At 67.9% G+C, this 40,920-nt stretch carries 43 protein-coding genes and 4 pseudogenes; 24 read left to right on the forward strand and 23 right to left on the reverse strand.

Annotated elements, in window-relative coordinates:
• Together manB (ACRDU5_RS07310) and ACRDU5_RS07315 are read right to left on the reverse strand one after the other, a co-directional pair.
• A pseudogene (gene manB, locus ACRDU5_RS07310) lies at positions 1-428 on the reverse strand (phosphomannomutase/phosphoglucomutase); the annotation flags it as partial.
• A gap of 51 nt (positions 429-479) precedes the next feature.
• A complete protein-coding gene (locus ACRDU5_RS07315; protein WP_526613817.1) occupies positions 480-899 on the reverse strand; it encodes a DUF3499 family protein in 420 nt (139 codons plus the stop codon).
• Between the two features lie 134 nt (positions 900-1,033).
• Here ACRDU5_RS07315 and ACRDU5_RS07320 point away from each other — a divergent pair, with 134 nt between their 5' ends.
• Entirely contained in the window at positions 1,034-1,456 is a 423-nt protein-coding gene (locus ACRDU5_RS07320) for a metallopeptidase family protein (protein WP_526613852.1), read from the forward strand.
• 9 nt (positions 1,457-1,465) lie between these two features.
• Here ACRDU5_RS07320 and ACRDU5_RS07325 read toward each other — a convergent pair whose 3' ends face one another.
• Positions 1,466-1,729: a WhiB family transcriptional regulator gene (locus ACRDU5_RS07325; RefSeq protein ID WP_526613818.1), complete on the reverse strand. Its 264-nt coding sequence runs from the start codon at positions 1,727-1,729 to the stop codon at positions 1,466-1,468.
• 426 nt (positions 1,730-2,155) lie between these two features.
• On the opposite strand from ACRDU5_RS07325, the gene cofD reads away from it, so the two are divergent.
• Genes cofD through ACRDU5_RS07340 form a run of 3 tightly spaced genes read left to right on the forward strand, consistent with a single transcriptional unit; the run spans position 2,156 to position 5,060 of the window.
• The gene (gene cofD / locus ACRDU5_RS07330) at positions 2,156-3,151 is read left to right on the forward strand and encodes a 2-phospho-L-lactate transferase (RefSeq protein ID WP_526613853.1); all 996 of its coding nucleotides are present in this window, start codon (positions 2,156-2,158) and stop codon (positions 3,149-3,151) included.
• On the forward strand, positions 3,148-4,488 hold the full coding sequence (locus ACRDU5_RS07335) for a coenzyme F420-0:L-glutamate ligase (protein ID WP_526613819.1): 1,341 nt from the start codon (positions 3,148-3,150) through the stop codon (positions 4,486-4,488). The genes cofD and ACRDU5_RS07335 overlap by 4 nt, the downstream gene beginning before the upstream one ends.
• Entirely contained in the window at positions 4,485-5,060 is a 576-nt protein-coding gene (locus ACRDU5_RS07340; protein WP_526613820.1) for an NUDIX hydrolase, read from the forward strand. The genes ACRDU5_RS07335 and ACRDU5_RS07340 overlap by 4 nt, the downstream gene beginning before the upstream one ends.
• Here the strand turns inward: ACRDU5_RS07340 and manB (ACRDU5_RS07345) are convergent.
• The 3 genes and pseudogenes from manB (ACRDU5_RS07345) to rfbD all read right to left on the reverse strand — a co-directional run bounded on the left by manB (ACRDU5_RS07345) (position 5,042) and on the right by rfbD (position 7,903).
• Complete coding sequence (manB, locus tag ACRDU5_RS07345; protein WP_526613854.1) at positions 5,042-6,118, reverse strand: mannose-1-phosphate guanylyltransferase ManB; 1,077 nt, start codon at positions 6,116-6,118, stop codon at positions 5,042-5,044. The genes ACRDU5_RS07340 and manB (ACRDU5_RS07345) overlap by 19 nt on opposite strands.
• 13 nt (positions 6,119-6,131) lie before the next feature.
• The gene (locus ACRDU5_RS07350) at positions 6,132-7,004 is read right to left on the reverse strand and encodes a glycosyltransferase family 2 protein (protein ID WP_526613821.1); all 873 of its coding nucleotides are present in this window, start codon (positions 7,002-7,004) and stop codon (positions 6,132-6,134) included.
• Between the two features lie 22 nt (positions 7,005-7,026).
• Positions 7,027-7,903: pseudogene (rfbD, locus tag ACRDU5_RS07355) on the reverse strand (dTDP-4-dehydrorhamnose reductase).
• A 67-nt stretch (positions 7,904-7,970) separates the two neighbouring features.
• On the opposite strand from rfbD, the gene ACRDU5_RS07360 reads away from it, so the two are divergent.
• Entirely contained in the window at positions 7,971-9,431 is a 1,461-nt protein-coding gene (locus ACRDU5_RS07360) for an LCP family protein (RefSeq protein WP_526613822.1), read from the forward strand.
• Entirely contained in the window at positions 9,428-10,135 is a 708-nt protein-coding gene (locus ACRDU5_RS07365; protein WP_526613855.1) for a TIGR03089 family protein, read from the forward strand. Before ACRDU5_RS07360 ends, ACRDU5_RS07365 begins: the two co-directional genes overlap by 4 nt.
• Before the next feature lie 13 nt (positions 10,136-10,148).
• On the opposite strand, the gene ACRDU5_RS07370 is transcribed toward ACRDU5_RS07365, so the two are convergent.
• From ACRDU5_RS07370 to ACRDU5_RS07380, 3 genes are read right to left on the reverse strand one after another with little or no spacing between them, the layout of a single operon-like run.
• Positions 10,149-11,312 (reverse strand): acyl-CoA dehydrogenase, encoded by a 1,164-nt coding sequence (locus ACRDU5_RS07370; RefSeq protein ID WP_526613823.1) that lies wholly within the window; start codon positions 11,310-11,312, stop codon positions 10,149-10,151.
• A 6-nt stretch (positions 11,313-11,318) separates the two neighbouring features.
• A complete protein-coding gene (purE, locus tag ACRDU5_RS07375) occupies positions 11,319-11,846 on the reverse strand; it encodes a 5-(carboxyamino)imidazole ribonucleotide mutase (RefSeq protein ID WP_526613824.1) in 528 nt (175 codons plus the stop codon).
• The gene (locus ACRDU5_RS07380) at positions 11,839-13,068 is read right to left on the reverse strand and encodes a 5-(carboxyamino)imidazole ribonucleotide synthase (RefSeq protein ID WP_526613856.1); all 1,230 of its coding nucleotides are present in this window, start codon (positions 13,066-13,068) and stop codon (positions 11,839-11,841) included. The genes purE and ACRDU5_RS07380 overlap by 8 nt, the downstream gene beginning before the upstream one ends.
• Before the next feature lie 84 nt (positions 13,069-13,152).
• Here ACRDU5_RS07380 and ACRDU5_RS07385 point away from each other — a divergent pair, with 84 nt between their 5' ends.
• Positions 13,153-13,815 carry a GtrA family protein gene (locus ACRDU5_RS07385; protein WP_526613825.1) on the forward strand — a complete coding sequence of 221 codons (663 nt, stop codon included), beginning with the start codon at positions 13,153-13,155 and terminating at the stop codon, positions 13,813-13,815.
• Here ACRDU5_RS07385 and ACRDU5_RS07390 read toward each other — a convergent pair.
• Positions 13,752-14,285, reverse strand: a complete 534-nt coding sequence (locus ACRDU5_RS07390) for a PH domain-containing protein (protein WP_526613826.1) — start codon at positions 14,283-14,285, stop codon at positions 13,752-13,754. The genes ACRDU5_RS07385 and ACRDU5_RS07390 overlap by 64 nt on opposite strands.
• 10 nt (positions 14,286-14,295) lie before the next feature.
• A complete protein-coding gene (locus ACRDU5_RS07395) occupies positions 14,296-15,111 on the reverse strand; it encodes a biotin--[acetyl-CoA-carboxylase] ligase (RefSeq protein ID WP_526613827.1) in 816 nt (271 codons plus the stop codon).
• 33 nt (positions 15,112-15,144) lie between these two features.
• On the opposite strand from ACRDU5_RS07395, the gene ACRDU5_RS07400 reads away from it, so the two are divergent.
• From ACRDU5_RS07400 to ACRDU5_RS07425, 6 genes are all read left to right on the forward strand, one after another.
• A complete protein-coding gene (locus ACRDU5_RS07400; RefSeq protein ID WP_526613828.1) occupies positions 15,145-16,824 on the forward strand; it encodes an acyl-CoA carboxylase subunit beta in 1,680 nt (559 codons plus the stop codon).
• The gene (locus ACRDU5_RS07405; protein WP_526613829.1) at positions 16,821-17,039 is read left to right on the forward strand and encodes an acyl-CoA carboxylase epsilon subunit; all 219 of its coding nucleotides are present in this window, start codon (positions 16,821-16,823) and stop codon (positions 17,037-17,039) included. The genes ACRDU5_RS07400 and ACRDU5_RS07405 overlap by 4 nt, the downstream gene beginning before the upstream one ends.
• Positions 17,036-17,674: a Maf family protein gene (locus ACRDU5_RS07410; RefSeq protein WP_526613830.1), complete on the forward strand. Its 639-nt coding sequence runs from the start codon at positions 17,036-17,038 to the stop codon at positions 17,672-17,674. The genes ACRDU5_RS07405 and ACRDU5_RS07410 overlap by 4 nt, the downstream gene beginning before the upstream one ends.
• A gap of 9 nt (positions 17,675-17,683) precedes the next feature.
• A complete protein-coding gene (locus tag ACRDU5_RS07415) occupies positions 17,684-18,577 on the forward strand; it encodes a sulfurtransferase (protein WP_526613831.1) in 894 nt (297 codons plus the stop codon).
• Positions 18,577-18,990, forward strand: coding sequence for a SufE family protein (locus ACRDU5_RS07420; RefSeq protein ID WP_526613832.1), 414 nt, complete (start codon positions 18,577-18,579; stop codon positions 18,988-18,990). Before ACRDU5_RS07415 ends, ACRDU5_RS07420 begins: the two co-directional genes overlap by 1 nt.
• Before the next feature lie 120 nt (positions 18,991-19,110).
• Entirely contained in the window at positions 19,111-20,907 is a 1,797-nt protein-coding gene (locus ACRDU5_RS07425) for an acetyl/propionyl/methylcrotonyl-CoA carboxylase subunit alpha (protein ID WP_526613833.1), read from the forward strand.
• A 30-nt stretch (positions 20,908-20,937) separates the two neighbouring features.
• On the opposite strand, the gene ACRDU5_RS07430 is transcribed toward ACRDU5_RS07425, so the two are convergent.
• Together ACRDU5_RS07430 and ACRDU5_RS07435 are read right to left on the reverse strand one after the other, a co-directional pair.
• Complete coding sequence (locus tag ACRDU5_RS07430) at positions 20,938-21,636, reverse strand: SDR family oxidoreductase (protein ID WP_526613857.1); 699 nt, start codon at positions 21,634-21,636, stop codon at positions 20,938-20,940.
• A gap of 30 nt (positions 21,637-21,666) precedes the next feature.
• Positions 21,667-22,203 (reverse strand): annotated as a pseudogene (locus tag ACRDU5_RS07435) (nucleotidyltransferase family protein); the annotation flags it as partial.
• Positions 22,204-22,549: 346 nt separating this feature from the next.
• Here ACRDU5_RS07435 and ACRDU5_RS07440 point away from each other — a divergent pair.
• Positions 22,550-22,978 carry an STAS domain-containing protein gene (locus ACRDU5_RS07440; RefSeq protein ID WP_526613834.1) on the forward strand — a complete coding sequence of 143 codons (429 nt, stop codon included), beginning with the start codon at positions 22,550-22,552 and terminating at the stop codon, positions 22,976-22,978.
• Here ACRDU5_RS07440 and ACRDU5_RS07445 read toward each other — a convergent pair.
• Both ACRDU5_RS07445 and ACRDU5_RS07450 read right to left on the reverse strand, forming a co-directional pair.
• Complete coding sequence (locus tag ACRDU5_RS07445) at positions 22,949-23,671, reverse strand: RNA polymerase sigma factor SigF (protein ID WP_526613858.1); 723 nt, start codon at positions 23,669-23,671, stop codon at positions 22,949-22,951. The genes ACRDU5_RS07440 and ACRDU5_RS07445 overlap by 30 nt on opposite strands.
• Positions 23,672-23,733: 62 nt before the next feature.
• Positions 23,734-24,168: an ATP-binding protein gene (locus tag ACRDU5_RS07450; RefSeq protein ID WP_526613835.1), complete on the reverse strand. Its 435-nt coding sequence runs from the start codon at positions 24,166-24,168 to the stop codon at positions 23,734-23,736.
• A 119-nt stretch (positions 24,169-24,287) separates the two neighbouring features.
• Between ACRDU5_RS07450 and ACRDU5_RS07455 the strand changes: the two genes are divergently transcribed.
• From ACRDU5_RS07455 to mbp1, 4 genes are all read left to right on the forward strand, one after another.
• Positions 24,288-24,437 carry a hypothetical protein gene (locus ACRDU5_RS07455; protein ID WP_526613836.1) on the forward strand — a complete coding sequence of 50 codons (150 nt, stop codon included), beginning with the start codon at positions 24,288-24,290 and terminating at the stop codon, positions 24,435-24,437.
• Positions 24,438-24,549: 112 nt separating this feature from the next.
• Complete coding sequence (locus ACRDU5_RS07460; protein WP_526613837.1) at positions 24,550-25,566, forward strand: DNA topoisomerase IB; 1,017 nt, start codon at positions 24,550-24,552, stop codon at positions 25,564-25,566.
• Positions 25,567-25,619: 53 nt separating this feature from the next.
• Positions 25,620-25,844 (forward strand): hypothetical protein, encoded by a 225-nt coding sequence (locus ACRDU5_RS07465; RefSeq protein WP_526613838.1) that lies wholly within the window; start codon positions 25,620-25,622, stop codon positions 25,842-25,844.
• A gap of 174 nt (positions 25,845-26,018) precedes the next feature.
• Positions 26,019-26,255 carry a microaggregate-binding protein 1 gene (mbp1, locus tag ACRDU5_RS07470; protein ID WP_526613839.1) on the forward strand — a complete coding sequence of 79 codons (237 nt, stop codon included), beginning with the start codon at positions 26,019-26,021 and terminating at the stop codon, positions 26,253-26,255.
• 63 nt (positions 26,256-26,318) lie between these two features.
• Here the strand turns inward: mbp1 and usfY are convergent, their stop codons facing one another.
• From usfY to ACRDU5_RS07485, 3 genes and pseudogenes are all read right to left on the reverse strand, one after another.
• Entirely contained in the window at positions 26,319-26,627 is a 309-nt protein-coding gene (usfY, locus tag ACRDU5_RS07475; RefSeq protein ID WP_526613840.1) for a protein UsfY, read from the reverse strand.
• 87 nt (positions 26,628-26,714) lie between these two features.
• Positions 26,715-27,064 (reverse strand): annotated as a pseudogene (locus ACRDU5_RS07480) (hypothetical protein).
• Complete coding sequence (locus tag ACRDU5_RS07485; RefSeq protein ID WP_526613841.1) at positions 26,962-27,309, reverse strand: hypothetical protein; 348 nt, start codon at positions 27,307-27,309, stop codon at positions 26,962-26,964. The pseudogene ACRDU5_RS07480 and the gene ACRDU5_RS07485 overlap by 103 nt, the downstream one beginning before the upstream one ends.
• A gap of 181 nt (positions 27,310-27,490) precedes the next feature.
• Here ACRDU5_RS07485 and ACRDU5_RS07490 point away from each other — a divergent pair, with 181 nt between their 5' ends.
• Entirely contained in the window at positions 27,491-28,060 is a 570-nt protein-coding gene (locus tag ACRDU5_RS07490) for a restriction endonuclease (RefSeq protein ID WP_526613842.1), read from the forward strand.
• On the opposite strand, the gene lat is transcribed toward ACRDU5_RS07490, so the two are convergent.
• A complete protein-coding gene (gene lat / locus ACRDU5_RS07495; RefSeq protein WP_526613843.1) occupies positions 28,057-29,391 on the reverse strand; it encodes an L-lysine 6-transaminase in 1,335 nt (444 codons plus the stop codon). The genes ACRDU5_RS07490 and lat overlap by 4 nt on opposite strands.
• Before the next feature lie 52 nt (positions 29,392-29,443).
• Positions 29,444-29,923, reverse strand: a complete 480-nt coding sequence (locus ACRDU5_RS07500) for an Lrp/AsnC family transcriptional regulator (protein ID WP_526613844.1) — start codon at positions 29,921-29,923, stop codon at positions 29,444-29,446.
• Positions 29,924-29,956: 33 nt separating this feature from the next.
• On the opposite strand from ACRDU5_RS07500, the gene amaB reads away from it, so the two are divergent.
• A complete protein-coding gene (amaB, locus tag ACRDU5_RS07505; RefSeq protein WP_526613845.1) occupies positions 29,957-31,498 on the forward strand; it encodes an L-piperidine-6-carboxylate dehydrogenase in 1,542 nt (513 codons plus the stop codon).
• Positions 31,499-31,502: 4 nt separating this feature from the next.
• Here the strand turns inward: amaB and ACRDU5_RS07510 are convergent, their stop codons facing one another.
• Positions 31,503-32,954: a lipase maturation factor family protein gene (locus tag ACRDU5_RS07510; RefSeq protein WP_526613859.1), complete on the reverse strand. Its 1,452-nt coding sequence runs from the start codon at positions 32,952-32,954 to the stop codon at positions 31,503-31,505.
• A gap of 121 nt (positions 32,955-33,075) precedes the next feature.
• Between ACRDU5_RS07510 and ACRDU5_RS07515 the strand changes: the two genes are divergently transcribed.
• The 4 genes from ACRDU5_RS07515 to nei2 are packed head-to-tail and all read left to right on the forward strand — an operon-like array spanning position 33,076 to position 40,099.
• Positions 33,076-33,717 (forward strand): TetR/AcrR family transcriptional regulator, encoded by a 642-nt coding sequence (locus ACRDU5_RS07515; RefSeq protein WP_526613846.1) that lies wholly within the window; start codon positions 33,076-33,078, stop codon positions 33,715-33,717.
• A 32-nt stretch (positions 33,718-33,749) separates the two neighbouring features.
• Positions 33,750-38,378: an ATP-dependent helicase gene (locus ACRDU5_RS07520; protein ID WP_526613847.1), complete on the forward strand. Its 4,629-nt coding sequence runs from the start codon at positions 33,750-33,752 to the stop codon at positions 38,376-38,378.
• An 18-nt stretch (positions 38,379-38,396) separates the two neighbouring features.
• Positions 38,397-39,332 carry an SDR family NAD(P)-dependent oxidoreductase gene (locus ACRDU5_RS07525; protein WP_526613848.1) on the forward strand — a complete coding sequence of 312 codons (936 nt, stop codon included), beginning with the start codon at positions 38,397-38,399 and terminating at the stop codon, positions 39,330-39,332.
• 2 nt (positions 39,333-39,334) lie between these two features.
• Entirely contained in the window at positions 39,335-40,099 is a 765-nt protein-coding gene (gene nei2, locus ACRDU5_RS07530) for an endonuclease VIII Nei2 (RefSeq protein ID WP_526613849.1), read from the forward strand.
• 44 nt (positions 40,100-40,143) lie between these two features.
• Here the strand turns inward: nei2 and ACRDU5_RS07535 are convergent, their stop codons facing one another.
• Together ACRDU5_RS07535 and ACRDU5_RS07540 are read right to left on the reverse strand one after the other, a co-directional pair.
• Positions 40,144-40,530, reverse strand: coding sequence for a type II toxin-antitoxin system VapC family toxin (locus ACRDU5_RS07535; protein ID WP_526613850.1), 387 nt, complete (start codon positions 40,528-40,530; stop codon positions 40,144-40,146).
• A 38-nt stretch (positions 40,531-40,568) separates the two neighbouring features.
• Complete coding sequence (locus tag ACRDU5_RS07540; protein WP_526613851.1) at positions 40,569-40,805, reverse strand: type II toxin-antitoxin system Phd/YefM family antitoxin; 237 nt, start codon at positions 40,803-40,805, stop codon at positions 40,569-40,571.
• Positions 40,806-40,920 lie beyond the last annotated feature (115 nt).

Consider the following 40,920-nt stretch of genomic DNA (forward strand, 5'->3'; position numbering starts at 1 on the left):
CCGGCGATCACCTCGTCACTGATCGCCGTCAGCCCGGAGTCCTTGCCGACGGCTTTGGCGCCGGCCCGGCACAGCTTGATCCCGTTGTAGGCCGCGGGGTTGTGGCTGGCGGTGAACACCGCGCCCGGGCAGTCCAGCAAGCCGGACGCGAAGTACAGCTGATCGGTTGAGGCCAGGCCGATTCGGACCACGTCAAGGCCCTGGCACAGCACGCCGACGGCGAACGCGTCGGCCAGCGACGGCGAACTGGACCGCATATCGTGCCCGATCACCACTCCCCCGGCCCCGTTCTTGCCCTCGTCGCGCACCAGCCGGGCAAAGGCTCCGCCGACGTCGACGACGAACCGCTCGTCGATCTCCTCACCGACCAGGCCGCGCACGTCATACGCCTTGATGACGCGGTGGACTGCCGCAGCGGGCCGGGACATGGATCTCCTTGCAGGGGAACTCTTGGCGCCAGCCTAACCGCCGGCCGGCGGCTACTCGGCAGGGTCGGGCAACACCCGCAGGTGGCCACGCCGGCGCCCGCCTGCCTCGGGCCGACGGGTGGGCGGCGCCATCAGCGCGCCCCCGTGCGCGCCGGTCACCGGGTCGGTGAAGCCGGCAGCGATCCCGTTGACCGGCGCCGCGCCGTCACCTCCCTCACGTACGGCCTCCGCCAGCGCGATCAGGTCGTCCTCGTCGGGGTGCGACGGCAGTGGTCCGGCATGGCGCACGAGTTCCCAGCCGCGGGGGGCGGTGATCCGGCCGGCGTGGCTCACGCACAGGTCCCACGAATGCGGCTCGGACACCGTCGCCAGCGGACCCACCACCGCCGTCGAATCGGAGTAGACGAACGTCAGCGTCGCCACCGCATAGTGGGGGCACCCGGGCCGGCAGCACCGACGGGGAACATTCACGAACGAGAGGCTATCGCGGGAGAAACCCGGCACGGTGCGGACACGCGCGGCGGCCGGTGTGCCGATCTCCAACCGTTACGATCAGCCACGTGGCCGAGCGGAACCCTGGTCGAGCGCACCGTGGGCGCCACGACATGCGCGGGGCGCTGCTGCCTCCCACCGTGCCGGGCTGGCGCAGCCGCGCCGAGCGGTTCGACATGGCGGTGCTGGAGGCCTACGAACCCATCGAACGCCGTTGGCGGGACCGGGTGTCGACGCTGGATGTCGCCGTCGACGAGATTCCGCGGATGTCGCCGAAGGACCCCGACAGCGTGCAGTGGCCGCCGGAGGTGGTGGCCGACGGGCCGATCGCGCTGGCCCGGCTGATCCCGGCCGGCGTCGACGTGCGAGGGAATGCCACCCGGGCACGAATCGTGTTGTTCCGCAAGCCAATCGAGCGACGGGCCAAGGACACCGTCGAACTCGCAGAGCTGCTCCATGAAGTCCTGGTGGCCCAGGTGGCCACGTATCTGGGCGTCGAGCCCTCGGTCATCGACCCGACGATCGACGACGAATGAACCGCGCAATCAGATGATGCCGCGCTTGAGGCGGCGACGCTCCCGCTCGGAGAGACCGCCCCAAATGCCGAAGCGCTCGTCGTGGGCCAGCGCGTAGTCCAGGCACGCGTCGCGAACCTCGCAGCCCATGCAGATGCGCTTGGCCTCCCGGGTCGAACCGCCCTTCTCGGGGAAGAACGCCTCCGGGTCTGTTTGCGCGCACAGTGCGCGCTCTTGCCATTGGTCATCGGTTGTTGCCGGAGCAACTTCGTATGGTTCGGTTCGGTCGGGCACCAAACTCAATTGGGGACGCCCTGATGCCCCAATTGGCGCCGGCCCAGTATTGGTGTGCGGGGTACTGCCTACTGAGCCGAGTACCCGAATATCGAATCGCGCATGACCATCGAAATCGACGTGCTCAAAAGACATGTTCCGCCTCCTCACCTGGTCTCGTAGATCCGCTATGGGGCCCCACGATGAAGATGTGCGGCCATCTCAATTCGAACAAGTGATCGAATCTCGGTCTGCGACACCGGAACCGGCCGGCCAACCGGGAAATGACACCTATGTGATTACACACTTGTTAGCTGCCGGGGTCAAGCGCTGGAACAGAAATTCATACCATCTCGTGACCTGATTTCGGTGTGTCCGCGCCCCGGCGTGTCTGTCACACCACCGCGCCGAGACCGGTTGGCGGCTAAGGGCCTAATGTCGGTCGATGTGAAGGTCACCGTTCTGGTCGGCGGGGTCGGTGGCGCCCGCTTCCTGTTGGGCGTACAGCACCTGCTCGGGCTTGGCCGCTTCGGCCCCGGCTCCGCAGATCACGATTTGGCCGCGATCGTCAACATCGGCGACGACGCCTGGATGTACGGGGTACGGATCTGCCCGGACCTCGACACCTGCATGTACACCCTCGGCGGCGGCATCGACCCCGAACGCGGCTGGGGGCATCGCGACGAAACCTGGCATGCCAAGGAGGAACTCGCGGCCTACGGCGTGCAGCCCGATTGGTTCGGGCTGGGTGACCGCGACCTGGCCACGCACCTGGTCCGCAGCCAGATGCTGCGGGCGGGGTTTCCGCTCTCCGAGGTGACCGCGGCGCTGTGCCATCGCTGGTCGCCGGGGGCGCGTCTGCTGCCGGTCAGCGACGACCGCAGCGAAACCCATGTCGTCATCACCGATCCCGAACCGGGTGAGCGGGCCGGAGAGAAGCGAGCCATCCACTTTCAGGAATGGTGGGTGCGGTATCGCGCGCGGGTAGAAACGCACAGCTTCGCGTTCGTCGGCGCTGAGGCGGCCACCGCGGGACCCGGCGTCACCGAAGCCATTGCCTCGGCCGACGTGGTGCTGCTGGCACCGTCCAACCCGGTGGTCAGCATCGGCGCGATCCTGGCCATCCCCGGGATCCGCGCCGCGTTGCGCTCGACCCCGGCGCGCATCATCGGCTACTCCCCGATCGTCGCCGGTAAGCCGTTGCGGGGAATGGCCGACGAGTGCCTGTCGGTGATCGGGGTGGCCAGCACGTCGGAGGCGGTCGGCGGTTACTACGGCCCGCGCTCGGACGTCGGCATCCTGGACGGCTGGCTGGTGCACGAGGCCGACCACGCCGAGATCGCCGGCGTCGAAGTCCGATCCGTACCTCTGCTGATGACCGACCCGGCAACCACCGCGGAGATGGTTCGCGCCGGGCTGGAGCTGGCAGGGGTCAAGCCGTGACCGACCATGGCTCCGCCGCGGCGGTCGAGCTGCTGCCGCTGCCCGGGCTGCCGGAGTTCCGGCCCGGCGACGACCTCGCCGCCGCGATCGCGGAGGCGGCGCCCTGGCTGCGCGACGACGACATCGTGGTGGTCACCAGCAAGGTGCTGTCCAAGTGCGAAGGCCGTATCGTGCCGGCGCCGGAAGATCCGGAGGAACGGGATCGCTTGCGACGCAAGCTGATCAACGCCGAGGCTGTCCGGGTGCTGGCCCGCAAGGGCCGCACCCTGATCACCGAGAACGCACTCGGGCTGGTGCAGGCTGCCGCGGGCGTGGACGGCTCCAACGTGGGCGCCACCGAGCTGGCGCTGTTGCCCGTCGACCCCGACGGCAGCGCCGCGGCGCTGCGCACCGGCCTGCGCGAGCGGCTCGGTGTGACGGTCGGCGTGATCGTCAGCGACACCATGGGACGGGCCTGGCGCAACGGCCAGACCGATGCCGCCATCGGCGCGGCCGGGCTGACGGTGCTGCACGGCTACGCCGGAGCGCTGGACGCACACGGCAACGAGCTCGTCGTCACCGAGGTCGCGGTGGCCGACGAGATCGCCGCCGCCGCCGACCTGGTGAAGGGCAAGCTGACTGGCATCCCGGTCGCGGTGGTGCGCGGACTGACGTTGCGGGACAACGGATCCAATGCCCGCACACTGCTGCGGCCGGGTACCGACGACCTGTTCTGGTTGGGCACCGAGGAGGCGCTGGCGATGGGCCGGGGCCAAGCCCAGTTGCTGCGCCGGTCGGTTCGGCAGTTCAGCGCAAAGCCGGTACCCCGGGAGATCATCGAAGCCGCCGTCGGCGAGGCACTCACCGCGCCCGCGCCGCACCACACCCGGCCGGTGCGATTCGTCTGGCTGGCCGAGACAGGCACCAGGACCCGGCTGTTGGACCGCATGAAAGACCGGTGGCGATCCGACCTCACCGGCGACGGGAAGCCGCCGGAGGCGGTCGAACGCCGGGTTAGTCGCGGCCAGATCCTCTACGACGCACCCGAACTGGTGATCCCGTTCTTGGTTCCCGATGGCGCACACAACTACCCGGACGCGGCCAGGACCGCCGCCGAGCACACCATGTTCACCGTCGCGGTCGGCGCGGCGGTGCAGGCGCTACTGGTCGCGCTGGCCGTGCGCGGAGTGGGGAGCTGCTGGATCGGCTCAACGATCTTCGCCGCCGACCTGGTCCGCGCCGAATTGGACCTGCCGGAGGATTGGGAACCGCTGGGCGCCATCGCGATCGGCTATCCGGTGCAACCGTCCGGTCCCCGCGAACCGGCGCCGACCGAGGGCCTGCTGGTGCGCAAATGAATTCTCTGCGCGACTCCACCGTCGAAGTGCTCACGTCCTGGCAAGCACCCGATCACGCACAGGACACCCTGCGGCATGCGGTGCTGGCGTTCGTGGTGGCCCGCGAAGACGCCTGCCGACGGCAATGCGTGGCCGGCCATGTCACCGCCTCCGCGCTGGTGCTCGACCACACCGGGACGCACGCCCTGCTCACCCTGCATCCGCGGTTCGGGCGCTGGCTGCAACTCGGCGGCCACTGCGAGGACACCGACACCGACATCGTCGCCGCCGCCCTGCGCGAGGCGTCCGAAGAATCCGGTATCGCCGGGCTGACCTTCGACCCGAACATGGCGGCCCTGCACGTGCATCCGGTGGTCTGCTCGCTGGGCGTGCCGACCCGTCACCTCGACCTGCAGTTCATCGGTCATGCCCCGCCCGACGCCGAAATCAATTGCAGCGACGAGTCATTGGACTTGCGCTGGTGGCCACTCGACGGGCTGCCGGACGACACCGACTTCGGCCTGGCCCAACTCGCCACGACGGCGAGCCGTCGAATATCCGATGCGGCGAGGCGTCACACGTCGGTGGAGTAGCGGATGCCGCCGTCGGGGATGGCCACCCCGGGCCACACCCGGGCCCCACGCAGCAGCTCGCAGCGCGCGCCGATGTCGGCGCCGTCGCCGATCACGCCGTCGCGGATCAGTGCGCGCGGGCCGATGCGGGCGCCGAAACCGATGATCGACCGCTCGATCACCGATCCCGCCTCGACGCGCACGCCGTCGAAGATCACCGCGCCGTCCAGCCGGGTACCGGGCCCGATCTCGGCGCCGCGACCGACCACCGTTCCGCCGATCAGCAGCGCACCGGGCGCCACCGCGGCCCCGTCGTGCACCAGCTTCTCGCCCCGGTGCCCGCGCAGCGCGGGCGACGGTGCGATGCCGCGAACCAGGTCGGCCGAGCCGCGCACGAAGTCCTCCGGGGTGCCCATGTCGCGCCAATAGCTGGCGTCGACGTAGCCGTACATCCGCAGGCCGTCGGACAGCAGCTGGGGAAACACTTCGCGCTCCACCGACAACGCCCTGCCCTTCGGGATGCGGTCGATCACCTCGCGCTTGAACACATAACACCCGGCGTTGACCTGGTCGGTCGGTGGATCCTGGGTCTTCTCCAGAAAGGCCGTCACCACACCGTCGGCGTCGGTGGGCACGCAACCGAACGCGCGGGGATCGCCGACGCGCACCAGGTGCAGGGTCACGTCGGCGCCGTTGGTCTGGTGGCTCTCGAACAGCGCCCGCAGGTCGGCGCCGGAGAGCACGTCGCCGTTGAAGACCAGTGCGGTGTCGTGGCGCAACCTCGACGCCACGTTGGCGATCCCGCCGCCGGTCCCCAGCGGTTCGTCCTCCACCACGTATTCGATCTGCAGACCCAGCTTGGACCCGTCGCCGAACTCGGATTCGAAGACCCCCGCCTTATAAGAGGTACCGAGCACCACGTGTTCGATGCCGGCCTCGGCGATCCGGGACAGCAGATGGGTCAGAAACGGCAGCCCGGCGGTGGGCAGCATCGGCTTGGGCGCCGACAGCGTCAGCGGACGCAACCGGGTGCCTTGGCCGCCGACCAGGACGACGGCGTCTAGACCTGCTGGCTTCACTGGATTTGCCACGCTAGCGCCCTTTCGCCCGCTTACGTCGACTATTGCCGACAACCAGTCCGGAGCGCGCCGCGAGTGCGGCCCCTATCGTCCACCGCAATGGCGCCTGCCACCGCTTGGGGTATCGGTCGGCGAGGAAAGTGTAGGTGCTCCTATGATGTGCGGCCAAGTTGCGGGCGGGGTCGCGACCGGTGGCGTGGCCCTTGTCGTGCAAAATCTCCGCCGACGGCACATATACGTTCTGCCAACCGGCCTTACCTAGCCGATCCCCCAGGTCGACGTCCTCCATGTACATGAAGTATCGCTCGTCGAAGCCGGAGACCTCGTCGAAGGCATCGCGGCGCAGCAACAGGCACGATCCGGACAGCCAACCGACCGCACGTTCGCTGGGCTCGAGGCGATCCTGCCGGTAGGCCGCCGTCCACGGGTTGGATCGCCACAGCGGACCGATCACCGCGTGCATTCCGCCGCGGATCAGGCTGGGCAGGTGCCGCGCCGACGGGTACACCGAGCCGTCGGGCTCACGGATCAGCGGGCCCAGCGACGCGGCCCTCGACCAGCGGCCGGCGGCCTCGAGCAGCACGTCGATGCTGCGGGGGCCCCATTGGACGTCGGGGTTGGCGACGACGAAATACTCCGACTCCGGGCCCATTTCGGCCACCGCACGGTTCACCGCACTTCCGTAGCCGAGGTTCGCGCCGGTGCGCAGCAGCCGGGTGTTGGGGTAGCGCTCGAGGGCCGCCTCGGGGCTGCCGTCGGTCGAGCCGTTGTCGGCCATGATCACGGTCACCGGCCGGTCGGTGGCGTGCGACAGGGTGGCCAGAAACCGGTCGAGGTGTGGCCCCGGTGAGTAGGTCACCGTCACCACCACTAATTCGTCGCTCACGCGACGGAAACCAATCCGTCACTCACGGCGTTGAGGGTAGCGGGCGTTCAATCTCCCAGTGCCGCGACCAGCGCCTCGCGCCATGGTCGCAGCGGCGCCAATCCCGCGGCCACCGACTGCCGACTCGACAGCGCCGAATACGCCGGTCGGGGCGCCGGCCGCGACTGCTCGGCGCTGGTGACCGGCCGCACCCGCTCGGTGTCCGCCCCGATTCCCTCGAACACGGCGCGCGCCTGCTCGAACCGGCTGGCCGCACCCTCGTTGGCGGCGTGCAGCAGCGGCGGCGCGGCCTTACCGTCCGCGACTTGCAACAACGCATCGACCAGGTCCGCGACGTAGGTCGGCGATCCGATTTGGTCGGTGACCACGGTCACGGGTCCGTCACCTGCGGCCAGCCGACGCATCGTCCCGACGAAGTCGCCGCCGACGCCGGTGTACACCCACGACGTGCGCACCACATGTGCGTCCGGCAGAGCCGCGTGTACCTCCCGCTCGCCGGCAAGTTTGGTCCGGCCATAGACGCTGAGCGGGCCGACGGCGTCGTCGATTTCATAGGGCCGGGGCGATCCGTCGAACTCCCCGCTGAAGACGTAGTCGGTGGACACGTGAATCATCCGCGCCCCGACCTTCGCACAGGCGCGCGCGACGTTGCCGGGCCCGGCCGCGTTGACAGCATGGGCGCGCGCCTGATCGTGCTCGGCGGCGTCCACCGCGGTGTAGGCGGCGCAGTTGATCACCACGTCGCCGGGCTCGATGATTCGCTCGGCGGCGCCGGCATCGGTGATGTCCCATTGCGCCGAGGCCAGCGCCAGCACATCGCGTCCCCGCCGCCGGGCCTGCTGGGCCAGAAACCGCCCGACCTGCCCGCCGGCCCCGGTGATCACGATCCGGTAGACCACGCAACAGAGTCTGGCACGCCGAACTCGGCTACCGGGTCTGCGCCCCTAACGCAAGTAACCTGGGCTGATGCCCTCTCGCCTGTTGCGTGTCGCCGCGGTGGCGGTGGCGGCGACGATCGTCATCGGAACCGGGGTGGCGTGGGGCAAGATCCGATCGTTCGAGTCCGGCATCAACCAGATCTTCTCCGAAGCGCTCGGCGGCGGCGGCGAAGACGGCGCGATCGACATCCTGCTGGTCGGCTTGGACAGCCGGACCGATGCGCACGGCAACCCATTGTCCGAAGAGGAGCTGGCCACCCTGCGGGCCGGTGACGACGAGGCGACCAACACCGACACCATCATTTTGGTGCGCATTCCCAACAACGGGAAGTCGGCCACCGCGATCTCCATCCCGCGCGACTCGTACGTCGACGCGCCCAGCATCGGGAAGATGAAGATCAATGGGGTGTACGGCCAAGTCCACCTCGAGAAGTTGAAGAAGTTGGTCGAGGAAAAGGGTGTGGACCCGTCAGCGGCCGAACCAGAAGCGACCGAAGCCGGCCGCGAGGCGCTGATCAAGACCGTCGCCAATCTGACCGGCGTCACCGTCGACCACTACGCCGAAATCGGGCTGCTGGGCTTCTCGCTGATCACCGATGCGCTCGGCGGAGTCAACGTCTGCTTGAAAGAAGATGTGTACGAACCACTTTCGGGCGCTGATTTTTCGGCCGGCTGGCAGAAGCTGGACGGCCCGCAGGCGTTGAGCTTCGTCCGGCAGCGCCACGACCTACCCCGCGGCGACCTGGACCGGGTGGTGCGTCAGCAGGCGGTGATGGCCTCGCTGGCCCACCAGGTCATCTCCGGCAAGACCCTGTCCAGCCCGGCAACGCTGGACCGCCTGGAGCAGGCCGTGCAGCGTTCGGTTGTGTTGTCCGACGGCTGGGATGTGGTGGAGTTCGCCGAGCAGCTGCAGAAGCTGGCGGCCGGCAACGTCGCGTTCGCGACCATCCCGGTGCTCCAAGAGAACGGCTGGAGCGACGACGGGATGCAGAGTGTCGTGCGGGTGGATCCCAGCCAAGTGCAGGAGTGGGTGGAAAGCCTGTTGCAGGAGCAGGACGAAGGCAAGACCGAGGAACTGGCATACACGCCGAGCAAGACAGCCGCAGAGGTGGTGAACGCCACCGATATCAACGGCCTGGCCACCGCGGTGTCTGCAGTACTGACCGGCAGGGGTTTCGCTCCAGGACCGGTCGGCAACCATGAAGCTGGTATCTTGCCGACCAGTCAGGTGCTGGCCGCCACGCCCGATGACCTTGGCGCGCAGGCGGTTTCCAAGGAGCTGGCCGGGCTACCGATCGGCGCCGACCCGTCCGTGCCGCCCGGAGCGGTCCGGGTGGTGCTGGGTGGCGACTACACCGGCCCCGGCTCCGGGCTGGACGGCACCGACCCGACGTTGATGACTGCGGACCCCCCGGTCACCTCCGATGGCGCGCCCCCGCCGTCGCCGATCATCACCGCCGGCTCGGACAATCCGGAGTGCGTCAACTGACGACGGTCAGCGAGGCGGTGCTGGACCCGTTGCTGAGCCGGGATCCGGTCGGGCCGAGGATCACCTACTACGACGACGCGTCCGGTGAGCGGATCGAGCTGTCGGCGGTCACGCTGGCCAACTGGGCGGCCAAGACCGGCAACCTGTTACGTGATGAGCTCGGCGCCGGGCCCGACAGCCGGGTCGCCGTGCTGCTGCCGGCCCACTGGCAGACGGCGGCGGTGTTGTTCGGCGTTTGGTACATCGGGGCCGAGGTCGTGCTTGGACCGGCCGAGGCCGACGTCGCCTTGTGCACCGCCGACCGGTTGGCCGACGCCGACGCCGCGGTCGGGCCGGGTGAGGTCGCCGCGCTGTCGTTGGATCCGTTCGGCAAACCCGTGGCCGACCTGCCGGTCGGTGTGACGGACTACGCCACGTCGGTGCGGCTGCACGGCGACCAGATTACGCCCGAGCGCCAGCCCGGCCCGGCATTGGACGGTCAATCGGTCATTGATGTTCTCGCCGCCGCCCAAGGTTCCGCTGCCGCACAGGGTTTCACCGCGGACGATCGCGTGCTCTCCACCGCGGGCTGGCACACCGCCGACGAACTGATCGACAACTTCTTGGCGGTTCTGGCCGCGGGCGCTTCACTTGTGTTGGTGGCGAATCCGGACTCGGCCGCCCAGGAGCGGCGTCGCCAGACGGAGAAAACGACCCGCGGCTGACTCTGACAGATCGCTACTTGAGCAGCGAGCGCGCCATCACAACGCGCTGAATCTGGTTGGTGCCCTCGTAGATCTGGGTGATCTTGGCGTCTCGCATCATTCGCTCAACCGGGAAGTCCTTGGTGTAGCCGGCGCCGCCGAACAACTGCACTGCATCGGTGGTGACCTCCATCGCGACATCGGAGGCGTAGCACTTCGACGCCGAGGAGATGAAGCCCAAACCCGTTTCTCCGCGCTCGGCGCGTGCGGCGGCGCTGTACACCATCAGCCGGGCCGCCTCGACCTTCATTGCCATGTCGGCCAGCATGAACTGCACACCCTGGAAGTCGCTGACCGGGTTACCGAATTGCTTGCGGTCCTTGGTGTATGCGATTGCCGCGTCCACGGCCCCCTGTCCGATGCCGACGGCTTGGGCGCCGATGGTCGGGCGCGTGTGGTCCAGCGTCTCCAGCGCGGTCTTGAATCCGGTGCCGGGCTCGCCGATGATCCGATCACCGGGGATGCGGCAGTTCTCGAAGTACAGCTCGGTGGTCGGCGAGCCCTTGATGCCGAGCTTGCGCTCCTTGGGCCCGACGGTGAATCCCTCGTCGTCCTTGTGCACCACGAACGCAGAGATCCCGTTGGCTCCCTTGTCCGGGTCGGTGACGGCCATCACCGTGTACCAGGTGGACTTGCCGCCATTGGTGATCCACGCCTTGGAGCCGTTGAGAATCCACGAATCCCCGTCCGGGCGGGCCCGGGTACGCATCGAAGCGGCGTCGCTACCGGCCTCGCGCTCCGACAACGCGTATGAGGCCATCGCCCCGCCGGAGGCGAGCGTCGGCAGCACCTGCTTCTTGAGTTCGTCGGAGCCGCTCAGGATCAGGCCCATGGTGCCGAGCTTGTTGACCGCCGGGATCAGCGACGACGTGGCACATACCCGCGCGACCTCCTCGATCACGATGCAGGTGGCCACCGAGTCGGCGCCCTGCCCGCCGTACTCCCCGGGCACGTGCACCGCGGAGAAGCCGGATTCGTTGAGTGCCTTCAGCGCCTCCTCGGGGAACCGCGAATTCTCATCGACATCGGCGGCATAGGGCGCGATCTCCTTCTCGCAGAGGTCACGCAACACCGCGCGCAGTTCGTCGTGCTCTTCGGGCAGCTTGAAGACATCGAAATCCGGATTACCAGCCACCATGACTCCTTACGACTCGCCGGAAACCTTACCGGGGCCGAGCAACTGGTCCCGGAGAGCGGCATCCTTCTCCAGCACCGTTGCCCCGAGCTGCTCTTGAAACGCCTCCATCCGCTTGCGCAGTTGCGCGTCCGACGCGGCGAGGATGCGCACCGCCAGCAGCCCGGCGTTGCGTGCGCCCCCGATAGACACCGTCGCCACCGGAACGCCGGCGGGCATCTGCACGATGGACAGCAGCGAATCCAGGCCGTCGAGCTTGGCCAGCGGCACCGGGACGCCGATCACCGGTAACGCCGTCGCCGACGCCACCATCCCGGGCAGGTGGGCCGCACCCCCGGCCCCGGCGATGATCACCTCGATACCGCGGTCGGCGGCGGTGCGCGCGTAGTCGAGCATGCGATCGGGGGTGCGGTGCGCCGAGACGACACCGACCTCGAACGGAACGTCGAACTCGGCCAGCGCGTGCCCGGCCGCTTCCATCACCGGCCAATCGCTGTCGCTGCCCATGATCAGCCCGACCCTGGCCCCCTCAGCCATGTCCGTCCCATCCGTCGGTCCACTGCGCGTTAGACAACCAGTGTGCCGCCCGCGCCGCCCGTTCACGCAGCTTCGCCACGTACTCGTCGTCGTTTGGCGAGCCACCGCCGGCGCCAACGATGTTCACATGTCCGATCTTGCGGCCCGGGCGCTGCGCCTTGCCGTACAGATGAACCTTGGCATCCGGCATCCGGGCGAAGAGTCGGTGGAGTCGTTCGTCGATGTCCATCGCGGGCGATTCCGCGGCCCCGAGCACATTGGCCATCACCGTCACCGGCGCAATCGGGCCGGTGTCGCCGAGCGGATAGTCCAGCACCGCGCGCAGGTGTTGTTCGAACTGGCTGGTCCGGGCTCCGTCGATGGTCCAGTGCCCGGAGTTGTGCGGGCGCATCGCCAGCTCATTGACCATCAGGGTGCCGTCGACCGTCTCGAACAACTCGACCGCGAGCACCCCGACCACGCCTAGTTCGGCGGCCAGCCGCAGCGCCAGGCTCCCGGCCGCGCTGCCGACTTCGGCGTCCAGCCGCGGCGCCGGTGCGATCACCTCCACGCAGATGCCGTCTCGCTGCACGGTCTCCACCACCGGCCAGGCCGCACCCTGGCCGAACGGCGACCGTGCCACCAGCGCCGACAGCTCCCGTCGCATCGCCACCCGCTCCTCGACCAGCACCGTGTCGCCGTGGGCCAGGTGCCGCTCGGCGAACTCGCGGGCCTCACCGAGGTCGCGGGCCAGGATCACCCCGCGGCCGTCGTATCCACCGCGCACCGCCTTGACCACGATCGGTCCCTCGACCCGGTGCGCGAACGCGTCCACATCGGCGACATCGGTCACCGCCGCATACCGGGGAACCGGGGCGCCGATGGCCTCCAGCCGCTGCCGCATCACCAGCTTGTCCTGGGCGTGGATCAGCGCCTGCGGCGGCGGGGCGACGTTCACGCCTTCGGCGACCAGTTTGTCGAGCAGCTCGGTCGGGACATGTTCGTGGTCGAACGTGACGGCGTGCGCGCCCGCGGCCGCCCGGCGGAGCGCGTCGAGGTCGGTGTGGGCGCCGATCACCACGTCGGGTGTGACCTGCGCCGCAGGGTCGTCCGGCCGGGCGGCCAGCACGCGTAGCGTCTGGCCAAGCGCGATGGCGGCCTGGTGCGTCATCCTGGCCAGCTGCCCGCCGCCGATCATCGTCACCAGCGCGGGCGCGCTCCGGGTCGTCGGCACAGCGTTCATGGTGTCATGGCCGGGAGCGGTGTCTTTGTCGACGGTGACCTGCGGGTGCGCGTGCCTTGTCTTCTTTCCGTACACTGCGCTGTTGTGTCCTTCACCGATGCCACGATCGCGCGGCTGCCACGGCCGATCCGGCCATACGCCGAAGAGCATCACGAACTCATCAAGTTTGCGATCGTCGGCGCGACGACTTTCTTCATCGACTCACTGATCTTCTTCACGCTCAAGCTGACGGTGCTGGAGCCCAAGCCGGTTACCGCGAAGATCATCTCGGGCATCGTCGCGGTGATCGCGTCCTACATCCTCAATCGGGAGTGGAGCTTCCGTGATCGGGGCGGTCGCGAACGTCATCACGAGGCCCTGCTGTTCTTCGGGTTCAGCGGCGTGGGCGTGCTGCTTTCGATGGCACCGCTGTGGGTCTCGAGCTATGTATTCCAGCTTCGGGTGCCCGAGGTGTCGCTGACCGTCGAGAACATCGCCGACTTCATCTCCGCGTACATCATCGGCAACCTGCTGCAGATGGGGTTCCGGTTCTGGGCGTTCCGGCGCTGGGTGTTCCCCGACGAGTTCGGCCGCCACCCGGACACGTCGCTGGAGTCCACCTTCACCGCCGGCGGCATCGCGGAGGCGATGGAGGACGCGCACGAGGCGACCAACGTCACCCCGCTGCGGCGGCCCCGGCGTCGTCAGCGCCTGCCCGAAGAGCGGCTGTCGGATTCCTCGCCGCCGAGGGTGTCGAAGACTTCGTGATACAGCAGCGAGTGGACTCGCTCCACTTGCGGGATTGCGTCGAACTCCAGCGGGTCTTGTGACGCCGACTCGATGATCAGCGTGCCGGTGCGCAGCATCCGGTCGATCAGCCCGTGCCGGAACTCCACACTGTTGATCCGCGCCAGCGGGATGTCGATGCCCTGCCGGGTCAGCAGCCCGTGCCGGAACATCACCCGACGGTCGGTGATGACGAAGTGCGTCGTCAGCCAGTTGAGGAACGGCCACACGGTTAGCCAGCCGACCAGCAACAGCCAAACCACCAGGATGACCAGCTGCACGACCGTCTTGGCGGTACCCCAGTTCTGCTTGTCGACGAGCGCGGCCAGGAACGCCGCCGCGGCGGTGCTGAGCATCAGCACCAGCACCGGCCCGATGAGCCGCTTCCAGTGCGGGTGGCGGTGCAGCACCACCTGCTCGTCCGCGGCGAGCACGTTGTCCGGGTAACCCACGATTGGAACCCTATGGGTTGACCGACCGCAAATGCGTGATATCGCCCGCGGACACCGTCAATGCCTCGGCGCCGGTGTCAATGCGCAGTCGGCCCAGTTCATCGACGTCGGCGGCGACACCCTCCACGGCGCGGTCCCCGGGCAGGCTGGCCCGCACCCGGTTACCGATCGTCACGCTGTGCGAGCGGTAATCCGCGGCCAGCGTCGCATCGGCGCCCGCCGCGGTCCGCCAGCTGCCGATTCTCCTCGCCAACTGCCGAAGCACCGCTTCGGCCAGCACGGTTCGGTCAGTGGTGTCGGGCGCGAGCATCGACAGCGAGGTGGCGACCGGATCCGGCGCCTCCTCGGCGGTCATGGTCACATTCAGCCCGAGGCCGACCACCACCACCGGTTCGGGCGCGGCGACCTCGGCAAGGATGCCCGCCAGCTTCCCGGTGCCCGCAAAGACGTCGTTGGGCCATTTCAGGCCGGCGGTCACACCGGTGATCTCGCCGAGCGCGTCCACCACCGCAACCCCGGCGAGCAGCGGCAGCCAGCCCCACGCCTCGTTGGGCATCGCGCCGACGCCCACCCCTACCGACAGCGCGATCTGCGAGCGTGGCGGCGTCGACCAGCTTCGGCCGTGCCGGCCACGGCCCGCGGTCTGGGACTCGGCGAGCAGCACCGCGCCGTCGATGTCCTCCCCCGCGGCGGCACGCGCCAGCAGGTCGGCGTTGGTGGAGCCGGTCACCTCGACGACATCGAGGCACCGCCAGGGCCCGCCCGGCCCGACCAGCGCGCGGCGCAGCCGGTCGACGTCGAGGGGCTGGGGTTGGGCGCTTTTCACACCGATGAGCCTATGTCGATAGCATCAAGCCCCATGACGAGCAGCACCAAGGACTCCGCGGACGCGCGGAGCAAAACAGATTCGGCCGAACACGCAGCCGAGCCCGCCGCCGAACACGAGATGGACATCCACACCACCGCCGGCAAGCTCGCGGACCTGCGCAGGCGGAACGAGGAGACGCACCACCCGGTCGGTGAGAAGGCCGTCGAGAAGGTGCACGCGAAGGGCAAGCTGACGGCCCGCGAGCGCATCCTGGCACTGCTCGACGACGACTCGTTCGTCGAGCTGGACGCGCTGGCCAAGCACCGCAGCACCAACTTCGGGCTACAGGACAACCGGCCGCTGGGCGACGGCGTGGTCACCGGCTACGGCACCATCGAAGGCCGCGACGTGTGCATCTTCAGCCAGGACGCGACGGTGTTCGGCGGCAGCCTCGGCGAGGTCTACGGCGAGAAGATCGTCAAGGTGCAAGAGCTGGCCATCAAGACCGGCCGCCCGCTCATCGGGATCAACGACGGCGCGGGTGCGCGCATCCAGGAGGGTGTCGTCTCGCTGGGCCTGTACAGCAATATCTTTCACAACAACATCCGGGCCTCCGGCGTCATCCCGCAGATCTCGCTGATCATGGGCGCCGCCGCGGGCGGCCACGTCTACTCCCCCGCGCTGACCGATTTCGTCGTCATGGTCGACCAGACCAGCCAGATGTTCATCACCGGGCCGGACGTCATCAAGACGGTCACCGGCGAGGAGGTGACGATGGAGGAGCTCGGCGGCGCGCACACCCACATGGCCAAGTCGGGCCTGGCGCACTATGTCGCATCGGGCGAGCAAGATGCCTTCGACTACGTGCGCGACCTGATGAGCTATCTGCCGAGCAACAACTACGCCGATCCGCCGCGGTATCCGTCGGAGCTGCCGGAAGGGGCCATTGAGGACAACCTCACCGACGAGGACCTGGAGCTGGACACGCTGATCCCGGACTCGCCGAACCAGCCCTACGACATGCACGAGGTCATCACCCGGATCCTCGATGACGACGAGTTCCTCGAGGTGCAGGCCGGCTACGCGTTGAACATCATCGTCGGCTTCGGCCGCGTCGACGGCCGTCCGGTCGGCATCGTCGCCAACCAGCCCACCCAGTTCGCCGGCTGCCTGGACATCAACGCCTCCGAGAAGGCCGCCCGGTTCGTGCGGACCTGCGACTGCTTCAACATCCCGATCGTCATGCTGGTCGACGTGCCCGGCTTCCTGCCGGGTACCGACCAGGAGTACAACGGCATCATCCGGCGCGGCGCCAAGCTGCTTTATGCCTACGGTGAAGCCACCGTTGCCAAGATCACCGTGATCACCCGTAAGGCCTACGGCGGTGCGTACTGCGTGATGGGCTCCAAGGAGATGGGCGCCGACGTCAACGTGGCGTGGCCGACCGCGCAGATCGCCGTCATGGGCGCATCCGGCGCCGTCGGCTTCGTGTACCGCCAGCAGCTCAAGGCGGCCGCCCAGGAGGGCAAGGACGTGGACGCGCTGCGCCTGGAGCTGCAGCAGGACTACGAGGACACCCTGGTGAACCCGTACATCGCCGCCGAGCGCGGGTACGTCGACGCGGTCATCCCGCCGTCGCACACCCGCGGTTATGTGGCCACCGCACTGCGGCTGCTGGAACGCAAGATCACCCAGACGCCGCCCAAGAAGCACGGGAACATTCCACTGTGAGCGGCGAAGAGCGCCACTTCAAGGTGCTCAAGGGCGAGCCGACCGAGGAGGAGCTGGCCGCCCTGATGGGTGTGCTGGCGGCGGCCGCCGGCGGCCAAGGCGAGCCGGAGCCGCAGCCGCGCAACATGTGGGGCCACCCCGTCGACAAGTTGCGCTACGAGAGCTTCAGTTGGCAGCGGGTAACGCTGCTGGAACGGACGTACATGCGGCGATGACACGCGTGGTGCTGGCGTCCGCCTCGCCGGGCCGTCGCACGGTGTTGCGCCAAGCCGGAATCGATCCCGTGGTCGTCGTTTCGGGTGTCGACGAGGACGCCGTCATCGCCGCCCAGGGCCGCGATGCGCAACCGGGCGACGTCGCCAACGCGCTCGCGCGCGCCAAGGCCGAACAGGTTGCCGACAGCCTTGATGCCCAGCTGGCCACCGATTGCGTTGTCATCGGCTGTGATTCGATGCTGTACATCGACGGCCGGCTGCGTGGTAAGCCGGATTCCGTCGCCGCCGCGCGGCGCCAATGGGAGGCGATGAGCGGCCGGTCGGGCCTGCTGTACACCGGGCACTGCATCGTTCGCCTGGAGGACGCGGCTGTCGCCCACACTGATGTCGAATCTGCCTGCACCACAATTCATTTCGGAACACCCTCGGAGGCCGACCTGACCGCATACCTGGCTAGCGGGGAGTCATTGAACGTCGCGGGCGGTTTCACCATCGACGGCCTGGGCGGGTGGTTCATCGACGGGATCGAGGGCGACCCGTCGAATGTGGTGGGGCTCGGGCTGCCGACGACACGCGGGTTGCTTGCCCGCGCGGGCCTGTCCATCGCCGAACTTTGGGCCGACAATCCGCTGTAGGCTGGTGTTGTGCCGCTGCCTGCAGACCCTGATCCCGCCCTGACCGCCTACGCGCATCCCGAACGGCTGGTCACCGCCGACTGGCTGTCGAGCAACCTCGGCCGGCCCGGTCTGGCCGTCGTCGAGTCCGACGAGGATGTGCTGCTCTACGACACCGGGCACATCCCGGGCGCGGTGAAGATCGACTGGCACACCGATCTCAACGACCCGCACGTCCGCGACTACATCAACGGTGAGCAGTTCGCCGAGCTGATGGACCGCAAGGGCATCGCCCGCGACGACACCGTGGTGATCTACGGGGACAAGAGCAACTGGTGGGCGGCCTACGCGCTGTGGGTGTTCACTCTCTTCGGTCACCCCGACGTCCGGCTGCTCGACGGCGGGCGTGACCTGTGGATCTCGACGGGCCGCGACACCACGCTCGACGTGCCCGCCAAGCAGACCAGCGGATATCCGGTCGTCGAGCGCGACGACGCGCCGATCAGAGCGTTCAAGGAAGAGGTGCTGGGAATACTCGGCTCCGAGCCGCTGATCGACGTCCGCTCGCCGCAGGAGTACACCGGCGAGCGCACCCACATGCCGGACTACCCGGAAGAGGGCGCGTTGCGCGGCGGCCACATCCCCACCGCCCGCTCGATCCCGTGGGCGAAGGCCGCCCAGGACAGCGGTCGGTTCCGCAGCCGCGAGGAACTCGCCGAGCTGTACGGGTTCCTGAGCCCCGACGACAAGACGGTCGTCTACTGCCGCATCGGCGAGCGGTCCAGCCACACCTGGTTCGTGCTGACCCACCTGCTGGGACTGCCCGGGGTGCGCAATTATGACGGCTCGTGGACCGAATGGGGTAACGCCGTGCGGGTGCCGGTCGCCGTTGGTGACGAACCGGGTGGGGCACCGGGTTCCTGATGACCGGCATGCCCGCCCCGCTGGCGGAAGTGGTGTCCGACTTCCAGGGGGTGGAAGGCCAGGACAAGCTGCGGCTGCTGCTGGAATTCGCCGACGAGCTGCCGCCGCTGCCCAGCGGCCTCGAGCAGGCGGCGATGGAACCGGTGCCGGAATGCCAGACGCCGTTGTTCCTGCACGTCGACGCCGACGACCGGGACCGAGTGCGGCTGTTCTTCAGCGCGCCCGCCGAGTCGCCGACGACGCGGGGATTCGCGTCCATCCTGGCCGCCGGCCTGGATGAACAGCCGGCCGATGACATCCTCGCGGTGCCCAACGACTTCTACTCTGACCTCGGCCTGGCCGCCCTGATCAGCCCGCTGCGGCTGCGCGGCATGGCGGCCATCCTGGCCCGGGTCAAGCGCCACCTGCGCTAGCGGTTCGCTAGTGACGATCGCCACCCGGGGTCAATGAGCGTCGGCACAGCTTGGGCGCTTAAACTGCGCGGGATACATTCTTAAAGACGTTTCTTAGACATATGCCGTTAGGGAGGCGCAGTGCCCAGTCACGCGAGCTCACGCATCTCCAAGGTGCTGGTCGCCAATCGCGCGGAGATCGCGGTCCGGGTGATCCGTGCGGCCAAGGACGCCGGGATCCCGAGCGTGGCGGTGTACGCCGAACCGGACGCCGACGCACCACACGTGCGGCTGGCCGATGAGGCATTCGCACTCGGTGGCCAGACCTCCGCGGAGTCCTATCTCGACTTCGGCAAGCTGCTCGACGCGGCGGAGAAGTCCGGTGCCAATGCCATCCATCCTGGCTACGGATTCCTTTCCGAGAACGCCGATTTCGCTCAGGCAGTCATCGACGCGGGCCTGATCTGGATCGGCCCCAGCCCGCAGTCGATCCGTGACCTCGGCGACAAGGTCACCGCCCGCCACATCGCCGCCCGCGCCCAGGCTCCACTGGTACCCGGCACCTCGGATCCGGTGAAGGACGCCGACGAGGTCGTCGCCTTCGCCAAGGAATACGGCGTGCCGATCGCGATCAAGGCGGCGTTCGGCGGCGGCGGGCGCGGCATGAAGGTGGCCCGCACCATCGAGGAGATCCCCGAGATGTTCGACTCGGCCACCCGCGAGGCGGTCGCCGCGTTCGGCCGTGGCGAGTGCTTCGTCGAGCGCTATCTGGACAAGCCACGCCACGTCGAGGCCCAGGTCATCGCCGACCAGCACGGCAATGTGGTGGTCGCGGGCACCCGCGACTGCTCGCTGCAGCGCCGGTTCCAGAAACTCGTCGAGGAGGCGCCCGCGCCGTTCCTCACCGACGCCCAGCGCAAGGAGATCCACGAGTCGGCCAAGCGCATCTGCAAGGAGGCCCACTACTACGGTGCGGGCACCGTCGAGTACCTGGTCGCCCAGGACGGGCTGATCTCGTTCCTCGAGGTCAACACCCGCCTGCAGGTCGAGCACCCGGTCACCGAGGAGACCTCCGGCATCGACCTGGTGCGCCAGCAGTTCCGCATCGCCAACGGCGACGCTCTTGACATCACCGAGGACCCGACCCCGCGGGGCCACTCGATCGAGTTCCGCATCAACGGTGAGGACGCCGGCCGCGGATTCCTGCCCGCACCCGGCCCGGTGACCAAATTCGATCCGCCGGCAGGACCCGGCGTGCGGCTGGACTCGGGCGTGCAGACCGGCTCGGTGATCGGCGGCCAGTTTGACTCGATGCTGGCCAAGCTGATCGTTACCGGCGCGACCCGCGAAGAGGCGCTCGAGCGGTCCCGGCGCGCGCTCGACGAATTCACCGTCGAGGGCCTGGCCACCGTCATCCCATTCCACCGCGCGGTGGTGTCCGACCCGGCGTTCATCGGCGACGACAACGGATTCTCGGTGCACACCCGCTGGATCGAAACCGAGTGGGACAACACCATCGAGCCGTTCACCGGCGGCGACCCGATCGAAGAAGAGGACACCATCCCGCGGCAGACGGTGGTGGTCGAGGTCGGCGGTCGCCGCCTCGAGGTGTCGCTGCCGGGCGATCTTGCCCTCGGCAACGGTGCGGCCGTGGCGGCCGCCGGCGTCGTTCGCAAGAAGCCCAAGGCGCGCAAGCGCGGCGGGCACGGCGGGTCCGCCGCCTCCGGTGACGCGGTGACGGCGCCGATGCAGGGCACCGTGGTCAAGGTCGCCGTCGAAGAGGGTCAGCAGGTGGCCGCCGGCGACCTGGTGGTGGTCCTCGAGGCGATGAAGATGGAGAACCCGGTCACCGCCCACAAGGAGGGCACCATCACCGGGCTGGCGGTGGAGACGGGTGCGGCCATCACCCAGGGCACGGTGCTCGCCGAGATCAAGTAGCCGGCCGCGCACGCGAGGAGCGAAAAAACTTCAGTCGGGCGTCACCAGGCTGCGCTTTGCCAGCGCCGTGCCGAAGTAGCCTACCTCCGGGTCGACGACGACGGTCGTTGCGTCGTCGCCCTTGCGCGCCAGGGCGTCGCGGGCCATCTGTTCGAATGAGATCTTGTCCGGCCCACCGATATTCACGAAGTTGTTGAGCGGCTCGGCGACGGCGGCGCGTGCGACCTCGGAGGCCACCTGGTCGGCGGCGATCGGCTGGATCAACGCATCGGGAACATGCACCTCGTCTCCGACGATCATGGACTCGGTGATCGCATCGGCGAACTCGGCGAATTGCGTGGCGCGCACGATCGTGTACGGCAGACCCGACTCGGTGATCAGCTTCTCCTGAGCGATTTTGGCCCGCATGTACCCGCTGTCCGGCAATCCGTCCACACCCACGATGGACAGCGCGACGTAGTGACCGACGCCGGCGCTCTTGGCGAAGGTCACCAGATTGGTGGTCGACTTGGTGAAGAACTCCATCACCGGGTCGTCCTCGAACGACGGCGAATTGACCACATCGATCAGCACGTCCGCGCCGGCGAGCGCGTCGCCCAGGCCTTCGCCGGTCAGTACGTCGGCGCCCGAATTGCGGGAGGCGCCCACCACGTCGTGGCCCTCCGAGGTGAGCAATTCGGTGACCTTGGTTCCGATGAGCCCACTGGCCCCGACAACTGTGATCCTCATGCTGTCATGCCTACCATTGGCGGGGTTGACATCGATATCGGCGCCCGTCGCGAGATCGGCGCAATCCACCCAGGCCACATCGGAGCGTCCCCGTAGGAACTCCCGCCCGCCCTCGTCTCCCGCCGACCCCTCGACGAGCTCCGGCCAGTGCCGACGGGCGACCACCACGGGATGTCCGGGCCGCTGACCGTAGCCGGCCCGCGCCAGGCCCGACGGCGAGGTGCGCGCCGCCGCCAGCACACGACGCACCACCGCGGCGGTGATGTCGGGAGTGTCCACGGTGATCAGCACGGCATCGTCGGCGGGGCCCGGTTCGATCGCCGAGATGCCCGCGCGCAGCGATGCGCTGAGGCCGTCCGCCCAGTCCCGGGCGACCACGGCGCGCGCCGGTGCCGGGACGTCGACGATCGCCGCGCCCAACACCACGACCACTTCGGTGCATCCGCCGCCATCTAGGGCGGCAACCGCGGCGCGAAGCCATCGGCCCTCGCCTGCCCGCACCTTCGGCATGCCGTACCGATTGCCCGCACCGGCGGCGAGCACCACCCCGGCAACCTGCGTCTGCATGGCAATAGTGTGAACCCGGCCGGCTGTCGTCGTCCTAGGTTGTCGAATCCGACTGTCCGCGAAGCGATTTCGATAGCCTTTTACGCCAACGTCAATTCTAAGTTGGGTTATCCAACCAACGCGCCCGCTGAGCTGGGTTTATTAAAAACCTCTTACAGCGATTGAAGAAGCCGAACCATTGGGCGTATGGTTCAAACCAGGTTGAGTTCACAGCCAAGCAGGAAACGTCATCGACGTGCAGGGTTACGAACTCCCTGCAGCGAGGGCTTTGAGACGCAGGGCCTAGAACAATTGACGTGAACCACAGTACGAAATCGCGTATTCCGACTGATGGAGTCACAAAACCATGTCTGTTCCCATTCCTACATCTAGTCCGATCGACCGCACCGAAAGCCATGCCGCGTATTTCGCGAGCCGTTGGCTGCATCCATCGGTCGCGGTGATCACCATCCACGGCGATCTGGACGCATCGAACGCGAACGAATTCGTGGACTATGCGCTGCGGCACGCCGAACACACCGATCGACTGGTTCTCGACCTCTCGAGAGTCGATTTCTTCGGTACCGCAGGCTTTTCCGCGTTGCACACGCTCAACGTGCGCTGTGCGGGCGCCGACGTCGACTGGGCGCTAGTGCCCAGCAGTGGCGTCAGTCGGCTGCTGCGGATCTGCGATCCGGATTCCGCCTTGCCGATCGCCAGCACGGTGCAGGCCGCCCTGTCCCTGGTCGAGGGTGAACCGCGCCGGCTACTGCAGTTGGTCTCGCAGGCGCGCTAGGGATTTCGCGAGTAGCCGAGACACGTGCATCTGTGAGATGCCCACGCGCTCGGCTATTTGCGTTTGAGTCAGCGATTCGAAGAACCTGAGCAGCAGCACGGTTCGCTCCCGCTCCGGCAGGGCAGCGAGCAAGGGCCGCAACGATTCCCGGTTCTCGATCTGATCGAGGCTGGTATCCACGTCGCCCAGTGTGTCGGCGATCGCCGGTGCGTCGTCGGTGCCGCCGCCGCCACTGTCGATGGACAGCGTGTTGTACGAGCTACCGGCGACCAGGCCCTCGATGACCTCGCCGCGGTCCATGTCCAGTTCGGCCGCGAGCTCCGAAGCGGTGGGCGCGCGCCCCAGCCGCTGAGACAGGTCCGCCGTCGCGGCGCCGAGGCGCAGATGCAGTTCCTTGAGGCGGCGTGGCACCTTGACCGACCAGCTGTTGTCGCGGAAGTGCCGCCGGACCTCGCCCATGATGGTCGGCACCGCGAACGATACGAAGTCCGACCCGGCCTCGACGTCGAACCGGATCACGGCGTTGACCAGGCCCACCCGGGCGACCTGCACCAGGTCGTCGCGAGGCTCCCCGCGGCCGTCGAACCGGCGTGCGATGTGGTCGGCCAGCGGCAGGCACCGCTCGACGATGCGATCGCGCTGGCGGCTGAACTGCGCGGAGTCTTCGGGCACGTCGCGCAACTCGCGGAACATATCGGCGACATCCGCGTACTCAGAGTTCGGCCGTGATGACGAACCCCGCGAAGACTGCGGACTCACCTGAGCGAACTCGCCCGTCTCGTCGTCATCGAGATCCCGAACACCTGCCCTTCTTCGGGACCCTGGCCATCCTGGAACGTCTTCACCTCGTCGGTCAGCGAACTCAGGACATGCCAGCTGAAGCTGCCGGGCGTGAGAATGTCATGGGTCCTGCAGGTGGTCGACGCCTCGACGACCACCTCCCGCTGCCCGGAATGAACCACCAGCACCAGCGTGGAGTCCGGCACCGCGGAGCGGATCAGCCGTGTGCATGCCTCGTCCACCGCGAGTCGCAGGTCAGCGACGGCATCGAAGTCGAGATCCTCAAAGGTGCCGATCGCTGCCACCACCGTCCGCAACACCGCGAGGTTTTCCAGCTCGGCCGGCACCCGGAGTTCAATCGAACGGGAGCTGCGTTGCTGCCCGTTTCGCGTGTTCTCGACTTCGGTCATGTGACCTCCCGGCATATCGGACCGAGACTACTCCAGTTGGTTCGCCAGCTAACCATCGCCGCTCCGGACATGGTCGACGAACACGTGTGGCGGAGTCGACGGCCGGGTAATACACCGTCATGAACGACATTCAGCCGACGGACGACACCGAAACGCGTACGCTGCGCCGGATCCTGGTGACGACGGGCATCGTGCTCGCCGCGTTGATCCTGGCCGCGGTCGCCATCTACGCCGTCGCGTTCATCATCCTGGCACCCATGATGCAGTGACGTCGATGACGCCACCGTCCCTGCAGCCCCCGTCGTCAGCATGGTGTAGGTCTGATACCCCGCAGTGGACACCTGCCAAACACCTTGTGCCGAAATCCCGCGGCAGGCCGACATGCGACTGCGCCGCAGCATAGTTGGCGGGCCCGGGCTGCACCGAGCGGGGCGCGGGCGCGGTTTCTCCTATCACGGCCCGGCCGGCGAAGTGATCACCGACGAGGTCACCCTGACGCGCATCCGGGACCTGGTCATCCCGCCCGCCTGGAAGAAAGTCTGGATCTGCCCCCATCCCAACGGGCACATCCAGGCCGTCGGAACCGACGCCGCCGGCCGTCGCCAGTACCTGTACCACGAGAAATGGCATGAGGAGCGCGGCGAGGAGAAGTTCGACCGGGTGCTCGAGATGTCGGCCGCGCTGCCCGATTTCCGGCGGCGCATTGCGGCGGACCTTCGCCGACGCGGGCTGCAACGCGATCGAGTTCTCGCCTTGGCCCTGCATCTTCTGGACCTCGGCTACTTCCGGGCCGGCGGTGAGCAGTACGCCGAGGAGAACAACTCGTTCGGGATCGCGACCTTGCTTTGCGAACACGTGACACTGCAGCGGCAAGCTGTCGAGTTCGACTATCCCGCCAAGAGCGGTGTGCGTCGCACCCTGTTGATCGACGATCCGGAGGTGGTGCGGTCGGTACGGGCACTGCTGCGCCGGCCCGATCGCACCGACCGGCTGCTGGTGTGCCGGAAATCGCCGGGCTGGGACGACATCCACGCCGAAGATCTCAACACCCGGTTCAAGGAGCTCATCGGCGAGGAGTACACCGTCAAGGACCTGCGCACGTGGCACGGTACCGTACTGGCGGCCGCGGCCTTCGTCGACGCCGACCCGCCGGTGAACAAGACAGTGATCAAGCGGGTGGAATCCGCGGTAATGAAGGAAGTGGCCGAGGAACTCGGCAACACTCCTGCGGTGGCACGGGGCTCATACGTCGATCCGCGGATTGTCCAGGCCTACCAAGACGGTGTCACCATCGCGGCCGGAGTGCGGCGCGCCGACCGCACCAAGAAACCGAGCGACCGCCAGGCCATCCTGGAGAACAGCACCGCGCGGATGATCCGCAAAGTGGCCCGGAGCTAGAAGCCGCGAGCGCCAGGCGTTTTCGCGATGAGTCCACCGGGTATCCGGCCGCCATGAGCAGCAGTGCGGACGTTCCCGACGAATTTCCTGCCGAGGTGCCCGTCGCCGACGCGATCGAGCAGCAGCTGCCTGCGGTCGACCGGCCTCTCGACGATGAGGAAGCACTCGAGGCGGACGAGGGCGAGCCACCGCTGGAGGTATCCTCGCCGGACTGGCAGGAACAACGCGAAGCGGTCCCGGTGACGGACCCGGAACTCGACGAATTCGACCGAGGCTGAGCGGCTTTCACTGATGACCGAGCCCGACGGCGAGACGCTCCCAGGCTGACTGACGCCTGGTGTTTAGCGTCGCGGGCATCCGGGAACCCCACTACTGCGTGGGGAAATACCCACGTGCCCCAACGCTCAAGAAGTGGGCAATTTCCATACTGCCCCGGTGGCAGAAAGGTAAGCATGACCGAGAAGAACAGTGGTCCTGAAGAAGCCGTCAAGGGCGTCGTCGAAGGCGTCAAGGGCAAGGCGAAGGAAGCCGTCGGCACCGTGACCGGGCGTGATGACATGGTCCGCGAGGGCAAGGCCCAGCAGGATAAGGGTGATGCCCAGCGTGACGCCGCCAAGAAGGAAGCCGAGGCCGAAGCGGCCCGCGGTGGTGCCACGGCCGCCGAGAAGCGCCAAGAGTCCAACCAGTAAGACCTAACGTCCACGCGGAAGAATCCCAGCCGGGAAAACCGGCTGGGATTTTTCGTGCTATCGCTAACTGCTCGGCCGCTGGCGGTGTGCCTCGGGATGTTCGGCGTACCAACGCTCTTCGATATTGCGCACCCGCCGGTGCTCAACGGCAAGCCACACCAGACCGATGACAAAACCGGCTCCGGCAAGCGTGACGAGCACCAATCCGGTGTCGTGATGCTTTGTCGCGAAGGCGGCCAGCGCTCCGACGAACGACACCAGCGCCAGACCGATCAGAATCAATGCCGGCATGTTCTTGGTGTCCGTCATCGACTCACCGGCGTGCGGCCGCGTCGTCCGAGCATGGTCGACGGGATCCTTAGGGCTCTTCATCGCTGCTCCTCTCGCCCACCTGCGCCCGCGTTACATGGGCTGATTCAACGGTAGAACTACCCGATGCCGTTGTCGGGGAAACGAACATCACTGGTAGGACGAATATTGCTGGGCTCTCAGCACGCTGGCCAGGTGCACCGCATTACGTGCTGCTGCGGCGGTGGCCTTCGCCACCGGGTCGGGCACCTCGTCGAGGTCCTTGTCGTCGGTGGTCTGCATCGCTTCGCCGTTCCGGCGGCAAGGATCCGCTGCCTGATCTTCGGCCATTCGTCGCCGTCGCCCATATCGGCTTCGACGCCGGGCCGGATCGTGTAGTCGAAGTTGTCCGGCATGCTCAGCCGCCCAGCCCCGGGCCGGCGATCGCGGGCAGGCTCATCGTCAGCACCAGCAGCATGGCGATCATCAGGAACCAGCCGGCGCCCTGCCACGGCCACCATGTCCCGTGCTGACGCCAAACCTGATAGGTCCGGACAAAGGCTCGTAATCCGCCAAGCAGCAGGATGATCGGGGCGGCGATGGCTAGCAGGGTGCGTTGCGGTGTCCCGCAGGCCGCGGTGTCGGCCGTCGCTCCGCTGCAGGTACTGACCCACACGGCCGCGATAACGAGAAACGCGACGGCAGCCACCGCCACGCCGACGCTGTAGCGGACGGCGTCGCGCACGGCCACGTCATCATGGCGCAAGTCATTGATGTTGCGATACACGGCTACCTACCGGTGTTCTCGACTGATCGGCGTCGGGAGGATTCCCCTGGTCGGGCGGGGATAAACCTGACGAACCAGCCGTTAGAGATTGCGACGACACGCCGTGCCCATTCGCAACGGTTGACGCCCCGACGACCCGCGGCCTGAGATCATCGCACATATGTTCGGCCTCCGGACGACGGCGTATCTGGCCGCGGGCATCGCGACGGGCGTGGCGGCCTACCTGCTCGGGGCAACCGTGCCCTGGACCTTGGCGATCGGGGTCTTGGCGCCGGCCCTGCTGGCCGCGGCGCCTCGCTTCCTGCTGGCCACGATCATCGGCGCGCGCACCCCCAGTCCCCGTGAAGAGCGCCAAGCCACGATGTCGGGAACGGAGTTCGAGGACCATGTCGCACGGATCGCGCGGTCCTGCGGACTGCCAGTGATCATGACATCCGTCACCGGCGACTGGGGCGTCGACCTGATCGTCGGCAACCGGCCCGAACGTCTTGCCATTCAATGCAAACGGCGCTCGCGCCCTGTCGGCGCGGGCGCGGTCCAGGAGGTGGTGGCGGGGGCGCCGATGCAGGGATGCACCAAGACCATGGTGGTCACCAACCACGAATTCACCCCGGCCGCACGCGAACTCGCGCAGTTGCACGGCTGCGAGCTCATCGGCCGCTCGGAGCTACCGATGCTGCGGTCGACGATCCGGCGCCTAACTGGGCCTTCAACGCCGAAGGCGTTCTAGCTGAGCGCGGCCCGCACGGCGGCCACGGCGGCGTCGATGTCACGACGCGACACCGTCAGCGCGGGACGGAATCGCACGCTGTCGGGACCGCTGGCCAGCATGACCACGTGGCGGTCCCACACCCGGCGGATCAGCTCGTCACGCTGGGTAGCCGACGGCAGGCTGAACGCGCACATCAGCCCGCGGCCGCGCACATCCAGCACCTGGCCGGGGAACTCGGCCGCCAGCTCCTCGAGCCGGCCGCGCAGATAGCCGCCCGCCTCGGCGGCCCGGTCAATCAGCCGATCCGATTCGATGACCTCGAGAATGCGCCGCGAGCGCACCATGTCGACCAGATTGCCGCCCCAGGTCGAGTTGATCCGCGAGCTGACCGCGAACACGTTCTCGTCGACCTCGTCGACCCGCCGACCGGCCATCACACCGCACACCTGGGTCTTCTTGCCGAACGCGATCACATCGGGCGCGACGCCCAATTGCTGGTAGGCCCAAGCGGTTCCGGTCAGCCCGCAGCCCGTCTGCACTTCGTCGAAGACGAGTAGGGCGTCGAACTCGTCGCACAAAGCGCGCATCGCGGCGAAGAACTGCGGCCGGAAGTGCCGGTCGCCGCCCTCGCCCTGGATCGGCTCGGCGATGAAGCAGGCGATGTCGTGCGGATGAGCCTCGAAGGCCGCGCGGGCCTGGCGCAGCGATTCGGCTTCCAGGGCATCCATATCGGCACCCGGACGGATGTAGGGCGCATCGATGCGGGGCCAGTCGAACTTCGGGAAACGAGCAACCTTGTTCGGGTCGGTGTTGGTCAGCGACAGGGTGTATCCGCTGCGGCCGTGAAAGGCGCCACGCAGGTGCAACACCTTGGTACCGAGGTTCGGATCGATGCCGTGCGCCTCGTTGTGCCGGCTCTTCCAGTCGAACGCCACCTTGAGTGCGTTCTCGACCGCCAGCGCGCCGCCGTCGACGAAGAACAGGTGCGGCAGCGCCGGGTCGCCCAGCACCCGGGCGAAGGTCTCGACGAACCGCGCCATCGGCACGCTGTATACGTCGGAGTTGCTCGGCTTGTTGATCGCGGCCTGGACGAGCTCGGCGCGGAAGGCTTCGTCGTCGGCGAGCGCGGGATGATTCATGCCCAGCGCCGAGGACGCGAAGAAGGTGAACATGTCGAGGTAACGCTCGCCGGTGCGGGCGTCGACGAGCACCGAACCCGAGGAATGGTCGATGTCGAGCACGAAGTCGAGGCCGTCGGCGAGGATGCTGCGGCCCAGCACCTGGTGCACGTCCTCGGGGCGGATGCCGGGGGCGACGTCGAGGTCGGCTGGTGTCAGGACAGCGGTCATGACACAATTCTAACGTATTATCTACGGCAATCTGGCGTGTAGCCAGGTGGAATTACGGTACCGACTGTCTTCCTTCGTAAAAAGTCTGTAGGATAACGATGCTTCGGGTCTGCACGTTGGCCGTTGTGCGGATGCGTTGCAGCAAGTCTTCCAGCGCCCGCGCCGAGCCGACGCGCACCAACAGCACATAGCTTTCCTCGCCGGCCACCGAATGGCAGGACTCGATGGCCGCTATGTGTTCCAGCCGTGCGGGCGCATCATCGGGTTGGGACGGATCGAGAGGGGTGATGGCCACGAACGCGGACAACATGTGTCCCACCGCTTCCGGGTCCAGGTTCGCCCGGTATCCGGTGACGATTCCGCGCGACTCCAGACGGCGGACCCGCGACTGCACGGCCGACACCGACAACCCGGTGGTGTCCGCCAGATGTGACAGCGTCGCCCGCCCGTCGAGGACGAGCTCACGGGCCAGCACGCGGTCGATCTCGTCGAGTTGTACCTGCGCTTGGGGGTGTTCGACGGGTTCACCCATGGCCGAACTGTATCCGAGTCAGAAAGCTGCATCATGACCACGACCGAGACCGCCCCGCTGCCCACCGCGGATGAGCTGCGCAGCCGGGCACGCGCGGCATTGCACGCCGTCGGCGTACGCGCCGAACTGGGCGAGCCCGGCAGCCACGGGTTGCCGGCCAGCACCCCGATCACCGGGGATCTGTTGTTCACCGTTCCCGAATCCACCCCCGAGCAGGCCGACGCGGCGATTTCCGAAGCGGCGCAGGCGTTTACCACTTGGCGCACGACACCCGCTCCGATACGGGGCGCGCTGGTGGCCCGGCTCGGCGAACTGCTCGTCGAGCACAAGGCGGATCTGGCCGCGCTGGTCACCATCGAAGCCGGGAAGATCACCTCGGAGGCGCTCGGCGAGGTGCAGGAAATGATCGACATCTGCCAGTTCGCGGTCGGGTTGTCCCGCCAGCTATACGGCCGCACCATCGCCTCCGAGCGCCCGGGCCACCGGCTGATGGAGACCTGGCATCCGCTCGGCGTCGTCGGTGTCATCACCGCGTTCAACTTCCCGGTCGCGGTGTGGGCGTGGAACTCCGCGGTCGCGTTGGTGTGCGGAGACACGCTGGTGTGGAAGCCGTCGGAGCTGACGCCGTTGACCGCGCTGGCCTGCCAGGCCCTGGCCGAACGCGCCGCCGACGACGTCGGTGCGCCGCCCGCGGTGAGCCGGTTGATCATGGGCGGGCGCGAGGTCGGCGAACGACTGGTCGACGACCCGCGGGTGGCGCTGTTGAGCGCGACCGGGTCGGTGCGGATGGGCCAGCAGGTCGGCCCGCGGGTCGCGCAGCGCTTCGGCCGGGTGCTGCTGGAGCTCGGCGGGAACAACGCCGCGATCGTCACGCCGTCGGCCGATCTGGAGCTGGCCGTGCGGGGCATCGTTTTCTCGGCGGCGGGTACCGCGGGCCAGCGCTGCACGACGCTGCGGCGGCTGATCGTGCACCGGTCGGTCGTCGACACCCTGGTGGCGCGGATCGTGTCGGCCTACCGGCAATTGCCGGTCGGCAATCCGTCGGCCGACGGCACTCTGGTCGGTCCGCTCATCCACGAAACCGCCTACCGCGACATGGTCGGCGCGCTGGAGGCGGCCCGCGCCGACGGCGGCGAAGTCTTCGGCGGCGAGCGCCACGACCTCGGCGAGAACTCCTACTACGTCGCTCCCGCGGTGGTCCGCATGCCGGCACAAACCGAACTGGTGCATCAGGAGACCTTCGCGCCGATCCTCTACGTGCTGGCCTACGACCAGCTGGACGAGGCGATCGAGCTGCACAATGCGGTGCCGCAGGGTCTTTCGTCGTCGATCTTCACCCTCGACATGCGGGAAGCGGAACGGTTCCTGGCCGCCGACGGCTCGGACTGCGGCATCGCCAACGTCAACATCGGCACTTCGGGTGCCGAGATCGGCGGGGCGTTCGGCGGCGAGAAGCAGACCGGTGGCGGCCGGGAGTCGGGATCGGACGCGTGGAAGGCCTACATGCGCAGGTCCACCAATACCGTCAACTACTCCTCAGAGCTGCCGTTGGCCCAGGGCGTGCACTTCGGCTGAGGGCTCAGCCCCTCGATGCCGGCGGATACCGCTCCTCGAGTGCGAGAGGGGACACATACTCGCCCACCAAGCTGCGATGCCACCACGCGCGTTCGCGCCGTAGTTCTTGCCAGGTGGTGAACCGGTAGTGGTACAGCCGGACTCGCACATAGCGGGGCGGTGTGTCGGGAAACGGGTTGCGCCGCAGCAGTTTAACCGTCGGCTTGTCATTCTCCAGAAGCCGCGACAGAAGCCGGAACAGCCACTGCTGAGCGTAGGCCGGGGAAAGCGCGGCGAACCACATCAGCCAGTCCAGGCGCAGGTGGTACGGAGCCCACTGCGGCGGTAACCGACGCACGTCGCCGGGCTTGCCCTTGAACTCATACTCCTTCCAGGTCGTCTGCTCGGTGACCGCCGGCTCGTCGGTGCCTTCGATGACGAGCTCGTCGCGGGTGCGGCTGATGGTTCCGAAAGCGCCGTAGGTATTGGCGAGGTGGAACGGATTGAAGGAGAAGTTCATGCGCTGGCGCTTTGAGATCAGGTTGCGCGCCGGCCAATAGCTGAGACACACCATCAGAACCGCGACGGCGATCACCAAGCCGGCAAACCATGGCTGCGGCGCCGGCAACTCAGGAGGAGCGGACAACGGTAGCAGCAACGCCGCCGACGAATTATCGACAGCGCTGAAAGCCAAGACGATCGTCAGCCAGTTCAGCCAGGCAAAATTACCGGAACCCACCAACCACAGTTGGGTCACGATCACGATTGCGGCAGCGGCGCTTCCCACCGGTTGCGGTGCGAACAACATGACCGGAACTGCCAGTTGGGAGAAATGGTTGACCGCCACCTCAACACGGTGCAGTGGCCTGGGCAAGTGATGGAAGAACCAGCTCAGCGGGCCGGGCATCGGCTGGGTCTCGTGGTGGTAGTACAGGCACGTCAGATCCCGCCAGCATCTGTCGCCGCGCAGCTTGATCAGTCCCGCGCCGAACTCCACGCGAAAGAGCAGCCAGCGCATCAGCCAGATCACCAGGACCGGAGGCGCAATCTCGTCGTTGCCAAGGAGCATGGCGAGAAATCCCGCCTCCAAAAGCATGGATTCCCAACCAAACCCGTACCACGACTGGCCGACATTGACGATAGACAGATACAGCAGCCAGATGACGAGCCAGATCAACATGGCTGCCGGCAATGGCACGTAGTCGGTGGCGCCGGCGACGACCGCCAACGACAGCATCGCTCCGAACCAGCTGAGGACGGCGAAGAACCGATCCGAATAATGGAGATGAAACACGCTCGGGGCCGCTCGGAATGACGTGTGGGCCAGGTACTGCGGCACCGGCAGCATTCCATGCTGGCCTATCAGCGGACGAAATTGGCGGGCGGCACTCATGAAGGCGATCGCGTAGATAGCCGCAATGCCGGTCTGCAGCACCTCACGGGCGAACCAGTATTCGGGTGCCGCGAACCAATCCATGCCCACCCCCCAAGCCAGCAACCCTTCGAGGGTCTGCTCGGCAGTCTCGTCGGTTTCGCTCGGCCGCGCCACTACGCCGGATTCCGGGTCTGTTGTACATGTGTTAACTAGGATGAAGGGTATGTCCGAACCCCGGCGACGGCTGTCGCCCGACGATCGTCGTAGCGAACTGTTGGCATTGGGCGCCGAGGTATTCGGCCAGCGCCCCTATGACGAGGTGCGCATCGACGAGATCGCCGAGCGGGCGGGTGTGTCGCGCGCGCTGATGTATCACTACTTCCCGGACAAGCGGGCGTTCTTCGCTGCGGTGGTGCGCGCCGAGGGCGAGCGCCTGTTCGAAGCCACCAACGCGCCGCCGGAGCCGGGGCAGAACCTGTTCCAGCAGCTGCGCGCGGGCGTGCTGGCCTACCTGCGCTACGACGAGGAACACCCGCACGGCGCCTGGGCCGCCCACATCGGTTCCGACCCGGTGTTGCGGGGCATCGAGGACATCGACAACGACCGCCAGGCCAACCGGATCATGAGCCGGATCAGCGCGGCCGTCGGCGCAGGATTGGACTCCAAGGTGGAACGGGATCTGCGCATCACCATCTACGGCTGGTTGGCGTTCACCTTCGAGATGTGCCGGCAGCGGGTGTTGGACCCGTCGATCGACGCCGGATACATAGCCGACACCTGCGCGCATACCCTGCTCGACGCCGTCGGCCGGACCCCCAACATCCCCGCCGAGCTGGCCGAGGCGGTCGCCCACAGCCGGGACTGATATTTGTCGGTGCGGGTTGGCACGATGGCTAGGTGAGCTCTACCCCCACCGATCCCCTCGCCCGGTTCAGCGCGCTGACCCGCGAATGGTTCAGCGGAACGTTCGCGGAGCCGACGCCCGCCCAGGCGCAGGCGTGGTCGGCGATCGCCAACGGCGACAACACGCTGGTCATCGCGCCGACCGGGTCCGGCAAGACGCTGGCCGCATTCCTGTGGGCCATCGACCGGCTCGCCGAAAGCGAACCGCGGCCGGCCACTGCGGGCACTCCCCTCGCAAGCGGTGGGCCCAGCGTGTTGTACGTATCCCCGCTGAAGGCGCTGGCCGTCGACGTCGAACGCAACCTGCGCACCCCGCTGACCGGCATCACCCGCATCGCCGAGCGGCGCGGCGTGCCCGCCCCCGACATCAGCGTCGGCGTCCGCTCCGGCGACACCCCAGCGGCGCGCCGGCGCGAGCTGATCGCCAAGCCACCCGACATCCTGATCACCACACCCGAGTCGCTCTTCCTGATGCTGACCTCGGCGGCCCGCGACACCCTCGCCGAGGTGCAGACGGTCATCGTCGACGAGGTGCACGCCGTCGCCGGCACCAAGCGCGGCGCGCACCTGGCGCTGTCACTCGAGCGGCTGGACCAACTCCAGGACAGCCCGGGGCAGCGGATCGGGCTGTCGGCGACCGTCCGCCCGCCCGAGGAAGTGGCCCGGTTCCTGTCCGGGCAGGCGCCGACGACGATCGTCGCGCCGCCGGCGGCCAAGACGTTCGACCTGTCGGTGCAGGTGCCGGTGCCCGACATGGCCAACCTGGAGAACAACACCATCTGGCCCGATGTCGAGGAGCGCATCGTCGACCTGATCGAGGCGCACCGATCCTCGATCGTGTTCGCCAACTCGCGGCGGCTCGCCGAACGACTTACCTCACGGCTCAACGAGATTCACGCCGAGCGCAACGGCATCGAACTGCCGTCCGGGTTCAACCCCCAGGTAGCCGGCGGTTCGCCGGCCTACATCATGGCCAGCGGCCAATCGTCCGGCGCGCAGCCGTTACTGGCCCGCGCCCACCACGGCTCGGTCAGCAAGGAGCAGCGCGCCGCGGTCGAGGACGACCTCAAGACCGGACGGCTGAAGGCCGTCGTCGCCACCTCGAGCCTGGAGCTGGGCATCGACATGGGCGCCGTCGATCTGGTGATTCAGGTCGAGGCCCCGCCGTCGGTGGCCAGCGGCCTGCAGCGCATCGGGCGCGCGGGCCATCAGGTCGGCGAGATATCGGAGGGCGTGCTGTTCCCGAAGCACCGCACCGATCTGATCGGCTGCGCGGTCACGGTGCGGCGGATGCTGTCCGGCGAGATCGAGACCATGCGGGTGCCGACCAACCCGCTCGACGTGCTGGCCCAACACACGGTGGCGGCGTGCGCCCTGGAACCGCTGGACGCCGATCGCTGGTTCGACGCGGTGCGGCGCAGCGCCTCGTTCGCGACACTGCCGCGCAGCGCATTCGAGGCCACGCTGGACCTGCTGTCCGGCAAGTACCCGTCCACCGAGTTCGCCGAGCTGCGGCCGCGGCTGGTGTACGACCGCGACGAAGGCATTCTCACCGCGCGGCCGGGTGCGCAGCGGCTGGCGGTCACCTCCGGTGGTGCGATCCCCGACCGCGGGCTGTTCACCGTCTATCTGGCATCCAACGCGGATGGCGAAAAGCCTTCGCGGGTAGGCGAACTCGACGAGGAGATGGTTTACGAGTCGCGGCCGGGCGACGTTATTTCGCTGGGCGCGACCAGTTGGCGGATCACCGAGATCACCCACGACCGGGTGTTGGTCATCCCGGCCCCGGGACAGCCCGCGCGGCTGCCGTTCTGGCGCGGCGACGGTGTCGGCCGGCCCGCCGAGCTGGGCGCCGCGATCGGCGCCTTCACCGGCGAGCTCGCGGGCCTGGGCAGGAGCGACTTCGCCGAGCGTTGCGCCGCAATGGGATTCGACGACCACGCGACGGACAATTTGTGGCGGCTGCTCGACGATCAGCGTCAGGCCACCGGCACGGTGCCGACCGACGCCACGTTCGTGGTGGAGCGGTTCCGCGACGAACTCGGCGACTGGCGGGTCATCCTGCACTCCCCCTACGGTCTGCGGGTGCACGGGCCGCTGGCGCTGGCGGTGTCGCGCCGGCTGCGTGAGCGCTACGGCATCGACGAGAAGCCGACGGCCTCCGACGACGGCATCATCGTGCGGCTGCCCGACACCGAGGAGACGGCGCCGGGCGCCGAGTTGTTCGTGTTCGACGCCGACGAGATCGAGCCGATCGTCGCCGCCGAAGTGGGCGGCTCGGCGCTGTTCGCCTCCCGGTTCCGTGAATGCTCGGCCCGTGCCCTGCTGCTGCCGCGCCGCCACCCCGGCCGCCGGTCGCCACTGTGGCACCAGCGCCAGCGCGCGGCGCAGCTGCTCGACGTCGCGCGCAAGTACCCGGACTTCCCGATCGTGCTGGAGACCGTCCGGGAATGCCTGCAGGACGTCTACGACGTGCCGGCACTGATTGAGCTGATGCACCGGGTCGCCCAGCGCCGGCTGCGGATTCTGGAGGTGGAGACCGCAACACCGTCTCCGTTCGCGGCGTCGCTGCTGTTCGGCTACGTCGGGGCGTTCATGTACGAGGGCGACAGCCCGCTGGCCGAACGCCGCGCCGCGGCGCTATCGCTGGACAGCGTGCTGCTGGCCGAGCTGTTGGGCCGCGTCGAGCTGCGCGAGCTACTCGACCCGCAGGTGATCGCCACCACCACTACGCAGTTGCAGCACCTCAGCGCCGACCGCGCGGCCCGCGACGCCGAGGGGGTTGCGGACCTGCTGCGGCTGCTGGGCCCGCTGACCGAAGCTGAGGTCGCGGAGCGGTGCACGGCCGACGACGTGGGCGGCTGGCTGGAAGGCCTGCGCGCCGCCAAGCGCGCGCTCACGGTGTCGTTCGCCGGTCACACCTGGTGGGTGGCCATCGAGGACATCGGACTGCTGCGCGACGGCATCGGCGTTGCCGTGCCGGTCGGAGTGCCCGCGGTATTCACCGAAGCCGTCGCCGATCCCCTGGGCGAACTGATCGGCCGCTATGCCCGCACGCATGGCCCATTCACCACCCACGACGCCGCGGCCCGGTTCGGGCTGGGCCTGCGCGTCACCGCCGACGTGCTGGGCCGGATGGCGATCGACGGCCGACTGGTGCGCGGCGAGTTCACCACCGGAGCCGCTACGGCGGCGACATCGGGCACAGTGGCCGACTCGACCGAATGGTGTGACGCCGACGTGCTGAAGATCCTGCGCCGACGCTCGCTGGCGGCACTGCGCGCACAGGTGGAGCCGGTCAGCACCGCCGCCTACGCGCGGTTCCTGCCGGCCTGGCAGCAGGTCGGGACGGCGACCAACTCGGGTGTCGACGGCCTGGCCGCGGTGATCGACCAGCTGGCCGGCGTGCCGATACCGGCGTCGGCGGTCGAGCCGCTGGTGTTCTCTCAGCGTGTCCGTGACTACCAACCGGCCATGCTCGACGAGCTGCTGGCATCCGGCGAGGTGATGTGGTCGGGCGCCGGACAGATCGGCAACGCGGACGGCTGGATCGCATTCCACCCCGCAGACTCGGTGCCGTTGACGCTCGCGCCTGCCGCCGAGATCGAGTTCACCGACTCACACCGCGCCATCCTCGACACACTCGGCTCGAATGGTCAGGCTGGCGGCGCGTTCTTCTTCCGCCAGCTCGCCAGCCAGATCGACCGTGACACCGGCGAGGAGCTCAAAAAGGCTCTCTGGGAGCTGATTTGGGCCGGCTGGGTCACCGGCGACACATTCGCGCCGGTACGGGCGATGTTGTCGGGCACCCGCCGACCGGGTGGGCGAGGAGGCACCCCGGCCCATCGCCAGCGTCGCACCCCGCCACGGCTGAGCCGCTACAGCGTCGCGCACGCACAGACCCGTAGCTCCGACCCGACCGTGGCAGGACGCTGGTCGGCGCTGCCGACCGCCGAGCCCGATTCCACTGTGCGGGCGCACTTTCAGGCCGAGTTGCTGCTCAACCGGTACGGGGTACTGACGAAGGGGGCGGTGGCGGCCGAAGGCGTGCCGGGCGGCTTCGCGATGCTTTACAAGGTGCTCACCGCGTTCGAAGACGCCGGCCGTGCTCAACGCGGATACTTTGTCGAGTCGCTGGGCGGTGCCCAATTCGCCGTCGCCTCCACCGTCGACCGATTGCGGTCATACCTCGATGGCGTCGACCCCGAACACCACGAGTACCAGGCCGTGGTGCTGGCCGCCGCCGATCCGGCCAATCCGTACGGGGCGGCGCTGCCGTGGCCGACGCGAAATCCGGGCGGCGAGCACGAATCCGACCTCGCACACCGACCGGGCCGTAAGGCCGGGGCCTTGGTGGCGATCGTCGATGGTGAGCTCGCCTGGTTCTTGGAGCGCGGTGGCCGTTCGCTGCTGAGCTTTACCGACGACGCCGACGCGCACAATGCGGCCGCCGCGGCGCTGGCCGATCTGGTCAGCACCGGGCGTGCGGCGTCGCTCCTGGTCGAGAAGGTCAACGGGGTGCCGGTGCTGGAACCGGGCGCGGAAGGCGATCGGGCTGCCGTGCAGACCGCGTTGACCGGCGCCGGGTTCGCCCGCACCCCGCGTGGGCTGCGGCTGCGATGACTATCGTGCTACTGGCCTATGAATGCTCCGATCACCACACCGTTCGGTTTCGAATCGACCGCGGCTGACGTCGTCGACGGTGTCGACCTCACCGACAAGACGGCAATCGTCACCGGCGCGTCATCGGGGATCGGCGTCGAGACCGCCCGGGCGCTGGCCGCCGCCGGGGCATTGGTCACGCTGGCCGTCCGGGACACCGCCGCCGGTGAGCGGGTGGCCGCCGAGATTCGTGCCGGCACCGACAACGCTTCGGTTCGAATCGGCGCCCTCGACCTCAGCGATCTGTCGAGCGTCGCTTCATTTGTCCGGGCCTGGTCCGGACCGCTCGACATCCTGGTCAACAACGCCGGCGTGATGGCATTGCCGGAGCTGACCATGTCACCGAGCGGACACGAGATGCATTTCGCCTCGAATCATCTCGGCCACTTCGCGCTGGCCGTCGGGCTACGCCGGGCACTCGCCGACGCAGACGGTGCCCGCATCGTGTCGGTGAGTTCGGCCGGCCATCTGCTCTCGCCGGTGGTGTTCGACGACATCGACTACGCGTTCCGCGGGTATGACCCGTTCGGCGCCTACGGACAGTCCAAGACGGCCAACGTGCTGTTCGCCGTTGAGGCCACCCGACGCTGGTCAGACGACGGCATCACCGCCAACGCGCTGATGCCCGGCGCCATCTTCACCCGGCTGGGACGCCACGTCGACCAGCAGCGAGCGGCCGAGGCCATGCGGCGGCAAAAGGCGGTCAAGACCGTCGAGCAGGGCGCTGCTACGTCGGTGCTGCTGGCCGCGTCGCCGCTGCTCGAGGGAGTCGGCGGACGCTATTTCGAGGATTGCAACGAAGCCGTCGTCGTAACGCGGCGTGGCGCGCCGGGTAGCGGCGGGGTGGCCCACTATGCGCTGGACCCGGCCAACGCCCGGCGACTGTGGGATGTCTCACTGAAGATGACCGGGTAGGCATGCCGGAGGGCGACACCGTCTGGCACACCGCCGCCGTCCTGCGCGAGGCGTTGGCCGGAAAAGCCTTGACCCGCTGCGACGTTCGGGTTCCTCGGTATGCCGCCGTCGACCTGACCGGACAGCAGGTGGACGAGGTCGTCAGCCGCGGCAAGCACCTGTTCATCCGGGTCGGCGACGCCAGCATCCACTCGCATCTGAAGTTGGACGGCAGCTGGCGGGTGAGCACCATCGACCGGCCGAGCCGCGCCGGTCACCGCATCCGCATCATTCTGGAGACCGGAGACATCCAGGCCGCGGGTGTCGACCTCGGCGTGCTCGAGATACTCGACCGCGACCACGACGAGGACACCGTCGCCCACCTCGGCCCCGACCTGCTCGGCGACGACTGGGACCCGCGCACCGCCGCGGCCAACCTGACCGCCGATCCGGGCCGGCCGCTGGCGGACGCGCTGCTCGATCAGCGCGTGATGGCCGGCGTCGGCAATGTGTACTGCAACGAGCTGTGCTTTGTCTTTGGACACCTGCCCACCGCCCCGGTCAAGGCGGTCGCCGATCCGTTGCGGATGGTGCAGCGTGCCCGCGACATGTTGTGGCTGAACCGGTCCCGCTGGAATCGGACCACCACCGGCGATACCCGCAAGGGCCGCGAGTTGTGGGTGTACGGCCGCGCCGGGCGCGAGTGCCGCCGCTGCGGCACCACCATCGAGTCAGACGGCAGCGGCGAGCGCATCTCATTCTGGTGCCCGGTCGATCAGACGGCGTAGACAGCACCCGACTGCACGGAGCCTCGGAGCCTGGCAACGTAGACCTACTCTTCAGCGCGATCGGGATACGGGACAGCCCGCACGTCCAGTCCTGGAATCGCCTCGAAGTCGTTCGGATTGCAGGTAAACAACGGCAGTTCGTGGGCGATGGCGCTCGCCGCAATCAGGGCGTCGTAAGCGCGCGCTGCCGGCTTGCGACCCGACGCTCGTAACGAGGCGGCGACCGTACCGAAGACCCGAGCGGCATCACCGTCGAACGCGATTGTCTCGAAGTCGGCCTCCGCCTGCTGCAAGTGTGCCTGACGTGCAGCACGCTCGTCGGCGCTGTCGGCGACGTGAGGACCGACCGACAACTCGACGAGTGTGATCGCGCTGACGACCGCTTCGTCGGGCAGGCTCGCGGGATCATCGATGCGTCCCAGCAGGATCACAGTCGAAGTGTCAAGCATCCCGCGTGCGAACGGCTGGTTCACAGGGTCGGATCCACCAACGCGTCGATATCGCGACGCAGCGCTTCGGGATCCACCCAAGGTAGTCGCCTCCTGCGCTCGACGAGTTCAGCAGGTCTGGCACTCCGGCGTGGAAGAGGCCGCAACTCTGCGATCGCGCGGCCATCTCTGGTGACGATCACGCGCTCTCCGTGCTCCACACGTTCGAGCACCTCTCCCCCTTTATTGCGCAATTCGCGCACTGTCACCGATCGCATGAGGGCAGTGTATCACCGGTGAGACATGCGCCAGTTCTCCCACTTGAGGGCGCTGAAACCCAGGTTTACGCTCGTCGGGATATGGCAAATCGAGATTTGGAGCAGCGGGTAACCC

This window comes from Mycobacterium sp. (assembly GCF_050701515.1).
Classification (GTDB): Bacteria; Actinomycetota; Actinomycetes; order Mycobacteriales; family Mycobacteriaceae; genus Mycobacterium.

Excerpts from the sequence above, each read along its gene's own strand:
- ACRDU5_RS07340 (WP_526613820.1), top strand. The coding sequence starts at position 4,485 with ATGAATTCTCTGCGCGACTCCACCGTCGAAGTGCTCACGTCCTGGCAA.
- ACRDU5_RS07540 (WP_526613851.1), bottom strand. The coding sequence starts at position 40,805 with ATGCGATCGGTGACAGTGCGCGAATTGCGCAATAAAGGGGGAGAGGTG.
- ACRDU5_RS07490 (WP_526613842.1), top strand. The coding sequence starts at position 27,491 with ATGTTCGGCCTCCGGACGACGGCGTATCTGGCCGCGGGCATCGCGACG.
- ACRDU5_RS07430 (WP_526613857.1), bottom strand. The coding sequence starts at position 21,636 with ATGAGGATCACAGTTGTCGGGGCCAGTGGGCTCATCGGAACCAAGGTC.
- ACRDU5_RS07450 (WP_526613835.1), bottom strand. The coding sequence starts at position 24,168 with ATGACCGAAGTCGAGAACACGCGAAACGGGCAGCAACGCAGCTCCCGT.
- lat (WP_526613843.1), bottom strand. The coding sequence starts at position 29,391 with ATGACCGCTGTCCTGACACCAGCCGACCTCGACGTCGCCCCCGGCATC.
- ACRDU5_RS07370 (WP_526613823.1), bottom strand. The coding sequence starts at position 11,312 with ATGGTGGCTGGTAATCCGGATTTCGATGTCTTCAAGCTGCCCGAAGAG.
- amaB (WP_526613845.1), top strand. The coding sequence starts at position 29,957 with ATGACCACGACCGAGACCGCCCCGCTGCCCACCGCGGATGAGCTGCGC.
- ACRDU5_RS07515 (WP_526613846.1), top strand. The coding sequence starts at position 33,076 with ATGTCCGAACCCCGGCGACGGCTGTCGCCCGACGATCGTCGTAGCGAA.
- ACRDU5_RS07445 (WP_526613858.1), bottom strand. The coding sequence starts at position 23,671 with ATGTTCCGCGAGTTGCGCGACGTGCCCGAAGACTCCGCGCAGTTCAGC.
- ACRDU5_RS07410 (WP_526613830.1), top strand. The coding sequence starts at position 17,036 with ATGACACGCGTGGTGCTGGCGTCCGCCTCGCCGGGCCGTCGCACGGTG.
- ACRDU5_RS07380 (WP_526613856.1), bottom strand. The coding sequence starts at position 13,068 with ATGAACGCTGTGCCGACGACCCGGAGCGCGCCCGCGCTGGTGACGATG.
- ACRDU5_RS07510 (WP_526613859.1), bottom strand. The coding sequence starts at position 32,954 with ATGGATTGGTTCGCGGCACCCGAATACTGGTTCGCCCGTGAGGTGCTG.
- ACRDU5_RS07420 (WP_526613832.1), top strand. The coding sequence starts at position 18,577 with ATGACCGGCATGCCCGCCCCGCTGGCGGAAGTGGTGTCCGACTTCCAG.
- ACRDU5_RS07465 (WP_526613838.1), top strand. The coding sequence starts at position 25,620 with ATGAGCAGCAGTGCGGACGTTCCCGACGAATTTCCTGCCGAGGTGCCC.
- ACRDU5_RS07360 (WP_526613822.1), top strand. The coding sequence starts at position 7,971 with ATGCCCTCTCGCCTGTTGCGTGTCGCCGCGGTGGCGGTGGCGGCGACG.
- ACRDU5_RS07460 (WP_526613837.1), top strand. The coding sequence starts at position 24,550 with ATGCGACTGCGCCGCAGCATAGTTGGCGGGCCCGGGCTGCACCGAGCG.
- mbp1 (WP_526613839.1), top strand. The coding sequence starts at position 26,019 with ATGACCGAGAAGAACAGTGGTCCTGAAGAAGCCGTCAAGGGCGTCGTC.
- purE (WP_526613824.1), bottom strand. The coding sequence starts at position 11,846 with ATGGCTGAGGGGGCCAGGGTCGGGCTGATCATGGGCAGCGACAGCGAT.
- nei2 (WP_526613849.1), top strand. The coding sequence starts at position 39,335 with ATGCCGGAGGGCGACACCGTCTGGCACACCGCCGCCGTCCTGCGCGAG.
- ACRDU5_RS07525 (WP_526613848.1), top strand. The coding sequence starts at position 38,397 with ATGAATGCTCCGATCACCACACCGTTCGGTTTCGAATCGACCGCGGCT.
- ACRDU5_RS07400 (WP_526613828.1), top strand. The coding sequence starts at position 15,145 with ATGACGAGCAGCACCAAGGACTCCGCGGACGCGCGGAGCAAAACAGAT.
- usfY (WP_526613840.1), bottom strand. The coding sequence starts at position 26,627 with ATGAAGAGCCCTAAGGATCCCGTCGACCATGCTCGGACGACGCGGCCG.
- ACRDU5_RS07440 (WP_526613834.1), top strand. The coding sequence starts at position 22,550 with ATGTCTGTTCCCATTCCTACATCTAGTCCGATCGACCGCACCGAAAGC.
- ACRDU5_RS07320 (WP_526613852.1), top strand. The coding sequence starts at position 1,034 with ATGCGCGGGGCGCTGCTGCCTCCCACCGTGCCGGGCTGGCGCAGCCGC.
- ACRDU5_RS07500 (WP_526613844.1), bottom strand. The coding sequence starts at position 29,923 with ATGGGTGAACCCGTCGAACACCCCCAAGCGCAGGTACAACTCGACGAG.
- ACRDU5_RS07455 (WP_526613836.1), top strand. The coding sequence starts at position 24,288 with ATGAACGACATTCAGCCGACGGACGACACCGAAACGCGTACGCTGCGC.